This window comes from Pedobacter sp. SL55 (assembly GCF_026625705.1).
Lineage (GTDB): Bacteria > Bacteroidota > Bacteroidia > Sphingobacteriales > Sphingobacteriaceae > Pedobacter.
The window spans coordinates 2,074,064-2,131,734 of sequence record NZ_CP113059.1 but is presented as its reverse complement, the minus strand read 5'-3'; the positions used below and the strand labels follow the sequence as shown (position 1 = coordinate 2,131,734).

The window sequence follows — 57,671 nt, the reverse complement described above, 5'->3', positions numbered from 1 at the left end:
ATGCCAAATTCATCAGCCAAAGTGATACCAGCATAACCATCAAATATTTTTTCGAAAAAGATACGCTGCAAACCGAACACGTGCTAAAGGAAAAAACATCATTTAATTATTGATTTATTTGAACCACAAAGACACAAAGAACGCAAAGAAAATTTAATTCAAAAAATAAAAGATTTTATGGAAAACCGCTATCAATCCTATCATTAAACAAAAACCTAGCTATGAAAAAAATTTATCTTACCCTAACCCTAATTTTAAGCATTTTTACTACACACGCCCAAAATTTTGATGTGCGTAAACTTACCCTCAAAAGTGATGTAATTTTGCTGTACGACCAAGACAGCATTGCTTACATAGATGAAGTAATTAACGATCATACAACTAATCATTTCTACCAACTTAAAGCGGTTACTCAAACAATAAAAAACTCAGCTAGTTTCAAATTTACCAATGCCAAATTACCATATCTCTTAGAAAACGAAGACTACTTCAAAATCTACCAAAAAGAGGATTGTATGGGTGTAGGAAAAGTTTTCGATGGCGTTAAACGTAAATTCTACGGCATGTTATTCCTTCAAAAAAAAGGTAAAAACTACGAGGCAATTGGCACGGTACAAAATGACGATCCGCTATCGGTTTGGCAAGAATTAATCAAACAGATACAAAGTGTTTCAACGCTCGAAAAAATTAAAGACCCAAAAGAGCGCTACACCAAATCTATCGATTGGTTTTTAGACAATAATACTTTGCCCGATGAAAATTTCATCAAATATTACAAACAAAAAGGCATCCTTAAAACCGATACTGCACAACTTACCGAGCAGCAATTAGCAAGAGCAAAAGGCTTATTTTTTAACGGCAACGAAACCTTTTTAGATTTAATTGCCAGCACCAACCAAACCGAAATAAGAGATTATTACCTGCAAAAACTAAAAGATATTGTCTTTCAATCAGAATATGAATTTGGCGATTGCGTACGTTTTAGGCGAATTGTCTGCATGCTTACCAAAGATTTTAACGAAAATTACGACGACCTAAACCGCGTACTTTCCGATCTGTTAACCAAAGACGAACTCGAAAGCTACGAAAAGCGCCCCATCATGAACCACCTCATCGATTTGATAGAGAAAAAAACTTACCAAATTGGCACATTTTCTGCCAGTAAATTATAACCTAAAAACCCTGATAATGTATAAAAAACTTTACCAGTATTTATTGCCATTAACCAGCGTAGTGGCTTTTGCAGCTTGCCAAAATGGGCAAAAACAAACTACAGCAATAGCAGATACAGTTGTAGTGCAACAGCCAGAAAAACCAAATATGGATCAGCTAGAAACACCTTTGCCTGCATTTCCCAATATGGTCTATAAAGTTGCGCAACTTATTCCGCAGTATTATGATATTGATTTAGAGGCCGAAGGCGATTTAAACAATGATGGCCTTGCCGATAAAGCCTTAGTATTGATAAACACCCGAGATACAACCGCACAACGGCCAACTTTGGTTTTGCTAAAACAAGGCAATGCGTACAGCGTAAACACCATTTCCTATACTGCTTTCGATCCAAAATTTAGAGAAGATGGCTTTAAAAATTACGATTACGAAGAGGTAAGTATCGATAGTGGAAAATTAGTAATTAAAAAACAGGCAATGGGTCCCGCAGGCAGTATAGAAAGCACCTACAAATATATGGGCGATGATTTGGTTTTAACCTACATTACTACTTTTAATATGGGCGCCGGTATGGCCAAACCGAGCAAAAATTAGATTTGTTAAAAGGAATTTACGAACAAACAAACATTAACACCATGCTAGAGGATATGCCCAGCGAAACTACCACTAAAAAATATAAAGTGCCATTTGCGCTGTTTAAGAACGCTGATCCAAACCAAATCATGATTGAAGCTTTTGGAAAAGTAGGTAACTAAACCATGAAAAACTATTTACTTTTCGCTACCATTTTACTTTGCCTTGCTTGCAAAAATCCGAAGCAGCCAGGTACGCCTATTAAAATTAAAACCGAAGTAATTACATATTACACTTATGGCGAAATACCACCGGCAGGCTATGTGTATTACGATACCACGTTTACCATGCCGCTGTACGCTTTAACCATAAAAAACATGGGCGGTTGCGAACCTGTTGATATAAATTACGATTCACTAGAGCTACACAACAGAAAAACAGCGGCCTTAATGAGCAAAAAATTCGGAAAAAATTGGGCGCTAGATTTTGAAAAACAAACCAAATTAAAAATTATAGTGCCAAATCTGTAAGCTGCTAAAATTGCTAGAAAAGCAAATTTGTCACCATGGGTTAACGGTAGTCCCGCTATTGCCTATAGCCTTTGCTCGTACCTCGCTGCGGGCTATTTGGCGCTATCGGGTTTATAATTTAAAGCTTATGCAGTCAAAACCCACCCAAATGCATTAAAATTAAGTTAATAGCCCCGACATACGCGGAAATACCCCGATTTTTCTTCTGGGATTGTAGCATTGGCGGGACCAAACACAAATAGCAGCACAAGTTTTGCGCTTCAAAAAAATAAATCAATTGGTTTTATTGCCCTAAATTTTGGTATCAACTAATGGGAAAATAACAGCATTTATTGCCACATTAATTGTTTAAATAATCCTTCAAAAATTTACGCTCTTTATTATTTAAGTGTTTCTAACAACTTCTGTTTGTATTGGTACTTGGTTTGTAGTTAATAAGCTGCCTAAAAAACAATTTAAAACCAAAGTTGGCTTAATTGCTGATGATTTAATGCTAAAATAATGTCTAATCCGTTTAAAAAAATAGTGCAAAACGTTAAAGTTACAAAAAGCACCATGTTTGATGATGGTATTAAACAGCAAGCCGAAGTGGCCACCAAAACCTGCAGAAGTTGTGGAGCGCCACGACCTATTAACACCAATTTGGTGTATTGCAACTATTGCCAAACACCGTTTATGAACATCGACGCCAACATAAAAGCCGAAAAATGAGCCACGAATTACAGGAAACCATCAACCGTTGGAAAACCTATCTGCAAAAGATAGAACAGCGTTTTGACCAATCGTTGCAACAAGCCGAAGAAACTTGCAAAGATTTGCTTGTTGAAAGTAATTATGACTATTACGAAGTGATGAAAACCTGGATGGCCATTAAATCGCAGATTTATGACATCTCTAAAAGTGTAACCCAAACTTGGGAACAAAAAGTATTTCCGCAACTGCGTTTGCATACCAATTTCGATTTGCCAAGTGGCTTACACGAAAGCGATTTTACCCTCTATCTTATCAATAAACTCGAACAATTTGAGCGAAAGCTCGAAGCCGATTTGTCGCAAACTTTCTATAACCACGCTATTCAATCGGCAAATCAGCAGTTTTTTTGCACCCAATGTCATTCGCCTTTGGTCATTAAAAGCAATATTTTTAGGGCACATTATGTTACTTGCAACTATTGTCAGGCAACCAATACTTTCACGCCCGATACAAAATACGCACAGATTGGAGGCAACATCATTGATAATATCGTGGCAAAAAAATGTGAGCATTTGTATCAGCAAATGCAAAACTCTTTAAATGTGATCCAGAACCAACGTCCGCCGGTTGCAGAACAGCTGTGGGACAAATACAAAGCCGATTATTTTTATTACTACGAAGCCTATTTTACCGAACGGATGAAGCTGAACGAGGACGTAAAAGACCGTTTTGATGCAGATATGCAACGTAAAAAAACAGAATACCAACAGTACGAAAATCTACATAAAAAATCATACTAAACCTTTAAAAAACAAAACCTATGGAAACTATTAATGGAATTACTTTTGAAGATTGGGCTTGTGCCTGTGCCAATTTAGCTGGCGGAATGCCCGAAAACGAAGTGCTAAATGTATTGGGAATTGAATTGCCGGTTTGGCAAAAAACCAGTGACGAATGGAGTGCAAAATTGGGCGATATGATGGCTGAAGATATGAGCATTGCCACTAAATATGCCGAATATTTTACCAACCCTAAACAAGGAAAATTTGCCGATGCCGGTTCCACTACAATGTCATTGGCTGATGCTTTGGCGATCGTTCCTGATTTTGATGCTTATCAAAAGATTTTCTGGCAAATGAGCAAAGGTGCAGAAGTTGGCGTAGATGGCATTCAGGTGTTGCAAACTTACGGGCTTACCCTGCAAAGTTGGGCTTCGGTTGGGCAACATTACAGCCAAATGCAACACCAAATGATGGACGAAAACCTGTCGCCAGAAGAACTGAAACGCAATTATGATTTCCTTACCCAAACCAGCGAAAAATGGCAAAACCATTGGGACAATCATTATAAAGATAGTAAGGCAGATTTAGCTGGAGATATTGATTTTTTAATTTCACGCGAAATGGGAATTACAGAAACCATCAAAGAGCAGTTACGGTCGGTTATCCAATGGGAAAAACCGCAAGAATACCAGCTTTTCTACAAATTTACCGACAAAGGCGACGAGATTAAAAATGCGTCAAAGCTTATTCTGCAACCCGGACAAGGCTGTATTTTTACCCACGAAGGAAAAATTGAAGGTGTTTTTGAAGCTGAAGGTTTGTATGACCTGAAAACTGAAAACACGCCATTTTTTACCACGATGAAGAAAATGCTAAACGCCTTTGAAAGTGAACACAAAGTGGGCATTTGGTTTTACCGCAAAGCGGATATCAATAACATCCGTTGGGGAACTAGACTTCCGATTAAATACAACGACCCGGTATATGCTTTTCTGGTGCATTTGCGTGGTTATGGCAATTATACAATCCGTATTTCTGATGTGAAATCATTTTTTGTGAACATTTTGGCTGGGCAGGAAGATTATTTTAGCTACGAATTGCAGGAGTTGTTCTTATCTCGAATTACGCAACCTATTTCCAATTATCTCGCCAATGCCAAATTTTCTTATGCCGAAATTGACAGCCATATCGAGGAAATTGCAAAAGAAGCACAGCAAAAATCGCTTTCTGTTTTTGAAGATTTAGGATTTTGTTTAATTGATTTTCGTATCGAAGGCACTTCATTTGACGAAGAAACCAATCAGCGGATCAACGAAATTTCAAATGTTCAGGCAGATGTTCACGCCTCAAAAATTGCCGGGGTTGATTATGCCCAAATGCAACAGCTCAAAGCAATGCGAGATTTGGCAAAAAACGAAGGCACTGCCGGAGCATCAATTGGAATGTTTGCCGGAATGAATATGGCACAAAACATCAACCCAAATCCTCCAAGTCCAGATTTAAAAACCAAACTCAAAGAACTGAAAGAATTGTTTGATGAAGGCTTGATTGACGAACAGGAATTTAAAGAGGCTAAGGCAAAATTGCTGGCTTAAATTCCGAATATGATCAATAGAAAAGTAATAAAAAGCATTTTTAACGATACAAAAGCAACTGGTTAAAGCCGTTGTAAACCCATAGAATTAATTCATTAAATCCCGAAGGGATGAAATGATTATAAAATAAAAAGCAATGTCAAACCTAACCCTAAGAGAAGCCTTTACCAACCATAAATTTATTTTGGTTGATGAAATGCTGAAAGAAAACCCTTCTTCGTACAAAGAACTTAACAATTGGGACCAAAATTATCTGGTTACCGAAGCCTTAAAACAAAAATCATTCAGCACCATTTTTACACTGATAGGCGAAAAATTGGTAGAAACGGATGTGTTTGAGCTAGATAGTTTTTCGGGCAGTTTTATCGAAACCGTTTTGGCAAATATTTCGTTTTATTCGCAACCTATTTCGGCTTTTAACTACGAAACAATTGCTAAAGAAGAACCGAATGAAGAAGCTTTAAATTTCTTGGAGAAATTTGCTTCAGCGATCGAAAATATTGATGAAACAATTTCGAACACCACCATTTTAAAATGGGCGTTAATCAAAAAATTGCCTGCAAAAGCCATCGAAATTTTAATCAATAAAGGCTGTAAAGTAAATGAAATTGATGCTTCCGAAAACTCGATGTTGCATCTGGATTTACCTGAAGAATATTTCGGAATGCTCATTAATTATGGACTAAATGTCAACCACAAAAACAGGGGAAACGTTACCCCATTGCAAAAAGCCATTGATGCAGGCAACAAAAATGCGGTACGAATTTTACTCGAAAACGGAGCCGATGCACAGCACAAAGACAACCGTGGTAATTCGATGTTTTATATGGCTTTGGTAGATAAAATCAACTATGAAATTTACGATTTGCTGTGTGAATTTGACAATCCGAATTTTGACGAAACCAATACCGATGGCGCTTCGATGCTATTTGAATACATTAGAAGAATAGACGGTTATTTTAGCGAAAATTCCTTGAAATATTTAGCCAAACTGCTAGAACAAGGTGCCGATTTAACACATAAATGTTTGTACTACGGAAGTCCCACAACACCTTTGGATATGGCAATTACCAAACCTTTTGCCCTTTTTGAAGTTGTGCTCAATTATTTGCATGCTGATGTTAACGAACAAGATGATAACGGAAATACCTTACTGCACAAAGTATGTAATGTGAACCTAAATTTTGAAGCCGAAAAAGCCAAAGACATTTACAGAAAAGCAAAGTTATTATTAGAAAAAGGTGCAGATGTTTCTATCAGAAATGCTCAAGACAAATTACCTCTGGATTTGGCAAGTAATGATAATTTAAAAGAAAAAACCGTGAAACTATTGATGAGTTAGGATTTGTGAATGATGATTAATTCAGAAATCCCCAATCCTAAATCCGCAATCCTAAATCAATAAAAATGTCGATGTCATTTATATTAGCCTGCGAACAAGGCAACCGAAAAATAGCAGAATTAATACTGCAACAAGAAGTAACCGATGTTAACTATACCGATGAAAAAGGCAGAACCGCCTTGCATTATGCATCACACCGTGGCTACATCGAAATTTGCGAAGCTTTGCTTGCCAAAGGTGCAGACATTAATTACGAAGACCGAAATGGAGAAACGCCACTGTTTTTTGCCACTTTGCAAAATCAAACCGAGGTAGTAAAATTGCTTTTGGCTAAAAATGCCAAAGGTGATATCAAAGATTATCAAGGTAACAATTTGCTACACATTGCCACCCGAAACGGACAAAAAGTGCTCTGCGAATTGTTTTTAGCCAATGGTTTCGATTTGGAAAGCGTAAACAACAACGGCGAAACGCCTTTGATGGTTGCTGTGATGCATGCTAAAAAACCGTTGATTGATCTATTCATGCAAAAAGAAGCCAATGTTTTTGTGACTACTAAAGACAGAAACAACTTATTGCATTTGGCTCTGCAGAGCGGAAATTTACCCATCATTAAACTTTTGCTCGAAAAAGGAATTCCAGTAGATGAACCTAATTCTGGTGGAACAACACCTTTACTTTTTGCGTGTTCCAACAACAATATTATGCTTACCAAATTGTTTTTAGAGTTTGGAGCCGATGTTTTTCAGACCAATAAAAACGGCATTTCGCCCATTTATTATGCCTGTGCTTACAACCAAAAGCAAATGGTGCAGTTGTTTTTAACGCAAGGTCTGGATGTCAATTTTCAAACCCCAACACAAGGAGCCGTTACCTTGGGCAGTTACCTCGATTTTGTGGAAAGTGCTCAAGATTTATCGTCAGATAGTTTGTATCATTTGAGCAGTAGCTACACTTCCGGAGGCGAAAGTTTATTGCATTTGGCGGTAAAAAACAGTCATCTGTATATGGTAGAATTGCTATTGAAAAACGGTGCAGATGTAAACATTCAGGACGAGTCGGAAAATACAGCCTTGCATTATGCCTCTTCCAACGGCAAAAAAGATATTGTTGCCCTTTTAATCAAAAACGGAGCCGATGTAAACCTGACCAACGTACGCGAACAAAAGCCCTTAGATTATGCCAACCAAAGAGGTTTCAACGAAATTGCCGCAATGATTTTGCAACAAAACCCAAGCGATACTGCCTTGCCAAAACAAAATCCATTAGCCAATAATCCAATAGATTTAACGCCAAAGGCATCTGTTTCAAAAGAAGATATCAAAGCGAAATTAAAAGAACTGAAAGAATTGTATGAAGAGGATTTAATCTCCGAAGATGAGTTTAACGAAAAGAAAAAGGAGCTGCTAAGTAGAATGTAACGGCGTGCAAAAAACTAACCTATGAAAATTTACCTAATTTTTGCAGCCATGGTATGTTGTTTGTCGTGCCAATCGCCTAGCCGGCCAAAACTGCCAAAACAAATAGAAAAGGAAATGCTCACGTACTATACCTATGGCGAAATTCCGCCGGCTCCTTATATTTATTACGATACCACTTTTAACCTACCACAGTACAGCCTAAAGATAAAAAACATGGGTGGCTGCGAGCCTATAGGCGTAGATTACGATAAACTAGAATTGCACAACAGCAAAACTGCGGCCTACTTGAGCAAAAAATTTGGGAAAAATTGGGACAAAGATTTTGAAACACAAACCAAACAGAAAATTATGGTCCCAATACCACTAGCAAACTAAAATTAAAAAACTAACATATTAATTAGAAAAGCAAGGTTCAGCAACATTTGGGCAACAGCAGCCCCGCTATTGCCTATAGCCTTGCTCGTTCCTCGCTTCGGGCTATTTGGCGCTATCGGGTTTAAAAAACAAAAGCCTATACAATTATTTAAGGTTGCATTAAGGCCAAGCAAAAAGTCAGAATATGTAGGGGTAACCCTCGCAATTACCCTAAACTGATTGTAGTCTAAAATTTATTATTGGGTAGTTGCAAGGGCTACATCCTATATAATTAACGCGATTTTGATATTTTATATTTGATGATCAAATAGTTATACAAACAGTAGTTAAGCGGCTTATCATTACGAGGCACGACTGCGAAGCAAACAATTTTAAAGCGGCTTTTTTTGCCTGCAATAGTTGTAGGATTGCTTCGTACCTCGCAATGACGGATCAAGACCCATAATTTACGTTAATTACTATCAGTTTTGTGAATAAAATTTGTGCAAGTAGTGCCCAGCCAAACGCTTCAAAAGAAGTTAAATAGCCCCGACATACGCGAATTCCGATTTTATCGGAAGTAGCATTGGCGGGAACAAATATAAATAGTAGCACGACTTTTGCGCTTCAAAAAATAACGAATGGAAAAATTTTGGACCAAAGCCTTACTCTTTAGCCTAGGCTTGTTTGTTTTGTACTGCGTTTCGCTGGTGTTTTTGTTTAATTCGCCGCGAAGCATTCCGTATTTAACAGACTTGGCCAACCACTATATGTTTTGGGCGTACTACATCAACATGTTCTTACTTTTTATTGGCATAATGGTATTTATTGTTAGGCTTTTAAAAAAACTGGAGCATAAAAATTTCTTAGCTTGGCTAAGCTTTAACCTTATCGTTATCATTATACAATGGTTGTTCCTTGCGCTACTTGGTGGTTCTATGGGCTAAATAAATAAATACTATATAATGAAAAATAAACTCCTTAAACACATCCTAATTAGGCTAAGCATTAGCGCTATTTTATTGCTTTTGTTGCATTTGGCACAAGTTGATTACACCATTAACGCTAATTTACAAGCCATGGGCTGGAATGGCAATCCCACTTTATTTATCGGCTCAATTGTTCTTCTGATATGGGTAGTTTACCTCATTGTAGAAATGGTTAAACTCTTCAGCAACAGGTTAAAGTGGCTGGCCATTTCAAATATTGTATTAATCATTTTAATCTTTTTAGGTTATGGTTTGATCAATATTTTAATTGCAGTAACGCGGTGTTAATCGACAATGTGTTAATCAAATAATAAGTCAAATGATGCTGATATGAGTTGAGTTGCCACGAATAATAAAGCAATGATTTTGATTGTTAAATATCAGCTACCTTGATGTAAGATGTTAAAAGATGGTGATGTAAACTGGCAATGAAAAGCACTTTTTTTACACGTTGTGCTATTCCCTTCAATCATCTTAGTAAGATTATTATGGGGCCGTTTCTATTTTCCCAGGCAGCAAATGCTCAAAATATTAAAATTTATACTGTTAAAGATACAATGGCGTTGTGGGACAAAAAATATAAGAGCAAAATTAATTGGGGTTTTTACAAAGTAGATATGGACAGTAAAACTATACAAAAAAAAGGTTTTGCATTTGGAAATGGCGATAAAGCGCCAGATTTAACCAAACTAACAAATTTGTTTAAAGATGTACCAAAAGATTGGTTTCCAAATGGCAGTTTGAAGTTTGTTTTCGATAAAGATTTGACTGATAAATACAAATCAGGAAACTAATAGCTAATTTATAATCGAACCATGAAAAAAACTGCTAAACTCATACTATCGCTCGTACTGCCATTATCAATTATTCTATTTGGTACAGTTACCTATTGGCGTTATGTAGCTGTTGAAGATGGCCCCGATGAATTTCTGTATGGTTTTCCTTTACCAGCGATCTGTAGCGGATGGCATACTTCGCTCTCGTTACAAATATTTGTTTCGGAATTAGTGTTTAATTATCTGTTTTACTTCACGTTTTTGATGTTGGTAATAGGCTTAATTGACAGGTATTTGAAACCAATAACGGTAAAAAAGTATATAAAAATTGGGCTGTATGCTTTAGCTATGGTGATATTGCTTGGCTATGGATTTGTATTCGCTAACCCAGATCATATTTTTAAAACTGAGCGAGATTTTAACTACCAACAAACACGAAGTGGATTTAAGTTTTTATGGCAGCCAGATGAGAAAATGCAATAAATTGTCTAAATACGTTTTAATAGATACCTATATTAATGAAAACCTACGCTAAACTAACTACAAAATATATTCTTTTTAGGCATGTTACTGCTTTACTGAAACTAAATGGGCTATGTCTCTTACTATTTCTTAGCGCACCTGTTTTTGCCAGCGAATGCTACTCCTACCACACTTATAAGGCACATGCCATTATCAAAAATCAGCATGGCCTATGCTATCAATTTACCGAAAAAGACCCTAACGGATTTAGCTACGTTAAGCAAATTAATAAACAGATCAAAGGAATAGATCTGGATACTTATAAATATGCTGGAGAGGATGAAGCAACTTTTATGTTTAGCGATAAAAATGGCTTTTATCAATTACCAAAAGATGGGCAATATGATGAAAAGACAGCTATTTATTCTAAAATTTTACCTGCCAATGCAAGTCAAAAACACATTAACGGACGCTTATTCTTAATTAACAATAAATGGGTTTATTTTTCCGGCTGGAAAGAAAATATTACCAAAGTGGTGCTAAACGAATTGCCTTCCAACATCAGCAACGTTAAGTGTTTTAGTTTCGGGATATTTGTAAAAAGCGATAAACAGGTTTTTGCTATCCGCATTGATTTAAGTGAAGATAAGAAATATACCATAGAGACTATTCCAAATTTAAATCCTTCGCAACTAGTTTATTACGCCTGTAATCCTGCCCAAAATGAAGATTTTATTGCCGATGAAACACATATTTTTTCTGTTAGAAATGAAGGAAGCTTTGAGGATATTACACCACAATTTTTAGCCTTAGGTGTAAAACGAAAATTTAACCAATTAAAACTTGTAGATAATCCAACTGCAATGTGGTGGAGCGATTGGGTAATTAAGAAACGTGAAGGTCATTCGGTGTCGGGTAAAAACCCATTAACTGGCGAAGAGCTAGACATCAACTTTAGCTATTCGGCATCTACACCTTTAAGGCCACGCTATGGAAATATCGCTTACGTACGTTTTCAAAACAAAATTTATCCCATTTGGGATGATGATTTTAGCCAGCCTTACGACGTAAAAACCGATGCTTCTAAACTGGAAGCTATAGAAGGCAAGCTGTTTAAAGGAGATGATTTCTATTATTTCGAGGCAGATAATGATATGAAAATCATCAGTACTAAGATTACTGCCGATGCTCAGTTTTTTCCAGGAGTTTACAGCTATGGTGCTTACTTACCTAAGGCATTGACAGATGAAAAATACATCTATTTTATTGGCGACCGCTTTAATATCCACTTAGAAAATAAAAAAGAACTGACTAGCAAGATTGTTAAACAGTTAGGCATGTTTTACCTTTTTAACAATGCTTTTTACGATGGCGAAAAAAGTTACCCCATAAAGGCGGATTACGAGACCTTATATTTTTTAGGCTCTTTTGTAGAAGTAATAAATGGTTGCGCTGGTAATATGCCAAATACGCCACAGGTCCAAGTAAAATATCATCAGTTTTTTAAGGATAAAAACTCCGTTTATTATTTCGATGATAAAACCAAAAAATTGCAAACGATACCAACTGCAGATCCGGCAGATTATAAAGCCCATGATTATGACGACCTCCAACACTTATATAAAATAAAAGATGTAAAAGGAGCGCTAAAAAAAAGACTAAATCGGGCTTTAATTATTATTTAGTTGGTGGTATTGTATTGGCCATTTTAGGATTTGCTTTTATTCAATTAGAAGAAAATCATGAAACCCAAAATCAACATAAAAAAACCAGTTTTAATGGCTGGAGTAACGATACTGGCGATTAGCCTGTGCATCATTTTGCCATTAGAATATAGCAAAGCAAATTTTATTTCCGACCTCAGCTATACCTTTTTGGGCTTAACCTTAGCTATACTTACCATAATGTACGGCTTAATGGGCAAGCATTTTTTTAAAGGATTGCTTTTCCTTTTTTTAGCATCATTTGTGGTATGGTGTGTTGGCAATTGTTATTTCCACATCCAGATGTAGATAAGCCAACTTTTAAGTCATTAGAAATCTTACTCATCATTTTATTGGCCTTTGCAAACATTGCCAACATTTTTATGGGAATTGTAACAGGTGTGGTTTCGGGTTTAATATTTTTAGCGGTAAATTTTTGCTTTTTGAGAGATGAAAACCGTTATAAATTGTTCTTTAAAAGGTTAGTTTCTTACCTGTTAATCCTGCTCATATCTTCTATTTTATTTGCCAAGGGTGGCGATTGGATTTTTGAATTAACGGAATATTTTAAAAATAAGGGCTAACCTGTGAAAAAAAGAAAATTACTTAGTCAACGGCACCCATATTTATACTTTTTGGCAGTTAACGCAAGGCGGATAAAAAGACGATTGGAATGGATTTTAGATGGTAAAAAATATACCAAAACCAGAACCGAAGATAAGCTCGATTTCAGGATTAAAAAACATCAATCGGTTTTACTTAAAAAACTGGGCGATAATAACGAGCAACTACAAATCAATAAAGTAACCAACTTAAAAATTGCCGCGGCAAACATCAACGGCATCATCATTAAACCTGGCGAAACCTTTTCATTTTGCAAATTAGTAGGCTTGCCCACCAAAAAGAAAGGCTATTTATTAGGTATGGAACTTTCGTTTGGCGAAGCAAAAGCAGGCATTGGTGGTGGCATTTGTCAAATTTCTAACCTCATACACTGGTTGGCTATCCACAGCCCTTTAACGGTTACAGAACGTTATCATCATTCCTTTGATCCTTTTCCAGATGATGGTAGAGTATTACCTTTTGGCAGTGGTGCAACCGTTTTTTACAATTATCTCGATTACCAGTTTACCAACCATACACCACATACTTTTCAAATTAACCTTTGGTTTACCGATAAATGTTTGGAGGGCGAGTTACGTATCGATAAAGAACTAGATTATGCCTATCACGTGGTAGAAAAAGAACATCAATTTTTAAAAATAGATGGCCAGTTTTACCGCAAAAACGAGATTTGGAGAGACAAAATATTAAAATTTGAAGGTGGTAAAGTGGTAGCCACAGAATTGGTAATGAAAAATTTCGCCAGAGTTACCTACACCCCAACTGAATTTTTAGATGAAATAGAATAATAGCAAACAAGGTATTTCTTAACGAATAATAACCCACCCTAAGCGAATAATAACGCATATCACGCAAATAATAATCGGTGCTTTTGCTTTGAAGAATAGCGTTTATTTTTATTGTATAACAAGAACTATGGAAAGCAATAAAACAAACTTTTACGAAAAAGAAATAAGTGAATTAAAGGAAGGATTAACGCCGTTTCCAGAGCATATATTTATTGAAGACCAATATTGGTTAAGCAAATATTTATTGCCTTTAATTTCTATTGATTTAGGAATATTGCGTACCGACTTAAAAGGAACTATTGTGCACATTTTAAATCCTACAGAACCTGCTGAAGGAATTATTGGTGAACAAACTACAGATTTTCATAATGAATTTTGTACAGAAAATTGGATTGCATTTAGGCTTACTCAAGACAATAAATATTCATTTTTAGGTAATGAAAATTATTTTCTTTCTGCTTCAATACACAAAGACCAGGTTGATGATGAGTTTACAGAACATATACAAACCATACAGGAGAATTATCAAAAAGCAAAAGCTAAATTTAAAATGAAAGGGCAGCTATTGCCGTGGCAAGATGAAAATCCGCAAAGCTTTTTAGATACTTTAGGTGGAGAAATGTGGTATGGCAACTGGACAAATACTGCACCTATACCATCGGCTTTTGAAATGGATATTGATGAAACTACTGAAAATTTGCCTAACGAAGGAATTTCGATTTCATATAAAGGTAAAGAATTGATGTATGTTGGAAAAGTAGCTGGATATAGCTATTGCGGAGCTGGAGCTGATGCTATTTTGATGTTTTACGAACCTGAAAATCGTATTGTATTATTTACTTATGATTGGACATAAAAAATGAGTGCAAATAAGGTAGTACAAAACCGAATATTTGTACTTTAATTTATGTCAATTCGCTAAGCTGCAAACCTTTCTTTTTGAGTGGCTTTTGTAGCACCGCCCAAAGTATTATAGCCCCGATTGTAGCGGAAATACCCAGATTTAAGCATCTGTAATTATTGTTTTCGGAATGCTTGCTTTTTGCACAGGTGTTTTAGGGGATGAGAGCGGAAAGCGGGACTAACATTAAAATATAAAACTGCAATTGCGCTTCAAATTATAATAACTTATTGATTATGAATTTTAAAAATATCTTTTTTTCAGTTGCTTTGATTTTACTGATTTGCGCTTGCAACAATGCTACGCCAGAACAAACTGCCGAAGCTAAAAAATACATCGCTAGGTTAAAAGCAATGAATTATGATGACCTTAAAAATCAGCTGAAAAAAGATACAGCGCTACTCAATAAGCTCATCAAAACTTCGACTTTTAACTTGCAGCTAACGTCTCATTTTTCGTCTGGCGAGAAAAGTGCAGTGCATCAGTCGGCACCCGAATTTGCAATTAATTACGACAAAACAAAAGTTACCGAACTTTTTAACGACTACAGCAAAGACTTACTTTTTGAGCAAAATTTTAATGATAGCTATAACGACAGCACTTTTAGTTTATACGGGCAAGAGAGATTCACTTACGAAAGTAGGTTTAGCCTAACGGATGACAACCACATCATCAAAGAAAAAGACAGTTTGTTTAAGCCATTTGTTAATCAAGTAGTAACAGACCAAAAGACTTACTTTTTTAAAGGAAAAAAAATAGCAAAAGCAGCTATTGGCTTAAAACGAATTGATAGCATTGAAACTGAAGTGAGCTTAAAATTTGCCACAGACTTTGAAAAATTTGAAATTGGGAAAAACGATAAAAAAGTGAGTTATAAAAATTTCGATATTGAGGTAGAAAGCATCGACGAAAACATGGCCCAGCTACAAATTCCGATGGGTTTGTATAGCGACATTATAGCTTACCAGGCTTACAATAACAAAAACCTAAGGATGAACAGTAGTGCTTTGAGCACTACGCCCATGTTAACTGTTGATAGTAAAATAACCGAAAGTTTAAAAGAACTGCTCTCCATTTTTGCCGATGTACTGGAGGAGAAAGACGAGAAAAGTGGAAAAGAAAAGCTCAATGAGATAAGCCAAAACCAGCTTAACGCTAAAGATAATATGGCAGAGTTTGATGCCTACATTACCAAGCTAGCCAAGGACAAAGAGAAAGTAAAAGAGCTGGGCGATGTTGGCTTATACAATGAGATTGCCAACGCAGGCAAAAAGGTAATTGGCACCGATAAGCAATTTGTAGTGGTAGAGTTTCCGGATGATATTAAAGCTATTGATGTTTTTGTGGGTAAAAATTGGGTTTCGCTAAAAAATAAGCAAATGGTTAAATATGGCAACCATTACCTTAACCCAAAGTATTTTGATGAAGCTAAACCCAACATTGTTTTTTATAGCCATCAAAATGATAGAAAGTTTGGCATAAGTAACCGTGAAGGCGAAATTATGATTAAGCCAGCATACAATGAGTTAAGCCAACTTGCAAATGAATATTTTATGGGCGATGAAAAGCTGTATTGGCTAAATGTGGCTAATAAAAAGATGGTTGCCTTGCCGCAGTTTGTAAATTTTGAGCAAAGTTTAAAACTTGGATACGATGTTTTTGAAAAGAAAATTGGCGAAGAAAACAAATCTGGCGTAATGCTAAACAGAGAGAAAATCATCATCCCCTTTGAGTATTATGGCTTTGAGAAGCACGAAAATTTTATCATTGCCAAAAAGGATGATACCGATGACATCTACGATTTGAATTTTAAGAAAATTTTAGGCAAAGGTATTGAAGAAATAGACCGGATAGACAGTCATATAGCTTCCGATATTAGCTATCCATCATTATTTGTGGCTAAAGGTGCCAATAAGAAAAACGCCTTGGTAGATAAAAATTTGAATTTGCTAACTGGCTTTAGGTATGAGTTTATCGATCCGTTTTTTGACGTAAACAATTATTTTATAGTAGGCATAAGAACAGCCGATGGCAGTAACTATTGGTACGGAATTATCGATACAAAAGGCAAGGAAGTGGTACCGTTTATTTTTTGCCATATCGCTGAAGAATTTGATAAAAACGGAAAGCTAAGGTTCTGTAAAGATGGCAAATATCAATCGATGGATTTTAAGTCTTTTCTTGAAAAGTATAAAAAATAAGTTGACATGATGAAGGCGAAAAAAACATGGTTGAAATTTATTGTTGTCGTTGCCATCTGCTTTGTGACACACATTTTAGTTGGTCTTTTTTCTAGCTTAATGGTTAATAATTTTGTGTTAAATACCCGATTGGCGAACTTTACGATTTACGATGGCTACGCAGATTTTAGCATTCTCCTGTTTTATATTCCGCTATCAGCTTTGCTCATTTTTAATAAAATTAAAGGTAATGGCTTTTTAATTTCACTAGGTGCTTTTTTCATTTTCTTGATGGGCAAAGTTTTTATAGTTGATGTCATCAGTCATTACCTTAGGCTTTATGTGAAAACCCAACAAAATGGCGCTTACAGTTTCGAAATTTTTAAAGATCAATTAGCGAAGAATTGGGGAGATTTACTTTGGGAGTTTAGCCATTTAGGACAATTTTTGTCTTTCATGGTTTGGGTTTTCATCGCTTTGCTTGGTGTTTGTTATTTATCCCTTTGGATAAAAAATAAGTTAAAGATGAACATTAAAATTCATCCAATTTTTGGCTTGTTTTTACTATTCGGATTTTCATCTTGTGGCGATAACATTCAGCGAGAAAAGGATAAGTACCCAGACATTCCTGAGTTTCCGTTATTTAAGCAAAATGCGCTAGCCTATAAAAAACTTGGTTTAGCTACAGTGTCGTATAAAGATAACCAATCGGCCAAAGTAGACGGCCATGATTTGGTTATTCATACAAATGATTATTTCTTTTATGCGGTAGCGGATAGTTGTTTGCTGTTGATTACAGGCTACCGAGAGGCAATAAAGCCTGGCAATGAGTTTCCGGCTAAACATTTCATCACTTTAACCAGGGTAAAGAACCATAAAATTGATAAATATCAATTGACAGATACAACCAACGTAGCTAATTTGAACTGTGTTATTGTAGCTAAGCAACTTCAAGTTGGCAACAAGGCCATTGATTTGAGTGCCAGCAAGTTCATGCTAGACAGAAAGATTTCGACGGCTAAAAAGTCTACCGATAGCACATTTTTTTCTTCGTGGAATTTTGTTGATAAGCCTACTGATTTCGAAAGTAAGGACATTTTCGACAGCACTTTTGTAAAAGAGTTTGATCGAGTAACCGTTGGCTCAAAAGGGCATTTATCGGGTGGTTTAAATAATGGAATTGATTATACGTATGATCGTGTCCCTTTGGTTTATTATCAATTTAATGTTGGCAGCAAAATAGCGTTAACCAAAATTAACTTCGATGAACAAAAACCACCATTATTATTAAAAATTAAGGATAACATATATTGTATTACTTACAGCAATGAATTAAAGTTGAGACAAGAAATAAAACATTATGAGATTGGAGTGATAGAGTAAAATCCCTTTGGAATGAGATGATTAAAGATTATGGCAAATACATTTTCACAAATTTATATCCAGTATGTTTTTGCGGTAAAATACCGTCAAAATCTATTGCAAAAGGCATGGAGAGATGAAGTTTTTAAGTACATGTCGGGCATTATTAATGAGAAAGGTCAAAAGCCGATTATTGTAAATGGTGTTGAAGATCATGTACATGTTTTTGTTGGTTTAAAGCCAACCATGTGCATTGCAGATTTAATACGAGATGTTAAAAATAATTCGTCGAAGTTTATTAACGAGCAAGGTTTTGTAAAAGACAAATTCTATTGGCAAGAAGGTTATGGCGCTTTTTCTTACTCACATTCGGCAATTGAGAATGTTTACAACTACATATTAAATCAAGAAGAACATCATCGTAAACAAACATTTAGAAAAGAATATTTGGATTTGCTCAACAAATTTGAAATCGACTACGATGAAAGGTATTTGTTTGACTTGCTAGAATAAAATATCATTTTACCCCTAGGGGGTTTAAGATCCATGCTGATATGAAAGTTCAATAATAATATCAGCCCGATGGGCTTGCCGAAAAACCTGTAAGAAGTGAGACAGATAAGTAACCAACACCAAAATCCCGTAGGGATGAAATAACTATAACATAAGCAACGATCAAAAAAAATCCCATAGGGATGACATGATTATACCTAAGACGATAGCGATGAACAACTACCCAAAAGAAATCAACGACTTTCAAAACAAACTAGCTAGCTTACAAGGAATAGAAAATGTATGCAGCGGCATAGATCAACTTGAAGAAATCAAATACAGAGATTTAGGACTTTCCGGTTTTTCGCACCTGCCCATCGCTACGCTTTTGAGAACCGGTGGAGGTTTGCCAGATGAGGTAATGTTACAGTTTGAATTTTCGATTGACAGATCTGCAGAAAGCCTGAGTTCGTTAGAATTTTTATCCTGGTTTATTCGCGACTTGGCAAGAAACGGAACTAAAATTCAGCTTCGCACTTTTGCTTTACCGCCACAAGGGTCATTTGGTAATCAACTTGGCCATACGCTAAAGTTCCATATTGATTATTTCTTGATAGAGCCATCAGGCAACCTTCGAGCTATTTTAGATAAGGTTTCAGCACTTTCACAATCATTAGATTACGCTATTGGTATTTATCAAATCCCCATCAAAAATTATTAAAACATCAGCAAATGGCAACCACCATAAAACTTATTGCACTATTTCTAGTCCTTGTCCAATCTTCGGCCTTTTCCCAAGAAAAACTCATTAAAGACATCGATTTTGATAGTAAAAACGATACTGTTTATATCGACCAAAAAGACTATCGGATCGTTTGTCGGTTATCAACCCAAAACTTTAAGAAGCTAAAAAGTAAACAGATTGAAACTTCTGGCGATAATAGCTACATTAAAGCAACACGAAATGGTTTTGAAATTCGTGTGAATTGGATGAGAAGTGGTTATGCAGATCAGTTTAGGTATGAGAGATTGGAAAAACGCATCAGACTAATAGGTTTTACTGAATATTCGTTAGGCAATGCGGCTGGCGATGGTAGTGGTGAGGCGAGTGCAAACCTTTTAACCGGCGATTACATTGGCAATTGGCATTACTACGACCATTTGGCCAATAACGAAAACGGCGAGCTGGTTAAAATTCCAACCATCAAAACAAAGTTGAATTTTAAGAAAACTTATTTAGAAGATTTTAACGAGGAAAGCTACTTCGGTTATTCTGCCCAACTAGAAAAAATTGTTGAAAGGCATAAGTATTTAGAAAAAGCAAGAAGAGCTAAAAACAACAAGTAATGAAAGCTAAAATCTTAATTCTGGTTGTCTTGTTTATCGCATCGGTAAATTGCTGTATTGCACAAAGTGAGTTTATAAAAATTGATTTAGAGGAAACGGTTTACCTCAATAAAAAAACATGCCTAAAAAAACTGGCGAACCTTTAAACGGAAATTATGCCATCAAGATCAATCGTTACCAGACCAATTACGAGCCTTTCATTAACGGTTTAAAAAATGGCGAAGTCAAGATTTTTAGGCGCCAAAAATTGGCAGAAAGCGGCTATTATCAAAATAATTTAAAAGAAAAAGAATGGTTGTACTATAATGATGATGGCACCATTCGCAATCGAAATACCTACCAAAACGGACTGAAAGAAGGATTAGCGACCGCGTATTATAACGGTCTCGTGGTAGAAACCTCAACCTATAGCAAAAACCATCTTAACGGTTGGCAAATGAGCTACTCTTATTCAGAACCACAAAAACTTCGTGAAAAGTCATTTTACCAAAATGGCAACAAAACCAACAATATCCGATATAGAAACATTGATAGCTTAAATTTCATTATCAGCGATAGCTTATTTTATGATGATAAAAAGCAATTGATATGGAAGAAATCATTCGTAAATGATACGCTTTTATTGCAGTTCAAAATAAATTATGGTGTTATGATTAAAGATGCTTATGAAATTAAAACCACAAAAATCGAAGTTTACCAAGGCGATAAATTAAACATCGCATACTTATTACCAGAGCGATATGAACATGAAACTGAAATGAGAATAAATGAATTGCTAAACTATGAGTTTGCCTATTACACCGATGTTAAAAAACCGCAACTGTTAGTGAGCGATTTAACCCGAAATACATTTTACACCACTGCATTTTACAGGTTATATCCGGGAGATAATCTGCAATCGGTAATTTACGACAAAGGCGGAGACGATATTTTACCAGGTTGGTATTATAGAGATGTGAACAGATAAATTTATTACAAATGCTATTACCCATTCCAATTATCATATTTATTGTTTTGCTTGTGCTTTCTCTTAAAAAAGCGAAGCAAAAAGTAGAAGTAAACAAGCACGTTTTCATTAGGTTGCTTGTGCTACTATTTTCCATTGGGCTAATATTTTTGTTATGTTACCTTGCAGAAGGTAGAAGATCTGTTCTTGGTGCCATGTATTTTAGCGCCTATTTTTTAGCAGTTTGGCTTTTGTATTTACTTGTTGAAGCCATTTCACTATTTGTAATTAAAAATAACCGACTAGCGGCTAGCAATCTTATCATACTAGCTATAACCTTATTTATTGTGGCTTTGGTGGCTATCAAATTCGCATAATTTACCTTACTTATGAAAAACAAATTTAAACTAAGCACTTTACTGCTGCTGCTCATTGCAAATATAGCGGTGGCACAAAAAATCAAATTCCCAGATAGTTTTAAGGCAGATGACTCGCTTTTTAAGGGGATGACAATTGCCGAAATTCCAGAAGACATTCAAACCAAATACGGCATTACTACTAATCCATGTTTAATTACCGATGTTGCAAAAACCAAGGGTGCACTTTTTACAGCAAAAATAACTGGCGTAAAAGCCATCTATTTTGAAATTTGGAAAGACCCGATGATAAAAAAGAGCGATGGCGGTTACGAAGTGGCACAATTTGCAACAGCTTCGGAATTGGAAAATATATTACCACAATTGAACAATGCATCTTTCTATCGTGCAATCTTAACAGTTCAAAATTATCTCATTGTGATTAAATGTGTTCCTTCAGAAAATGCTGAGCAAAACATTGATAAAATGATAGCCTATTTCCAAAATAAACTGGGTGCAAAGCTATTTATGGATAGAAAAAAAGAAGTTGAAGTGGCAGTTACAGAAAACTATGTAACTAACTTACCTCCACCTTTGCCACCAGAGCCAAAAAACGCAACACAAATAGCCATCGAAGATTTAGATAAACGCATTGCCAATGATGATGGCTTGGCTTATATGCGTACCAAAAAAAGAGCGAAACTGGCACCAGGAAATTATATAGCTACCAGCACCTATCCAAATTTCGAAACTTTAAGTTTTACTATTGATAAAGACAGTTTGCTACATGGCTATTACAACTATCACGTTGCAGATGATTACAGCAAATCGCCAAGTAAAGAAAGCAAATTAACTTACGACAATGGCGTTTTGGTTTCAGAAACTGTTTACAAAGATGGTAAGCTCTTGGGTTCTACAAACTATTCGGCCTCGGTAGTTAAAGAAGGTAATGATTATTTGATTACGATAAAAACAACTACAAAAAGTTCAAACAGTAGCGATAAAGAAGTGGTTACCGTTTTTCGCAACCTTAAACCTGTTTCAAAAATTACAGCAACGTTGGGTGTTTCGGTAATTAAAAAAGATTTTGAGAAAAAGGTACTCGAACATTACAACAATAAAGGACAATTAACAAAACTTAAAAAGCCAGGCTTAATTGAAGAATACGATGCAACAGGGAAATTAACTTACAAAGATGAATGGATAGACGATAATCACTTTGTGTATAAAAATGGAAAATTGATTACAAAGGAAATTGGCGTAAAAGGCCAACAACAATATTTGGTAACCGATTATGATGGGAATGGAAAAGTAACAAAAGAGTTTTCCAGAGGTATTGAAGATGGTATAGCAATTGCCAACCCTGATGAATATGAAAAAGATTTAACCGAAGCGCTGTTTGAATATTACAAGAAGAAAGCGAAATGATATCGAGAGTAGAATTAGTTCAAAAAATACAAGCAGCATTCAACAACGTAAAGTTGGAAGATGGCATTGGCTTGTGGGAAGCGCAGGGTTTGGACAATTATGCGAATGAAGAGGAGCTGGCGAAATTAAGAGCCAAAGATGAGCGGCTAAATTGGGAAAATCTCAGTTATCAGGATTTGACGCAATGCGAAAGTTCTTTGTCGTTTTTCGATGCGAAAGGAATGCGCTTTTGCCTGCCTCGGTTTTTAATATTTGATTTGCTAGCAACTGAAATCCAACAATTGCAAAATCTATCGGCACCAGAGGTGGTTTTTACGCTTACGCATGAATTGGATAGCGAATACCAGCTGCGTAGATTTTCGCTTTTTAACAGCAATCAAATAAAATGTATTATAGAATTTTTAAACCATAAATTGAGAAATAGCGCAACAAATGAAAACGATTATTTTGATAAACAGCTTAAAGATGGCCTAACATTTTGGTACACTAAACTTGCTTATTAGTGAAAAACTATTTTTGTTTTTTGCACTAACCTAACCATTTTAAACCCGACAGCAATGAAAATCTTTTGATTTTGAAAAAATCAAAAATTGAAATGTATGGCGGGACTATCGGAACCGATAAAATACTGAACCTCGCTTTTTAAATGAAAAAATAAAACAAAAAAAATGAAAAAAATTTTTCTACTAATTGCAGCTTTAACAAGTATAAACGCTGTTGCGCAAAAAAATCCGCCACCAGTAGCCGTTACCATTGCCGGCACATCAGATATTTTAAAAACCGATCAACGCTTGGCAGATTTAATAATCAACAAGAAAAAGTTTAACGTTTATCTTGGTTACCAAAAGCCCGATGAAATGCGTCAACAGAAAAAGGGCGATACTTTGCAGGTATACAAAATTACAAATGATAAGCTCAAATTTAGTCACCTGGAAATTGTAAAATATGGCACAAAAGATGGAAAAATTATTCTTGAGGGAAAGTACAAACTGGTAAAGGATACGCTTATTGTTACAGCAAATTTTTACGATTATATTGGTGCTCATTGCATCACCACAAAATACGTTACCGATAAATGGGGTTTGAAAAAAGTATGGGACGACATGAAAGGAATTCCATTGAAAAATTTAACCGAAAGACATTTAAAACCAGCAGAAATGAAGGTTCCGCCACCGGCAAAAAATTAATAAAAATGTATTAAACAGGTCTAATTCATCCACTATTAAATAGTTATGAAACAATATTTATTGCTACTGTTTTTGAGTTTTTGCTATACCGCAAATGATTTTGCCCAACAAAAAAAGCCAATTGACAATTGCCCGTGTACCATCCCATCTACTTTTAGCGCATGGACACCTGAACTTAAAAAAGGCTACGATACAAAGGCAGATTTTAACAACTTTGCCTATAGTGTAAATGGCGTTTATGTGGCCGAAGATCGCGACAGCCTTTACCAAATCAAAATCATTGTAGATCCAAAATCTTATGGCACTTTCATACATTTCCAGCACTTAAGTTTTAGTAAAGCAAGGCTGATAAACAAACAGGTAACTCGCTGCGAAGAACTACCCAATGTACACGATGGCGGATGGATTGGAACGTATATTCTTGATCCTTTAAAGCCCATCAACAAACAATTTGTAGCCTCCACTTTTTTTGTTGGCGAAAGTTATTTTAGGGTAGATAAAACCCGCTTTTACAGCTTATACAAGTGCGATAAAAAAACAGAATTTGGCATTTACGATGGCGGTAGACAGCGTTACTACCGCAAAATGCATTGGGAAATAGAAGGTAACTATCCCGAAATTTCTATAATTGGTTTTACCCAAAAAGAAGTAAAAAAATACAACAAACAGCAATTGGCAGAAATGCGGAACGAAGTTTATGCCCGCTACAACTATGCTTTTAAAGAAGGCGGTAAATGGTACAACCACTTCAACAAAAAACCAGCTTACCGTTGGAACCATTTTAAAGATGTAATGCCTTTCATCACCACTTTAGAAAAAGATAACCTGAGCTATATTACCGCATTTGAAAGTGCCGATTATTACGACGACTAGTTTAACAATGATTTCTTGATATTTTGGGAACAGCTTAGAAAGAGTGTGCTGGAGCAAAACCCAGAGCAACTACAGTCGCTGGTGCAATTTCCTTTTGCCATTAACGGCGATTTAGACGATATGCCAGTTTTAAAATTAAATGCACAACAATTTGAGAAAATTTGGCCAATGCTTTTACAGCAAGAAAACTACGACATGAACAACAACGGCAAACTGATCTCATTTTTAGGCAAAAGTGTTTTTAGCAAAGCTGATGCCTTTGCAGAGCAGATGATCCACACCAAGAGCAACAGTGTGGCTAACTTTCATTTCGAAAACATAAACGGCGTTTGGAAACTCAGCACTGCTTATGCTGATAATGAGTTATATCCGAAAATACAAGATATCTTGAAAACGAAATAAATTAAAAACCTACCATGAAAAAACTATTCTACTTTCTGTTCTTTACCACTCAAATTGCCTTTGCTCAAAACAACGGCGATTTGGACTTAAAAAAAATTGAAGTACAAATAACTAAAGCTTCAAAAACAAACAAGCAAGCCAACCTTTTTAAAAGCTTTGTTGCCGACTTTAAAGCCGGCTCAAATGTATCTTCCCGAGATTTAATTTATGATTATGTGGGGGTTGGCATTGTCATCAACCCAAAAAATAACGAGGCGAAATTGTTGCCTGCAAAATATACACTCGATCTTAAAACACGACTCTCGGGCATTGGAGTAGTAGGTTTGGATAAAGCTCAACTAAGCGAAGAGCAGTCCAAATTCCTAGCTATCTACACCAAAAATCCTGCAGAAATTAAGAATGATGATTATTACATGGTCTTCAAATATCATACGTTCGACAATGAAGGAAAGTTGGAATATGCCAACAGCGCATCTTTGAGCGATCAAAAATACACCACCTACTTTACCAAAAAAGATAACTGGCTTTACGCTATCGGCATCAGCAAAACTACCGACGATTTTATCCTTTATAAATTCGATACGCAAGCTATGCCCAAAGACGATTACATGCTCATCCAAATGGAAAAAGACAGAAAGGCGAAATGGGCAAAGGAAACCAAATTACGAGCTGTTTTTCCAATGTATCACGATGTAAGGATAGACGAAATCCGCATTGCGTTGGCTTACTTGTTAAGGGAAGAGCCTTACAAAAGCGATAAAATTTTAATGGAATGTGCCAATAACATGCCCCGAAAATTAGATAGAGAAAACATTAGAAGTTTTACCAAAGAGCTCGATTATTTTTTAGACCTAAAAATTGATGAAAAGTTTTGGAAGTACAGAAGTGATGAGGTTTTAAATTTAAAACATACCTCAGCACACGCCCTTGCCGATATCTATTTTGGTATGGAAAGCTATAAACTGGCGGAGAAGTTCTTTTTAAGATCGCTTTTAGATTTTAGAATTGTATCTGCCGGTGGAACTACCATGCAAAAAGACGCCAACCGCATTACTGTTGATTTGAGTAGAACTTATGACGAATTGGGCAAAACCGATGAAGCGATTGGTTATTTAATTCCATTGTTAAATGGCAATGGTAGCATAGATTTGGCTACAACTTTGTTGAACAACCTAATCAAAAAGAAAAATATCGATAAGAAAAATTTCAAAAAACAACTAGATGCATCCTTCGGTACTTTAGGCGATTTACGTGGCGATGGGATTTATACCTTCATGTTTAACGGTAAAACAGTTTTCCTTTTTAGCGTTTTCAAAAAAACCAAAAGCAGTTTTGCCGAAGAAGTAAAGGAAACAGATTTTTATAAATCATTGTAAATTAATTTAAACATTTGCTTAGCCAAATCGTCATGCTGAATTAATTTCAGCATCTGTAGCAAATTTTTTAATTTCTGGTGTTGGCGTCCTCGCCAACACTTTACACTACTAAAATTATTGAAACCAAATCCTAATGAAGATAATAAAAAAGTAATTCTTACCAGTCATCATTTTATTTTTAATAGCCGTTGCAATTATTTTAATCAGCAATTACACCGTAAATTCAAAAACTAAAAATGCAATTTACACGCAAATAAACAATGTGCCGACGACTAAAGTGGCCATTATTTTTGGTGCTGGCATAAATGGCGATAAACCAAGCAGGTATTTAAAAGACAGGCTAGATGCAGGTATTTCGCTGTATAAAAACCACAAGGTGGATAAGATATTACTATCGGGAGATAACGGCAGAGACGAACATGATGAGCTAACCGTAATGAAATTGTATTGCTACGAAAACGGAGTCGATACCAATAAAATCTATATCGATTATGCCGGGTTTGATAGTTACTCTACCATGTACCGAGCTAAACATATTTTTAAAGTCGATACTGCAATTTTGGTTTCACAAAAATATCATCTCAATAGATGTGTTTACATTGGCGATAAATTGGGTGTAAAATCTTATGGTTATAGTGCCGACAGAGGTGTTTATCAAGGCTACAAATATTATTCGTTTCGAGAGAAACTATCTATTACCAAATCTGTTTTTGATTTGATAAGAGGTAGAAAACCGAAATATCTGGGAGAACCAGTTGATGTGAAGGGCATATCAAATTATACCAAAGACCAAACAAAATGATCAAAAAATGCTTGCTTATTTTACTATTCAACAGCTTGTTTTCGATGTCTTTTGCGCAAAGCGATAAGCCAACTATCAAAAAAAGCGTTTCAAAAATTAGTGATTTTGTACCTGCCAAATGGAAGTTAATAGCGCAAGCCAATGGCGATTTAAACAAAGATGGCTTGCCAGATGTGGCCTTAGTAATTGAGCATACCAATCCAAAAAACTTCATCAGTAATGCTAATAAACTAGGCGGAGATACCTTAAACACTAACCCAAGATACTTGCTTGTTGCATTTAAAAAGGCAAATGGCACTTACGAGTTAGCAGCCAAAAACACTGCTTTTATTCCGCCTCCAAACAGTGAAGAAAGCCCCTGTTTAGAAGATCCATTTGGCGAAAACGGAAGTATAGAAATAGCTAAAGGCTTATTATCCGTACATTTTCAAAATTTCTACAGTTGTGGCGCTTGGGAAATCTATAATTTCGACTATATCTTTCGTTACCAAAACCAAAAGTTTGAACTCATTGGTTATAACAAATCGAGTATGCACCGTTCTACGGGAGAAGAAGCCTCCTCCACTATGAACTTTTCTACCATGAAGGCAAATTATTCTACTGGCACCAATGCATTTAAAGATGGCGGTAAACCAAAAACCATTTGGAAGAAGATTAAATCCAGAAAGTTGTTAGAGCTAAATACCATTACCGAAGATGCTGTTGATGCATTTACAACTTACTAAAAAACTAGCAAAGCATTATTTCTTTACTTTGATTACCCTTCCCGTAACCAAAGTAAATTCATACACCCTGTAAAGGCCATCGTCTATCATCGCTACGCTTTCTACCAAACCAGTTTTGCTAAAAGTATCGGTTACCAAATCTCCTTGCTTAATTTCGTTAAGCACATCTAAGGGTGTTTCTTCGTTTAATCTGATCATCGTTATTTGGTAAGCATTAAGCCAAAGCCAACATAATCAGCTTCGGTTTGGTGGATATATATTTTAGATTGTAAAGCCAGCCAGTTATTCAGTTTATATTTAGCACCAGCTGTCCAATAGGTTTTTATTGGCAACAAGCTATTGTAATGAATGTAATAGCCGTATTTGGCCATAAAGGCTAAATTGCCCATCCACAAATCTGGCCCAATGGCCGCCCCTACCCGCCATCTATCAAAAGATGAAGCCTTAGATTGATAGGTTTCTAAATTTCGGTTCGCATCGTAGATGGTGTGGTAATACACCGCATCTACACCAGCACCAAATGCAAGATAAGAGGTAAAGCGATAGTTATATCCGCCATATAAACCTGTTCTCCACAAACCATCGCGGCTTTGGTATACTCCTCTTCTACCCGTGTTTATTCCCAAATCGAAGGTGTGTTTTTGGTAAACTTCTTTCTCAAAATTAGGTTTTGAAGCAGTTATATTTTCATTTAATGCTCTAGCCACACTAAGCCCAACACTTACCACATTTAAGCCGTTATTGGGCACACGGGTACCTCCATTAGAATAATGAAGCACATCTAAGTTAGCCGCCACGGCAGTTTTTTCATTGAGAGGTACATTTAATTTCAATCCGGCTTTAAGCCCAAAATTAAGCTTGCTGCCCACCACAGGGTTTTGGTTGCTAAACCAAGATTCGCCAGCATATAAAATACCAAAAGCAGGGGTAAATTCTAGTTCGGCTTTGCTAATGTTGGCTAAAGGAAAGGTAAGCCCACCGAGCAATCCATAGCTGTCGCCAAATTCGCCTTTCATAGGCGCCGCTACACGGGTAATATTGTGCATTCGTTTGTAATTAAAAACTACATCAATGCTTTTAATTCCCAAATCGCTCGACCATCTTTTTGCTTCCCTATTTACGTTATAATGGAAAATCAATTCTCCGCCATAGGCATTGCCTTGGAGCTTGTTCTGGTTGGCACTAAAACTATTGATTGCCTTTTGAAGGTTAAACTCTAAGGTATGGGCATTTTGCTGGGCATTAGCTGCAAACGCACCAATTATTAAGGCTAAAAATAAGTTAAGTTTTATGGTAGCTGTGTTAAGGTTAAACATTTTTAAAAGAATTAACTCGCCAAAAATATGAATTATTTACGCATCGTCCATTTAAGGCCAGCCAGCAGTTGTTTAAGAAAAAGTGGATCTGAATAGGCTGCCTCGGTATGGCCCAAGCCCGTATAAAATACCCTACCACCTTCAAATTTGTGGTACCATACTATGGGATGCTCGTTATCCATTTTACCACCTTCGTAAGAGGTTTCATCTACCTTTACCAAAACCGTTACGTCTTTATTAAACGACTTAAAATTATACCATTCATCAGTATGCAACCAACTTTGGGGCATTCCTTTCATCAGCTTATCTTTTGGCTTTACCGAGATCAGCTTTGCTTGCTGCACTTTAGGATGGTTAGTAAAAAAAGCCCCAATCAATTTGCCGTACCACTCCCACTCAAAGCAAAAATCTGTTGCCGCATGTATGCCCAATAAGCCTCCTCCATTATTGATATAAGTTTTTAAGGCTTGCTTTTGTTCATCACTAAAAACATTAGAACCAGTAGGATTTAAGAAAACCAAGGTTTGATATTGTTTCAAATTCTCTTTGGTAAAAGCGGCCACATTTTCTGACGTGTCTACGTCGAAATTATTTGCCAGAGCTAGCTTTTTAATGGCCAAAATGCCATCTGCTATGGATTTATGCCTATAGCTTTTGGTTAAAGAAAATATCAAGATTTTGCCTCTTTTGCTGGCTATGGCCGATGCATCAATGTTTAAAAAAAGCATCAATGCCGTAAAAGTAGTGAGTAAAAATTTCATACCTGCTATGCTGAGAAAGTATCTACATACAATTGTTCAACTTGTTTTCGGGCCCATTCGTTTTTACGCAAAAATTTTAAGCTAGAGTTTACACTCGGATCTTTGATAAAACAATTGAACCGCAAAAGGTATCCTAATTCGGCCCAGCCATAATGCTCGCTTAGCTGGGTAACCACGTAGGCTAATGTTTTACCATGTAATGGATTATTCTTTTGCGCTGTAATAGACATACACAAAGGTAATAGGATTAGTAGAAAAAAATACCAACTTCGTTTAATGCGATTGCTGGTATTACCTGTAGATGACAACAGAAGTGTTAGTAAAAACACTATTGTAATTGCAGCTGCATTGCTGTTGGCATGTTTCGCTAGCCTTTATGACCAAAAAGAGCACTCACATTTTTAATTACTAAAATTTTTATCTAATTTTACTAAAATAATTAGTAATTAAAATGAGACAACAACCACTCCAAAATACCGTAGAACGTCTTCGCAAGCAACTTTTGGAGATGGAGGGACGAACCAAACCCCTCCATGATACAAGCACCAAACTAGGGCTTCCTTTTTTAGAGCGGCACTTCCCCAACCATAGCTTTCCTACGGGTACCATTCACGAGTTTGTAAGCACAAAACCAGAACATACCGCCTGCACCAGCGCTTTTATACTGGCCTTGCTGGCTAAACTAGAGGGCAGTACAGGCATGTATGTTTGGATTGGCAAACAGCGCCAAATATTTGCCCCCAGCCTACCAGTTTTCGGCATCCTGCCCCAACAGTTAATTTTTATCAACCTCAGCAAACCGAGAGATATTCTTTGGGCTACCGAAGAAGCGCTAAAATGCAAAAGCCTAAATGGCGTAATTAGCGAGGTAGAAGGCATTACCTTTGCGCAATCGCAACGCTTACAGCTTACCGTAGAAAAAAGCGGAGTTACAGGCTTTATGTTACGCACCAATGCCGAGCATATTACCGCTACGGCCTGTGCGGCGAGGTGGCTAATTACCCCTATAATGAGCGAAAACGAAGATGAACTGCCCGGCATAGGTTTTGCCCGCTGGCAGATAGCCCTCTTAAAAGTACGCAATGGCAATACGGCAAGTTTTAACATGGGCTGGCGCAATGGCCAGTTCTATACTGCTAAAAAAAGGGCAATGCCCCTATCTTTATCACAAGCGGGGGGCTCATGAACAAGCGTTATGTAGCAATATGGTTTCCGCATTTGGGCTGCGATGCGCTGGCAATTCATCAGCAAGTGCTAAAAGGGCAACCCTATGCCCTAGTTAGCCAAGAACGCAATAAACAATGGATTATAAATGTGAGCTACGAAGCCCAACAATTGGGTTTGCGCCCAAACATGCCATTGGCCGATGCACGCATTAGCTTGCCATCGCTACAGGCTTTTAGCTACCAGACGCAGGCAGTAGAAGAGTGTTTAATGGCACTGGCACACTGGTGCATCCGTTTTACGCCCTATGTGGCCTTGGTACCACCAGATGGCTTATTACTAGAGGTAGCTGGCTGTACCCACCTTTGGAAAAACGAAGCTACCTACCTACAGGCCATTAGCAAAAGACTGGCCGAGCACTATCAACTTAAAATAGCCATAGCAGATACCATAGGTGCTGCCTGGGCCATGGTACATTATGGCAATCAACAAATAATAGCACCCAAGCAACAGCTAGCAGCACTTTTACCACTGCCGCCACAAGCTTTACGCTTAGACGTAGCTATTGTAGAGCGCTTGGCCAAATTGGGCTTTCATCATATCGAAAGTTTTATCCGTATTGCACCCAACACTTTAAGGAGGCGTTTTGGAGACGAAATTAACTTACGCATTGGCCAAGCCCTAGGCTACCAGCACGAAACTTTTGTAGCCATTGAAGAACCTCATCCTTACCAAGAAAGACTACCATGCCTAGAACCCATACAAACGGCAAATGGAATTGCCATTGCCGTAGAAAAATTATTGGAAAAACTTTGTACTCAACTGCAAAAAAAAGACTTGGGACTAAGGAGTGCGGTGTTAAAAACCTATCGCCTAGATGGCAAATTACAGCAAATTAGCATAGGTACCAACCAGCCTTCTATTCATATCAAACATCTTTTTAAGTTATTTGAACTTAAAATTAACCAGCTCGAACCCGATTTGGGCATAGAACTTTTTGTAATGGAAGCTTCAAAAGTAGAGCGCCTGCCACAACAGCAGGAAGCCCTATGGCAGGTAGCGCAACAAACCAAGCTTACCGAAATTTCGGAATTGCTAGACCGCATTAGCATTAAGGCGGGCAAAAATGCGGTAAGAAGATACCTGCCACAGGCAAACCATTGGCCAGAGCATAGCATAAAAGCCGTGAGCGATGTTACACAACAGGCAGAAATTGCTTGGCCTTTACATAAGCCACGGCCTACGGTACTGCTTAACCAGCCCGAGCCTATACAGGTAAGTGCGCCCATTCCCGATTACCCGCCCATGAACTTTAGCTACAAAGGCGAAGTGCACCGAATTGTTAAAGCGGATGGCCCAGAGCGCATTGAACGCGAATGGTGGCTAACAGAAGGCCTACATCGCGATTATTATGGCGTAGAAGATGAAAAAGGCCAGCGTTATTGGATATTTAGATTAGGACATTACCACAGCAACAAGGCTGCACAATGGTTTATTCACGGTTATTTTGCTTAACACATGGAGTATTCTGCATTAGAAGTAACCAGCAATTTCAGCTTCCTACGTGGAGCTTCGCATCCCGAAGAACTGGTAGAAAAAGCGGCAGCATTAGGCTATACCAAAATAGCCATTACCGATAAAAATACTTTGGCAGGTATTGTACGGGCCCATGTAGCCACCAGAAAACATCCTATTAAACTTATTCCGGCAGCTAAACTGGCTTTATTAGATGGGCCAGACTTGTTGGCCTACCCTATCAATAAAAATGGATATGGTAACCTAGCGGCATTACTAAGCTTGGGCAATAGCAGGGCCGAAAAAGGGCAATGCCATTTATACCAAGCAGATGTGTGGGCGCATTGCAACAATCTTCTTTTTATAGCCGTTGCCCCCATTGCCCTTAACCAAGATTTCGATTTTGATAGCGATTTTAAAAACCATTTGAGTGACTATAAAGAGGCTTTAGGCAACCAGCTATACCTGTCCATAAATAGCAGCTATAGCGGGCTAGACCAAAAACGGATGTTTAGGATAGCCCAACTGAGTGAGCAGTTAGCCATTCCTTTAGTGGCCACCAATGATGTGCATTATCATGATGCACAGCGCAGGCAATTGCAAGATATCCTTACCTGTGTGAGAGAAAAATGCACCATTTACAATGCGGGCTATAGGCTGCATGAAAATGCCGAGCGCTACTTAAAGCCCATTGAAGAAATGCAGCGCCTTTTTAGAAAGTATCCAGAAGCCATAACCAATGCCAACCTCATTGCCCAAAAGTGCCAATTCTCGTTAGATGAGCTCAAATACATTTATCCCGAAGAGCTGACCAGCGAAGGCAGGACCCCACAGGAAGAGTTAATACACCTTACCTGGAAAGGAGCCAAAGAAAAATTTGGCGAGCAAATTCCCGACAAAATAGTGAACACCATTAACTACGAACTTTCGTTTGTGGCCCGTAAGAATTATGCTGCTTATTTTCTTACCGTACATGATTTTGTTCGTTTTGCCCGCAGTCGCGATATTCTTTGCCAAGGCAGAGGCTCTGCGGCCAATTCGGTAATTTGTTTTTGCTTGGGCATTACTTCTGTAAACCCTACAGAGATTAACTTGCTTTTTGCCCGTTTCATGTCTGATGCCCGTAACGAACCGCCCGATATTGATGTAGATTTTGAACATGAAAGGCGAGAAGAGGTAATGCAGTACATCTACGAAAAATATGGCAGGGACCGGGCGGCCATTGTTGCTACCGTAACGCAGCTACACAGTAAAGGAGCCGTGAGAGATGTAGGCAAGGCAATGGGGCTATCTACCGACACGCTCAACATTCTTTCGGCAACGGTAAGCAGCCACTACGATGAGGGTTTTGATCGGGAGCGCTTAGTAGCTTATGGCCTAAACCCAGAAGATCCTTTGTTAAAAAAAACACTAGAACTTACGGTGCAAATGGTAGGCTTCCCGAGGCAATTAGGCCAACATACAGGCGGTTTTATCATCACCCAAGGTAAACTTACCGAGCTATGCCCTACCCTTAACGCCCGCATGGAAAACCGCACTTGCATAGAATGGAATAAAGATGACATTGAGGCTTTGGGTTTTTTAAAGGTAGATGTGCTGGCACTCGGCATGCTCACTTGTATCCGCAAAGCTTTTACTTTGGCCAAGCAGCATTATCATAAAGACTATAACTTGCACAATATCCCCCATAAAGAGGGTAACGAGGTATACCAAATGATTAGCAAAGCAGACACGCTGGGCGTGTTCCAGATCGAAAGCCGTGCACAAATGTCTATGCTGCCAAGACTTAAACCACAAAAATTTTATGATTTGGTCATAGAAGTAGCCATTGTACGCCCAGGACCAATACAGGGCGATATGGTGCATCCTTACCTAAGACGAAGAAACGGGGAAGAAGCGGTAGAATATCCAAAAAAAGAACTGGAAGAAATACTGGGCAAAACCTACGGTGTACCCCTATTTCAGGAGCAGGCTATGGAGGTGGCCATTGTGGCCGCCGGTTTTAGCCCCACAGAGGCCGACGAACTGAGAAGAAGCATGGCCACTTTTAAAGCCGTAGGCAAGGTAACCGATTTTAAACAAAAGCTGCTTAATGGGATGGCTAAAAAAGGCTACCAACCTGACTTTGCCGAACGCCTATTTAAACAGATTGAAGGCTTTGGTGGCTATGGCTTCCCCGAAAGCCATGCGGCCAGCTTTGCACTGTTGGTTTACGTTTCTAGCTACCTCAAATGTTTTTACCCAGATGTATTTGCTACTGCCCTGCTCAACAGTATGCCCATGGGATTTTATCAACCCGCACAAATTGTAATAGATGCCAAAAAACATGGCGTAACCGTACTGCCCATAGATATAAATCATTCTACCTGGGACAACACTTTAGAAACCAAAGTTAATAAGTTTTACGCCATTAGGCTAGGCTTTAGGCAGGCCAAAGGCTTAGCAAAAGAAGAGATAGAGCGATTGGTTGTGCACCGCAAAAACGGCTACCAAAGTTTGGCCAGTTTACGCGATATAGGCCTTAGCCAAAACACCCTAGAAAAATTAGCTGATGCCGATGCCTTTAACAGCATGGGCATGGATAGGCGAACAGCTCTTTGGCAAATTAGCGCCTTGCACGACAGGCCTATTGCCTTATTTGAGGGCAAAGCAGATAACAGCCAGCACGAAACGCAAATTACCCTCCCATTGATGCCACCTGCCCAACACGTACTGCATGATTACGCCCATGTTGGACTTTCGCTAAAGGCGCATCCCATTAGCTTTATACGTAGAGAACTTGATCTGCTTAGGGTATTAAGCACCAACAAAGCAAACCTTGCTAAAGATGGAGAGCGCATTAAAGTAGCGGGACTTATTTTGGTGCGCCAACGCCCCGAAGCACAGCAAGCGGCATTTGTTTTATTACTATTGAAGACGAAACAGGCATTTCTAATTTGGTAATCTACCAAAACCTTTTTAACCGCTATCGTAAAGAAATTTTAGGTGCTAAATTGCTAATGGTAGAAGGAAAAATACAACGCCAAGGAGAAGTGGTGCATGTTGTAGCCGAGCGTTGCTACAATTACAATAAGCTATTGCAATTATTGCACCACAATAAAACCAAGAATATTCCTACAACCATGGGTGAGCAGGTTTTTCATGAGGGCAGAAATTTTAAGTAAACCCAAAAAACACTTTTAACTTGTAACTAGACCCCAATTACATATTGACGATTAAAGTATTGCGACAATAAATAGGCGTGGCCGCAAACTACTCAAAAAAAGATTGCTCTTGAAAAACCAACATAACCACCAATTTCCTGCTAGTGCACCATACGGTTACCAAAAACAAAAAGCACACTACAAAAACCCACTATTTTCTAAAACTATTGCTTAAAAGTACATCATGATGCTAAGGCTCGTATCTCCCTAGCGCCTAAAGCTCTTCTTTCTGTTTCCGTAATGAGGGCCCTAATCATAGCTAGACCTACCTCCGCTGACGTGTTAATTCTATTTGGCACCAAAAACTTTAACAAAGGATAGCCAAATGCCAATAAGCGCTGCCAAAAGCTTAAATTTCTCTGACGGGCCAGCGGAGCAACCAAGTTGGTTCTAAAAAAGAATAATTTCCTAAAAATAAGTTTACTCAATGCCGCCTCTACCATACAAGCGGTTTTGGCATCGGCAGTTAATTTCCCATCTGTAGCCTTGCTTCTAGATAAGAAACAGAATACGATGTTAGGATTAAGCACTAATATTTGGGAGGCAAAACCCAATGCAGTATGCGTTGTAAATTTCGAGTAACTCTCTTCATCTGCCTCTACAGGCACAATTCTAGAACAGTAAAAACAAGCATGATAGCCCACCAACAAATGCTCGTAGCAATCTAAGTCTAACAGATCTGGTATAATCAACTCTGTTAATTTAGGGTGCGTAATATCGCTAGACCAACGCCCCACTAATAACACTTCGCTTATTTCATCACTTTCGAGACACTTGAGCAGCACGCCTTGGCCCACTAGGCCGTTCCCTCCGGTAATTATAACTTTTAATTTCATAGGTAGTGTAAATAAAAGTTTAATAGGTAATTTAATTTTCTGTCTACTGCTTCACAATTTTAAACTCTGTTCTTCGGTTAAGTTGATGATCCGCTTCGCTACATTTTACACCGTTGGTACATTTATTAACTGGCACACTCTCGCCGTAACCTTTGGCCGTAATTCTGCTTTTATCAATTCCTCTATCTATGATGTATTGTACGGCAGAATTTGCTCTACTTTGCGATAGCCATTGGTTGTATTGATCGTTACCTCTGCTATCGGTGTGTGAGCCAAGCTCTATCCAAATGGTTGGATTTTCTTTCATAATGGCCACCAACTTATCTAACTCTACAGCTGCATCTTTCCTGATGTTTGATTTATCAAAATCATAAAAAATATTTTCTATTCGGATAGGTTTGTTTCTTACAATGGCGGTTAAGTAAAGATTTTGCTCAATAGGCTTTGAGCTTGTTAATCCCTTTGTTGTGATGTTTGCTTTATCGCTTCTGAAATTCGTTTTATCGGCCAGCAAATCATAATCTGTATTTTCGTCGAGATTAAATTTAAAACCTCCATCATCATCCGTTTGTACCATTACCGGTGTACCGTTTGTTTTCTTTAGCGTAACCACTGCGTTTGATAAAGGCACATTTGTTTCTTTGTTAAATACTCTTCCCTGAACAAGGAATTTCAACTTCTCTTGCTCAATAAAACTGTAAATATCATCCTGCCCCATTCCGCCATCTCTGTTAGATGCAAAATAACCTTTAAGTTTTCCTGTTGGGCGAAAGGTAAAATCATCTTGCGGAGAGTTAATAGGATAACCCATATTCTCCATACTTACCAAGCCACCATTCACTATTTTTGCTCTATGGATATCTAAACCGCCCATGCCAATACCGTTATCGGTAGAAAAATATAAATAGCCGTCGTGCATTACTGGCGAACGCTCGTTCCCTACAGAGTTTACCGCCATCAAGTTTTCGGCAGCTCCCCATTTTCCATCGCTGGTACGCTCACAAAAATAAATATCGGTTCCTCCCTTGCCGCCTGGTTTGTTTGATACAAAAAATAGCAACTTCCCATCTTGGCTTAAAAATGGATCGCCAACAGACCATTCTTGTATATTATTGTACCTAAAAGCTTCTGGTTCCGACCAAGTATCGCCATTTTTGCGGCTACTGTAAATTTCTATATTGATGGTACTTGGCATCCCCTTAACTCTTTCTATATCTTTCGGAATACGGGTAAGCGTAAAATAAACTTCATTTTCATCGGCACTAAACGAAGTTGAAGCTACGTGATAATCAGAACTGGTTTTTAAAGGGAAAAGTGAAAAGGCATCACTTCCAGATGCTTGCTGATACACCCTTAAATAATCGTTTCCAGTCCAACCGTAGGTGTTTCTATCAGGTTTTTTCCCGGTATCAAACTTTAAAAATGGCCTAGCTGTATTTACTTTTTGTGCTTGCGCATCTGTCCTATCAGAAGTAAACACCAAGCCATTATTATAAACTACTGGTGCCCAATCAGACTGTGCACTATTTAGTGTTTTTTCATTATTAATGGTAATTTGTTTAGGGTTGCGCATCCATTTTACAGCAGAGTCACAAGATTTTTTCCAATTTGAAACCTGTAATAGTTCTTCTTGTGTTGGGTTTTTTAGCAATTGACCATATTTGGTGTATTGCTCTTTGGCTTCGCTGTACTTCCCGTTATTCCTTAACATTTCGGCATACCATTTAAAGGCATCAATTTTTGCACCCTCAGTTTCTACCAAAATGGCATACCAACTTGCCGCCTGTTTAAAATCTCTCATTAGGCGATAGCTTTCTGCCAAGCCTTGTGTGGCCTTTAATGTTTTCTTCTTTTGGTAAGCCTCTGTATAAAGCTGGGCCGCTTTTTCGAAGTTAAATAATTCGAATTGGGCATCAGCTTCTTTAAGCACATATTGGGCACTTACTTTTAAGTTGGTTAGTAACAACGTACTCAATAAGCTTATGGCAATGATGATATTTCTTTTCATCTGTTTATAATTTTGTTTTTAGTGGGTCAGATGTTCCTTTTTATGTTTAAAAAATTTTATCCTATGATGTTAATGGCTACTTAAACATTAACGGTTCATCCAAATACAAGTGGGATACGTCTATAAATTTGGGGCTATCTTAAAAATACCTTTGAGATAGCATTCTTATGCTTTTTGGTTTAATATAAAAACCTATTGAAATTTCATGTGTACCTCCGGTGTTGCCCCTTAGGCTACTAGTGGCATAATCAAAGGCATAGCCTATACGTAATTGTTGGGTAGCAAAAAATTCGGTCATTGCCACAATAGAGTTAGACTGTGCCAAATCTCTTTGCAAATAAGATTTATCGTACAGTTTTACAGCAGTACGGTAACTACCACCTAACCAAATTCTATCAGCCAACAACACAAAAGCATTGATATCTAAGCTGGTTGGCCCGCCTCTATCATCTTTCAATAGAAACGATGGTTTTAACTGAACTGTTTCATTGATAGGAACCATCATACCCGCTGTTAGGTAATAGTGTGGCTTTTGTACCGGAAACAAACTTAAAGAACCATTGTTTTTTGCCAGATATTGAGCAATTAAATTATCAACCGAAGCACCAGCGTACCACCTGTCATTTGAATAGAAAACGCCTGTTCTGGCGTCTGGCAATATGGTACGTTCTACCCCCATTAATAGCCTAGGATCATCTGGATCTATGGATTGATGCAAATTACCATCTATGCTGTTTTGCAAAACACCTACGCCCAAGCCCAGTGCTAATCTAGAGTTTTCGCCATTACCCACCCTTAATAGGTAGGCGTAACTTGCGTAACCCGCTATGGTGCTTTGCGCACCTAACTTGTCTGAGGCCAATTGGAAAGCTAAGCCAACGTTTCCATCATTTGCAATTGCATCTACAGCTAACGATGCACTTTTGGGAGCGCCCTTAATGCCCGTCCATTGGTTGCGGTAAAAACTGTGCAAGTTTAGCTGCTCTTTATAACCTGCATAAGCTGGGTTAATGTAGATGCCATTAAACATGTACTGACTATATTGCGCATCTTGTTGCGCATTTGAAACTTGCGCAAAAACAACTAGTAGAAATAAGATTATTCCTTTTTTCATATTCTTCATATATTAAATCCTGCAAGCAGGTTTTTTTATCATATTTTGTATTCTAAATTCAAACAGAATGCCATTTACAAAAAATTAGGCCTATTGTGCTTAATTCAATTATTTAAGAGATATTCTTTGCAAAAATGTAGTAAAGCTTATCCCAGATTGAGGAAAAAATTCCCGTTTTCAACAATCCCATCAATTTCTCAACAGGGTTATCCAGCCTTTAAACACTTGCCAGTTGCCTGTATTATCTTTTAGTTTTAAGATATAGAAATAAGTACCATCATTTAGTCCATTTGCAGCCCAATCCTGCTTATAAGATGCACCTGTACTATGCCATACCTCGTTACCCCAGCGGTTGTATATGATTAAACTGTTGTCTGGATAAGCGTTTAAACCGATTATTTTAAACGTATCGTTTCTTCCATCACCATCTGGCGTAATTACGTTTGGTATCTTCAAATCCATAATCTCTAAGGTGTGAGTAGAAGTATTGTTAGCTTGATTAGGATCTATTTCTTTACCCACTACCGTTGCGGTGTTAACTAATACACCTGGATTTGTAGCCTTGACCTTTATTACCAACCTAACGGTTGCTCCGGGCACCAAGTTTCCAATATCCCAAGTAACTGTTCTATTGCCAAAACCGTAATTAACAGTACCGTTTGCACTTGTGGCCGATAGATAAGTTAAACCATTAGGTAGCACATCAGAAGCAATTACCTGAGTAGCAGCTTGTGGACCATTATTTTTCACTTCTAAGTAATATTCAAATTCATCGCCTATGGCTTTTGTACCCAAAGAAGCTGTTTTTACGATACTCAAATCTGCACTGGGCGCAATTGGAATTGGCGTAACTGTTGAGGTGTTGTTTAGCTGGTTAGGATCAGGTTCATATCCAGAAATTGTAGCTGTATTGGCGTAAGACCCAGTTGTATTTACTATTGCGGTAACGGTTAAAGTAGCTGTTGCACCATTACTTAAATTACCTACGGTCCAACTGCCTGTTAAAGGGTTGTATGCCCCAGTAGTAGTGGTAGAGCTCACAAAAGTATAACCAGCAGGAAGAAGATCTGTTACTACAGTCTGCGTTGCTTCGTCTACTCCATTATTTTTAGCCACGATGGTAAAAACAATAGGTTCTCCGATAATTGGTGTAAGAGTGCTGGCCGTTTTAACGATGGATAAGTCTGTTACCAAATCTATAATCACTACAGTTGTGTTTGTACTAGATGTACAAGAACCGTTGGTAAAATTGTAAGTTACCACATAAGTACCCGCTGTACTTGTAGCCAAGTTGATAGTTCCAGTACCTGGATCTATACTTAAACCAGTGGTAGAACTAAATGTACCACCCAATTGACCCGTTACGACAACATTTGCCGTACCTATTTTCTTATAAGGACCAGCGTAACTGATGGTAGCAGTAGGTATAATTAGTGCTGGTGTAATTGTTATGATAGTAGCTGCAGAAATACAACCATCTGCACTTCTAGCAACAACGTTATGTGTACCTGGGGTTAAGCCGGTATAGGTTAAGGTTGCTGTGAAAGCGCCACCGTCTACGCTGTAGGTATGGCCCGCTGTTGCGGTAATCTCGATAGCGCCTGTTGGTGTACCGCAAACTGGTTGTGCTGTAACAGTCACAACTGGTGCAGTAGCTTCGGTTTTTGAAGGGTCAATGGTAAAAGTTGTTGCTGTAGAGGTACAGCCGTTTGCACTTTGTGCAACAACGCTATGTGTACCTGGGGTTAAGCCTGTATAGGTTAAGGTAGTGGTAAACGCTCCACCATCTAGGCTGTAGGTATGGCCCGCCGTTGCGGTAATTTCAATAGCCCCAGTAGGCGTACCGCAAACTGGTTGTGCTGTAACAGTCACAACTGGCGCAGTAGCTTCGGTTTTTGCAGGGTCTATCGTAATAGTAGTTGCTGTAGAAGTACAACCATCTGCACTTCTAGCGACTACGTTATGGGCGCCTGGCGTTAAACCGGTGTAGGTTAAGGTTGCTGTGAAAGCGCCACCGTCTACGCTGTAGGTATGTCCCGCTGTTGCAGTAATTTCAATAGCACCTGTTGGCGTACCGCAGACTGGTTGTGCTGTAATGGTCACAACTGGCGCAGTAGCTTCGGTTTTTGCAGGGTCAATGGTAAAAGTTGTTGCTGTAGAGGTACAGCCATCGGCACTTTGGGCAACAACGTTATGGGCGCCTGGCGTTAAACCGGTGTAGGTTAAGGTTGCTGTGAAAGCGCCACCGTCTACGCTGTAGGTATGGCCCGCTGTAGCGGTAATGGCGATACTGCCCGTTGGCGTACCGCAAACTGGTTGTGCCGTAATGGTCACAACTGGCGCAGTAGCTTCGGTTTTTGCAGGGTCAATGGTAAAAGTTGTTGCTGCAGAAATACAGCCATCGGCACTTCTAGCGACAACGTTATGTGTACCTGGGGTTAAACCTGCATAGGTTAAGGTAGTGGTAAACGCTCCGCCATCTAGGCTGTAGGTATGTCCCGCTGTTGCGGTAATCTCGATAGCGCCTGTTGGTGTACCGCAGACTGGTTGTGCCGTAACAGTCACAACTGGCGCAGTAGCTTCGGTTTTTGCAGGGTCAATGGTAAAAGTTGTTGCTGTAGAGGTACAGCCATCGGCACTTTGGGCAACAACGTTATGGGCGCCTGGCGTTAAACCGGTGTAGGTTAAGGTTGCTGTGAAAGCGCCACCGTCTAGGCTGTAGGTATGGCCCGCTGTAGCGGTAATGGCGATACTGCCCGTTGGCGTACCGCAAACTGGTTGTGCCGTAATGGTCACAACTGGCGCAGTAGCTTCGGTTTTTGCAGGGTCAATGGTAAAAGTTGTTGCTGCAGAAATACAGCCATCGGCACTTCTAGCGACAACGTTATGTGTACCTGGGGTTAAACCTGCATAGGTTAAGGTAGTGGTAAACGCTCCGCCATCTAGGCTGTAGGTATGTCCTGCTGTGGCGGTAATTGCGATAGCGCCTGTTGGCGTACCGCAAACTGGTTGTGCCGTAATGGTCACAACTGGTGCAGTAGCTTCGGTTTTTGCAGGGTCAATGGTAAAAGTTGTTGCTGCAGAAATACAACCATCGGCACTTTGGGCAACAACGTTATGGGTACCCGGGGTTAAGCCGGTATAGGTTAAGGTAGTGGTAAACGCTCCGCCATCTAGGCTGTAGGTATGGCCTGCTGTGGCGGTAATTGCGATAGCGCCTGTTGGTGTACCGCAAACTGGTTGTGCCGTAATGGTCACAACTGGTGCAGTAGCTTCGGTTTTTGCAGGGTCAATGGTAAAACTTGTTGCTGCAGAAATACAGCCATCTGCACTTCTAGCAACAACGTTATGGGTACCTGGGGTTAAACCTGCATAGGTTAAGGTTGCTGTGAAAGCGCCACCATCTAGGCTGTAGGTATGGCCCGCTGTAGCGGTAATCTCGATAGCGCCCGTTGGCGTACCGCAAACTGGTTGTGCTGTAATGGTCACAACTGGTGCAGTCGCTTCGGTTTTTGCAGGGTCAATAGTAATAGTAGTTGCTGTAGAAGTACAGCCATCGGCACTTCTGGCCACTACGTTATGTGTACCTGGGGTTAAGCCTGTATAGGTTAAGGTAGTGGTAAACGCTCCGCCATCTAGGCTGTAGGTATGGCCCGCTGTGGCAGTAATTTCAATAGCGCCTGTTGGCGTACCGCAAACCGGTTGTGCTGTAATGGTCACAACTGGTGCAGTAGCTTCGGTTTTTGCAGGGTCAATAGTAATGGTAGTAGCTGTAGAAGTACAGCCATCGGCACTTCTGGCCACTACGTTATGTGTACCTGGGGTTAAGCCTGTATAGGTTAAGGTAGTGGTAAACGCTCCGCCATCTAGGCTGTAGGTATGGCCCGCTGTGGCAGTAATTTCAATAGCGCCTGTTGGCGTACCGCAAACCGGTTGTGCCGTAATGGTCACAACTGGCGCAGTAGCTTCGGTTTTTGCAGGGTCAATGGTAAAACTTGTTGCTGTAGAAGTACAGCCATCGGCACTTCTGGCCACTACGTTATGTGCACCTGGGGTTAAGCCTGTATAGGTTAAGGTAGTGGTAAACGCTCCGCCATCTAGGCTGTAGGTATGGCCCGCTGTAGCGGTAATAGTGATACTGCCTGTTGGCGTACCGCAAACCGGTTGTGCCGTAATGGTCACAACTGGCGCAGTAGCTTCGGTTTTTGCAGGGTCAATGGTAAAAGTTGTTGCTGTAGAAGTACAGCCATCGGCACTTCTGGCCACTACGTTATGTGTGCCTGGGGCTAAACCTGCATAAGTTAAGGTTGCCGTAAATGCACCGCCATCTACGCTGTAGGTGTGGCCGGCAGTTGCGGTAATTGCAATAGCGCCTGTTGGCGTACCGCAAACCGGTTGTGCCGTAATGGTCACAACTGGCGCAGTAGCTTCGGTTTTTGCAGGGTCAATTGTTCCTGTTACTGCTGTTGAGATACAGCCATCGGCATTTTTTGCTGTGATGCTGTAATTTGCCCCCGCGGCGATACCAGTAAATACACCAGTAGTATTACTATAATCTACTCCATCAACACTAAAAGTTAAACCTGTAGTTGCGCTAGTTACTGTAATTGTTGCCGTAGTAGTTGCACAGCTTGGTTGCGTAACTACTACGGTTGGGGTAGCTATTACAGAAAGTTTAGCCGTTAAAGGCAAACGTTCTACACTTTCGCAACCATCAATTGTTTGAGATGCGTAATAAACTTTATCGTGTACAAGTAAAGTATTTACGTCTAAAGCTGTACCTCCAGTTGAGTTTTCGTACCATAAAATAGCTGTTCCGGCAGCAAGTAAATCTGCAACCTTAGGGGCATTATTAGCACAAAAAGTTTGAAAGGTTTGGCCAACAACTTGATAAGTAGGTGCCGCAATTGGTCTAAATATAGTGATTTCATCTACTGCTGCACAAGCAGGATCAGCACCATAATCTACACTTACCCTGTAAGTACCATAGCCTAATGTAGAAATATCAAGTGTGGGATTTGTACCTAGAACTCCTGTATGAGCAGGGTCACCAACTTTTGTCCAACTATAAGTACTTAAAGGCCCACCATAAAAACCAGCTGCACTTAAGGTATAACTGCTTGGCACTGCCGGGTCGATATAATGACACTCCCAATCTGGTCCCAAACCTACCAAGCCACCAGTACCCGTAATAAAAGTGATATTGGTGTTATTGCCATTGTTGCTCGAATTACGGTTAAAAACCAAAGGCATACCTGTGGCATTAATACCCTGTACGTTTACATAATCAAAATCGGTAGTACCTGCCAATACATTCATATTAGCAGTACCGGTAGTGGATCTAAACGTAGTATTGAAACAAGGTGTGCCGTTAATAGATAAATTTTCTTGCACCGTTTGCGTGGTACCATTATTTAAACTTAAAGTAAGCTGTCTAGTGGCCAATGTAAGTTTTTTAAAGGTATTGCTACCTTGCATTGTGGTACTACCATTAAGCACCACCTCATTAAAAGTGCTAGAACTATTAAAAATTTGTGTATTAGTACCTGTAGTTACATTGTGGTAAGCTACCCCATTGGTGGCATAAAAGCTACCATTGATGTTGATTTGGCTATTGGTAGTGTTAATATTAGTGTTTCTAAAACTCCAACCCACTACGTTAATTGTGGCATTACTAATGTCTAAAGTAGCGGTGGTAGTAATCGGTATTCCGTTTTGAGGATAGTTAAAGGTGTGAGCCTGAATGTTTTTTTCGTTGACATCTAAATTACCTGAATACAATAAAATTCGAGAATTGGTGCTGATATCATCTTGCAAAGTCCAGCCGCCGTTGCCTACAAACTGGATTAAACCGTTCGTTCCGCTGCTAGAGTTTATCGCTACACCATTAGTCTCGATGGTTTCGCCCATATCGTTAGACCTAAAATATAAGTTTACTGCATTCCAAATCATTCCCGGTGCCAAACGTAATGAGCCTCCTACTTCAACCGTATTGCCCTGCATTCTGCTACCAGCAGTTACACCGTTAGTCCAGGTCATATCGTGGCACTCAGAGTTAACGGCACTGGTATTATTTACCGTAAACACTCCCGGACCAGAAAACTCGTTAAAAATCACATTGTCAAAACGAGTAGGTACACAGCCTGTTGCAGATGGTGTGCCATTTGCATTGGTGGTCCAATGGCTTGCATCGGTCCACTCGCCAGAACCACCTATCCAATATAAAGTTTTAGGGGTGGCATCTTCGGTAATGGCTGTCCATCCTAAATTGTTGCCCAAATCTACACCTGTGGCTGTAAAAGTGGCACCATAAGTTACCGCCATATCACGTATCCTTACATTAGGAATATGCACTGCTCCAGCCGATGCTGGCATACTAATAGTTGCCCTGCTTCCAGGCGTAGCGGAAGTAAAAAATGGAATACCCGAACAATCTGGCGTATTATAATTTAACTGCTCGTTGATGGTAGTAGTGGTAACACTTTGAAAATAATAATTTTTACCTCCTGTTAAGTTTAACACCCGATATACCGAGCCTGTGCTATAAAAAGTATGACTACCTAAAATCGTAACCGTATCAAAAGTAGTATTAAATCTATTGGACGACGAAGTTGATGTGGCACTAAAGGTTACCTGATGGTAATGGTGCCCTGGGTAACTCATAAAACTTGCATAGGTTGAGTTTCCAGCAGCCATCGAAACAGTAATGTGGCTGGTTCCTGCATCTAAACTTCCGCCAGCGTTGTGTTGCCATCTTTCTAAATTAATTTGCGAACTACCCAAAATAAGCGCACGAGCCATCAAATCTGCAGCCGGGGTACCTGAAAGCTGTGTAAATTGTCTGGCAGTTACGTTTTGGCTATTGGTATTAATTGTTCCTCTTGCAAACAACAAATCCCTGTTATTTGACAAAGTCAAGGCGTCTTGTAAAGTCCAGCCACCGCTTAGGTTATCAAAATAAACATCTTGTAAAAACGTAACGCCGTTGCTGGTAATGGTATTTGTTGGCAAGCTACCGCGATACCAAGTAGTAAAATTATAGGTCATACCAGCTTGCCATATACTAGAACCATAAATATTTAATGTACCAGCACTAAAATTTGGTGTGCCTGTTACCCCATTTACTGTTATCGATCTGCAATAACCTTGTACGCCAGTAATTGTAATTGCTGTAGCCACATTAGAACCCCCATCAAATAGTACATTATCAAATTGGGTAGGGATACAATAACCACCTGCACCGCCCGAAGTAGCCGACCAGTTGGCTTGGTTGTTCCAATTGCCATCGGCACCACCTACCCAATAAATGGTTTTGGGAGCTGGCTCGGTAAAAGTCCAACCGGTGTTATTGCCATTATCTACCCCTGTTGCGGTAAAAGTTGCGCCACCAGTAGCGTTGATACCTGTAATACGTACATTAGGTACATTTACCGTACCTGATGCTATACTTAGGGTAGCTTGGGTTGTAGTGCTGCTACTTAATTCCATCAAACCTGTACAATCTGGTGTGCTAGCTTCTAAAGTACCCACAGTAGTGGTTTGCCCACCAACAAAAGTAAATTGCCTAGCAGATCCCAATTTTAAGTTATTGATGGTATTTGAACCTTCAATCAACGTATGGTTATCTAAAGTTAATTCGTTGAAAGCATGCCTGTAGTGCGAACATTACCACCAGCCATCAGTCTCACTTTATTAAAGCTGCTGTTGTTTCTTACGTTAAATGCTAATGGACCGCTTGTTAGATTAGACCCTCGAACAATAATGATGTTTGAAGAATTAATGACTGCATTTGAAGCTACAAACTGACCTACGTTGATTTCTGAATTACCAAAATTTAAGGTAACCGCAGTGGTAACATTAAAATAACTTTCTATATAAAGTGTATGGTTATTGGTATTAACAGTACCCGTTGCCGACCATACTACACCAGTTGCTGTTAATGCGCCAGCTAAACTTTTAATACCCGCATCGGCAAAATAAATGCTTCCGTTTAAAGTTACGCCATTTGTCTGTATGCTTACGGTTTCTGCTGCATCTGTGGTACCAAAAGAGATATGCCTTACATTCCAAACCGTATTTGGGGAAAGTAAAAAATCTCCTTTTAAATACGGAAAATTTGAATTATGACCATTGTTGGTGAAAACTGGTGCATTACCGCTTGCCGTGGTTAACACACTAAAATCGTTGGCATAAGACACCGCCGTAAAAGTTACCGTACGAGATGCCGTGGTAGTACCAAAGCCTGAATTGTCGTCAAAAACCACATTATCTAATGCAGTAGGCACCTGTGGAGCCAATACCGCACCGCTGTTACCAGAAGTTAACGACCAATGGTTAATATCAGACCAATTGCCTGTACCACCAAACCAATAGTAGGTATTTTGGGCTTTTGTATTAAAAGCCAATATCCCCAACAATAATGTAAATAGTAGCGTAAACTTTCTTTTCATATCTTGATTTTTATTATCCTCGAATTAGTACGTCATGCTCATCGTTTGTTATTTCTTCTGATGAGCATATACTATTCGTTAATGGCAAAAATTGCTCTAGGCTTTTGCGAGATAACCAAACCGATCACTTCAGTTTACGAAACCCTATTTTGACTTTGTGAAATCTTAATTTTTAAAACTTATAGGAGTGTGATCCATAAAGCAGTAGGGCACTTTACTGGTATTTTTTACCCCCAATGGGCAACAAACTGCTCAAAGAAATAGGTTAAATGTTAACAACAAGCAGGTAAATTATTCGCCTTTAGTATCTTAATTGCTTTGCATACATTTGTTTTACTTGCTTTGAATTAGCAATTGGATGACCAACTAGTGCTAAAGAAAACTTTGGTAAGCTTATTGATAAAAAGACAATAGGGAGTGAAACCAATAGCCGCTACCAAAAAAATACAATAGGCCAGATTTAAACTGATGAAAAGGATTTACATTTTTGTACTGTTGAACCTGATTTTAATTAGGGGTTTTGCTTATGGACAAACACAGCGGCTATCGTATCGTTTCAATACCACAAACACTAATCTGCCCAGTAACAACATTTACAAAATACATTGCGATAAAAACGGCAATGTTTGGTTAGGTACCGATAAAGGATTGGTAAAATACAATGGTACAAACTTTAAAACCTTTAACACACAAAACGGACTGGCAGATGAAGATGTAGTTAACCTATTTTATCAGCCCAAAGAAAACAACATCTGGGCTTTAGCTTTTAACTCTAAAATTACCAAAATAAATACGCTAACCAATAAAACCACCAACATCAATCCAAGCAACACTAAACAAAAAGTAATTGGGGCCTTTATGTATGCTTACCAAAAAGCAGATACGCTTAATTTTTTAAACACTTTGCAGATTGTGTCTTTACATAAAGAACAAACAACGGTTAAATCATTAAAAAACATCGATTATAAAACCTATTTATTTGCAAACAACCAAGATTATCATTTCAACAAGAGTTTATATGAAGAGGTTAACTGGGATTTGATACAACAAAAATACTTTCCTACAAAAAAATGGTGGTTAAAAAACACTACCCGAATTAGTAAGTACGGCACGGTTATTCTTGATAGCGAAATTTTGTTTAAAAGCAAAGATCGTGTGTATCGCCTGTTAAGTATAGATCAGTTCATACCCGGAGCAGACAAGTTTATTGTTGATTTAGAGATTAGCGGCACAGATTTATACCTTGCTGTATTTGGTAGAGAAGGAGGCATTTATCTGGCCAAAAACTATTTAAACAACCCAAAGACAGCCAAACTAGAACTGATCAGCGAAAAAGGTTATGGCATATCGGTAGCGAAAGATAAAATTGGCAATATTTGGTACACATTACAAGGCAAAGGGTTAAACGTAATTGGGCAATCTTACCTGGATGTGAACCTTAGCCCCTTGACAGCGCTCACTACTGGCCCCTACTTTATTAAGGCACCTACCGATGATGTAGTGGTTATCAATAACCCTAGCGAAGACCGTTTTTTCTTACTTAATGTGGCCAAAAACACCACTAATAGCTATCATAAAACTGATGTTCCGTTTACGCTAAATTCTATCAAATCACTTTCTGCATTTATTAACCCACCTCACAAGGCCTTAACAAAAGATATTTCTAACGATGGCCGTTTGTATTTCTCTAACTCCGTTGCCTTTTACAGCGCTGACTTTAAAACAAAAACTGAGCATCTTAAAAGTGAAAAATATAACAATATTAGAGGTATCCGTAAAGGCGATTATTACCAAGACAAGGTATTGTTTAGCACCTCTGATGATAGCTTATATGTTTACGACAAGCGGTTGCAAACTATAACTGAGCGAATAATGCTTCCTCAAATTGGAACTATTAAAGACATTTACGTACAAAACAACCAGCTCATATTATTTTGCACTTCTAAAGGTGTTTTTGCTACCGATTTTTCTTTTGGCAAGACAAAGCAAATCAGTAAAGGAATATTTAAAAAAGTTGTCATGTCTGGCCAGTCAGCCTATTTTATCAATGATAGCGAGTTGGCCTATTTGGATACTAAAAAGGGTACAGACATTGCAACCGTTTTTAGCACTAAATCATTTTTATTACGTCTTAACCTCCTCGATTTTGATGTTAGCCGTAGCAAAGTGCATTTACTTACCGATGTGGGATACATCCAATTTCCAAAGGCAAAGTTAGCCCCACTTAAAAACAACGCAGATTTTAACTTAGCCGCCATCACGTTAAAAGATACTACCTTATTTTATCCTACAGAAAAAACCATATTGCCAGACAATAAAACCAAAGAACTACTTTTTACTGTTCAATTCCTTAACCCGCAGCATAACAATTACCAAAAGAGCTACTCTTTCGAAAAGCAGAATGATCCCGATGGCTGGATTAGCTTTACAGGAAATAATTTTGTACTAACTCACCTCTCTCCTGGTAGTTATTTATTAAAGATCAACGTAAGGTTAGCCAATGTAAACTTAAACCAAACCATGGTTTATCAAATTATTATTAAGCCTAAATTTTGGCAAACCACTTGGTTCTTTATGCTGGTACTGCTTATATTTATTGCTGCAATAGCTTATACTACTTGGCTGGTTGTCAATCATTTTCAAAAAAATACCTTACAAAAAATAAAGCTCGAAAATAGAATAGCGGATATAGAAAACAAGGCATTTTTAAACCAGCTTAACCCTCATTTTTTATACAATGCCTTAAATGCGCTGCAAGATTATATCATACAAAAAGATACACACAACGGCATAATTTACCTCCAACGTATTGCTTCATTACACAGAAATATTTTAGAATTTAACCAAAAAGCACATATCACAGTTAATGATGAAAAATTATTTCTGGAGAAATATTTATTTATACAACAGAAGAGGTATAGCGATAAATTTACATTTGAAATTATTGCCGATGAAGACACAAAAGTAATGAAGTTGCCGCCAATGCTATTGCAGCCCATTGTAGAAAATGCTATAGAACACGGCTTTAAAGGCAAAACTGTTGATAAACATATTTCAATTTTATTTAAAAAGGAAAACGTATTAAAAATAACAATTTCTGATAATGGAAATGGAAAATTGGCTGATTTAGCTGAACTAAAAGAAGGTCACGCACTTTACATGATCAAAGAGCGTTTAAATTTTATAAACCAAAAGAATAACCACCACAACAACACCATTGCATTTTATGCCAATAAACCCAAAGGCATTATAACCCTACTAACTATACACCTACCTATATGAAAAAATTAACTTGTTACCTTATCGATGACGAAGAAAGAGCCATTAACTCTCTAGAATTTTTACTTGATTATTACTGCAACGAAACTGCGGAAGTAGTTGGAGCAGCTAACAGTTACGAAGATGCTGTGAATTATTTAACCAAAAATACGCCAGATCTTATTTTTTTAGATATTAATTTGGGCGAAAAAACAGGCTTTGATGTATTGGAAAAACTTGACGATATGCCCAATACCCAAATTGTAATGGTTACTGCTTATGATGAGTATGCGCTACAAGCTTTTAAATACAATGCTATCAATTACTTATTAAAGCCTGTTGATCCCGATGAGTTAACTAAAACATTGAGTAGGGTAAGCGAACGCAGTGGAAAAGCAGCTGAAAACTCCATTGCAGATTTTTTAAAAACACAGCAAGAACGAATGTTTTTCCCTAATAGAAATGGATATGGCAGTATACTTTTTAAAGAAATCAGCTTTATTAAGGGAGATGGCAGCTATGTTGCCATTGTAAATACGCAGCAAGAAGAAATTACGGTAAGTAAAAACCTTTCGCACTTTGAAAAAATACTTGAAAAACATCCTCAATTTATTAGGGTTCATAAGTCTTATATTATTAACACAAACCATATTACCAAAATAGATAAACACGGTGGCCTTAAAGTGGTGCTTGTTAACAACCAAGAAATACCAGTGTCTCCAACGATGAGAGATATAGTGATGAGCCTAATTGTGGTTTAACTGACGGATGCTAAACTAACGCAATTTTAGGAGCTCTATATTGATTACTTAGCCGGTAGGGATTTGCAAACTCCAACTGGCGGACAACCATATTTTCATTCCCGTTTGGCCTTAGCCAACGGATTAGAAACAATCTATTAAAGGAGGCTGTCTCAAAAGTAAAAAAATGCCGTCATTTCGACGATCAAAGGAGGAGAAATCTCTTTCAGAATCACTTCTGAGGCAGATCTCTCTCTAGCGTTCGAGATGACGAGTGACTTTTGAGACAGCCTCCTCTCTTTTAAACTTCTATCAGAGGCTGTCTCAAAAGTAAAATAATTCCGTCATTTCGACGATCAAAGGAGGAGAACCAAAGGTCTACGAAGTAAATTGAAAATCAACGAAGTTAAATCTCTTTCAGAAGCATTTCTGAAGCAGATCTCTCTCTAACGTTCGAGATGACGAGCGAATTTTGAGACAGCCTCAATAAAACCACTCGCACACCAGGCTTCGAATACCCTCAATTACAAACTCCAACTGGCGGAACACATAAAAAAGGCTACCCAAAAAATGGATAGCCTTTCTCTTCTAGTTAAAAAAAACACTAATCTTTTAGCAAAGTAACCCAGCCTTTAAATACTTGCCAATTACCTGTTTCGTCTTTCAATTTTAGCACATAGTAATAGGTACCGCCGTTTAATCCATTACCAGTCCATTCGTTTTGATAAGACCTGCCATTGCTCTTCCAAACTTCGTTACCCCATCTATTATAGATAATTAGGTTATTATCTGGATAAGCGGCCAAACCTGGAATTTTGAAGGTATCATTTTTACCATCACCATCTGGTGTAATTACGTTTGGTATCTGTAGCCCCAAAATCTGTTTCGAATGTGTTGAGGTGTTGTTGGTTAAATTTACATCAGTTTCTGTACTGCTCACCGTAGCGGTGTTCCTTATTATTCCTGCTACATTGGTATTTACCCTTAAAGTAAGCTCAATGGTTGCGCCAACAGCTAAGCTACCAATATTCCATGATACTGTTTTTGAAGCAGCGCTGTACGAAGCAGTACCATAACTGGTGCTAGCAGAAATATAGTTAAGGTTAGCTGGCAAAATGTCTGTCATTACCACTCCAGTAGCCAAGTAGGCACCTATGTTTTTCACTTGAATAGTGTATTCAAAAGCTTCGCCAATGGCCGTAGCCACAAAAGCTGACGTTTTTAGGACACTTAAATCAACCATGGCTGCATTTGGCACAGGTGTAACTGTAGAACTGTTATTGCCCGGTACTGGATCTAGTTCTGCACCAGATACCGTTGCCGTATTGCCATAAGGCCCGGTGGCATTTACCCTTCCGGTAATGGTTAGTGTTGCACTTGCACCGTTGTTTAAGGCTCCTATGGTCCAAACACCTGTGGTACTGTTGTATGCTCCTACAGTAGTAGTGGCATTTACAAAGGTGTAGCCAGCTAAAAGCTGATCATTTACTGTTACACCAGTTGCATTGTTTGGCCCAGCATTATTTACCACAACGGTAAAAGTAACATTATCGCCAATGGTTGGGCTGGCATTACTAACTGTTTTTAACACCCCTAAATTGGCTTGTAACACCCCTGGTATAGGTGTTACCGTGGCCGTATTATTGGTTAAGTTAGGGTCTGTTTCATTACCACTAACTACAGCTGTATTGGCATAATTACCCGAAGCATTAATTGTAGCCGTAACTGTTAAGGTTGCTGTAGCATTACGGGCTAAGTTACCGATAGTCCATACACCTGTAGCCGCGTTATAGCTACCAGTTGTTACTGTAGAACTTGCAAAGGTATAGCCACTAGGCAACAGGTCGTCTACTTTAACTCCGGTGGCATCAGCTACGCCTAAATTGGTAGCGGTAATGGTAAACACTACATTTGAACCCACTATTGGCGCTGCATTATTTACGGTTTTAGCAACCATTAAATCTGTGCAGCTAACGGTTTGTTTAGTAAAAAAAGCAGTGGCATCTACAGTGCTTGGCAGTACCATATTAGCGCCCACGTTTATACTAATTGGCGAACCACCATCTGTACCATTGCAATTGCTGCTCCACACCCCAGGCGAAAGCTGCTGACTAACAAAAGCCAAAGTATTGTTAAAGGCACTTTGGTTGGTGCCAGCACCATTAGTATTTGTAGCAGCGTTGTGCTGCAAGGTAACATTGGCCGCTCCAGCAATATTACTGCTAATTTGCCAAGTTCTGTCCATACCTTTGGTGGCAAAGGTGGTCTCAGTGGCTGCGCTTGTGGTATAGTCTTTAACCTGTACATTAATGTTTCTAGCTACCGCTTGGTTACTTACGGTAACAGGTGTATAGTCTAAGCCAGCAATACTTACCGGAAACAAAAACGAAGCACTATTGGCAAGGTTTTCTTTTACCACCACACCAGTACCATTGGTTACCACATGCTTGGTTACATCATAACCATTAAATAGGGCATCATTATCTAAAACTAAATTAAAGTTATTTAAGAATAAATGTCCAGCGGTAAACTTAACTGTATTGGTAACACGGGTATTGCCCAAAAGAGATACACCATCGCTATTATCAATTTCGATATTAGGCAAAGAAGGATCGATACCTGAAGTATAGCCCCCGTTTAGATTTTGCTGTAAAGGATAACCTGCATATAGCGGATTATTTGCTCTAAAGATAAATACACCTGTACCCGTTTGACCGTTACTAGGCAGCGAGATAAAACGGGCTGAAGGGTCTATGGTCATGTTTTTCCCGTAGAAAATTGCCATTGCGCCATCCTCAATGTAAACAACGGCATCTGGACCAAAGGTTACATCGCCGTACCAAGTTACCGGAACACCAGCATTAATGTTAAATGTGGTATTAATATAGGTTGGCGATTGTGCCTTAACCATCAGTTGGAAACAGGTTAAAAATAAAGCCAGTACAAGTATTTTTTTCATCATATTCTTAATCAGTTCATTCTTATTTATTGCATACTACCTGGTGCATCAATCATCAAGCAAAGTATTCGTGGTGGTGCAAAAATTGTGGTCAAAACAAAAATGGCATCATCAAAATTTACACCTACACCCATGCAAGCCTAATCCAAAATTTGTGCCTACAATTAAAAACCGTGCTAAACCTATTGATAGAGAGCACTTTTAACTGAGCTTTGGCCAGCAGCGGTTAATTGTTGTTGTTGAATTTTCCCAGTTAGAGCAATACAATCCTCATATCATCAATTCCCCATTCAAAAATCAATTGCTAAATTTGGTGCCTCCAAAAACAGCTGTAATTCACATTACTTTACTACAAACACAATGTTCATAAATGTTTTTGACGTAGGTGTTGCACCGCTAATTACCTGATAGGTAAGTACGCCTGCAGCACTGATAGCCACATTGGTAAATACCGTATTGTCATACCAAGTTACGTAGTACTCTAACTCGCTATTGCTATACGTTGGAATGCTTCCGGTAGCACCCGAACTACTTACCATTGGACTGGCAAATTGCGACTGATAGATGGTGTACAAATCCAAAGTTCCAAAAGCTGGGTCTGTATCATCAGTAATGATGTTTACAGAAGGCGACCAGAATACTTTAGGTGCCGCAGCAGATACCGTTTTTAATTTATTATTTTGATCTAATACTACTACTTTATCCTTAAAAGCCCCATTTTGTAAACCGGTAATGGCTAAGGTGTGTGCAGCTGTGGTATTAATTTCTGTAGCTCTATTTAAGGCACCACCTAATTCTATCTCTGAGGTTGTGGTGTTTTTGGTTACACCGTTATTGGTAGTAATGCTAGCCGGCGCCGTTCCTATCATCAACTGGCCATCGGCACCTGCCACCACTGGCCTATTGCCTGTAGTTGCTGCTGCACCTGTAGCTAAGTCTGCTACTTTTAAAGTATTGTTAATGGTTAAAACTCTCGTAGCAAAATTACCATCAAGCAAGGGAGTATTTGTACCACTAACATCTATCATTAACCTATTATCTCCAGTATGGGACGAACCTGTTTGATAACCGATTAAAATATTTCCACTACCTGTAGCATTAAAACCCGAATTAGAACCTAGAAAAGTATTGTAATTTCCTAAAGTAGCTGGATTAGCGGCCACATTCTTACCAAGAAACACATTATCTCTACCTCCTTGGCTTGCCGTAAATGCAGCTGATTGACCAACAATAACGTTATTAACTGAGTTGGTCATACTTGTTGCTGTTGCTCCACCTATAAAAACATTGCGGTTACTACCATTACCTAAAGGAGCGGCTGCTCTAAAACCTAAAGCCACATTTTCTACAGCAATGCCCGTACCATCTCCCATTGCATTATGACCAATAGCGGTGTTTTTTCTATAACTACCCGTAGATGTTATTTTTTGAAGTACATCACCTGCAGCTCTATAGCCTAGGGCAACGTTTGCATCCTCTGCACCTGAATAATTATCTAGGCCAATGTGACCAGCTGGAAGATTGTTTACTCTAAACCTTAAGGAATTAACATCTGTTGTACCTAAAAAATGGTTAGATGGATTTGTACCAGTGTTGCCTGTGATGTGCCAATCGTTATCATTAAGTGACGAAGAATTTTTTGTTTTTAATACGCCATCGGCATCCGCTACTACAATTTTATCTGTAGCATCGGTACTTGAATAACCGTTGATATCTCTAATTCTTACACCTCCTGAACCCACGTCAAAGCTTTCGGTAGGTGCAATTGCAGGCCCAGTTCCAATTTTTCCATCTTTTAAGATAGTCAATGCGTTTGACCTGCTACCATTACTACCGTTACCCACTTGCAATAAGGGATCAGAACCTATCCAATTTAAAATATTTCCGCCTGTAATGGCATTATATCGTCCAAAAACCAATTGGTGTCCTGAAGATCCCGTATTGTTTTCTCCAAAAATTGTTGCCCTGTATCCAGAGTTAGTATTATATTGACCGAAAGTAGTAGAATGTGGTGCTGAAGATGTATTGTACTGACCCCATGTCATTGCAAAACCTTCAGTTGAAAAATTGTTCTCTCCAAAAGCCGAAGAGGCAAAGCCCGAAGCTTCGTTCTTCCATCCCAATGATGTTGCATAGTCTCCAGAAGCCACGTGTTCACCACCTAA

At 38.5% G+C, this 57,671-nt stretch carries 51 protein-coding genes (2 of these 51 running past the window's edge); 40 read left to right on the top strand and 11 right to left on the bottom strand.

Going from position 1 to position 57,671, the window contains the following annotated elements; all coding sequences use genetic code 11:
* The 34 genes from OVA16_RS09510 to OVA16_RS09345 form a co-directional block, all read left to right on the top strand.
* A protein-coding gene (locus OVA16_RS09510) for a hypothetical protein (protein ID WP_267765162.1) crosses the window boundary here: on the top strand, nt 1–113 show its 3' portion. Its footprint begins 466 nt before the window's first position; the window shows 113 of its 579 coding nt (coding positions 467–579); its start codon lies beyond the left edge, outside the window; the stop codon is at nt 111–113.
* 108 nt (nt 114–221) lie between these two features.
* Entirely contained in the window at nt 222–1,172 is a 951-nt protein-coding gene (locus tag OVA16_RS09505) for a hypothetical protein (protein WP_267765160.1), read from the top strand.
* Between the two features lie 16 nt (nt 1,173–1,188).
* Nucleotides 1,189–1,767 (top strand): hypothetical protein, encoded by a 579-nt coding sequence (locus OVA16_RS09500; RefSeq protein WP_267765158.1) that lies wholly within the window; start codon nt 1,189–1,191, stop codon nt 1,765–1,767.
* A 2-nt stretch (nt 1,768–1,769) separates the two neighbouring features.
* Nucleotides 1,770–1,928, top strand: a complete 159-nt coding sequence (locus OVA16_RS09495) for a hypothetical protein (protein WP_267765156.1) — start codon at nt 1,770–1,772, stop codon at nt 1,926–1,928.
* Nucleotides 1,929–1,931: 3 nt separating this feature from the next.
* Nucleotides 1,932–2,276: a hypothetical protein gene (locus tag OVA16_RS09490; RefSeq protein ID WP_267765154.1), complete on the top strand. Its 345-nt coding sequence runs from the start codon at nt 1,932–1,934 to the stop codon at nt 2,274–2,276.
* A gap of 501 nt (nt 2,277–2,777) precedes the next feature.
* Nucleotides 2,778–2,987: a hypothetical protein gene (locus OVA16_RS09485; protein ID WP_267765153.1), complete on the top strand. Its 210-nt coding sequence runs from the start codon at nt 2,778–2,780 to the stop codon at nt 2,985–2,987.
* On the top strand, nt 2,984–3,769 hold the full coding sequence (locus OVA16_RS09480; RefSeq protein ID WP_267765152.1) for a hypothetical protein: 786 nt from the start codon (nt 2,984–2,986) through the stop codon (nt 3,767–3,769). The genes OVA16_RS09485 and OVA16_RS09480 overlap by 4 nt, the downstream gene beginning before the upstream one ends.
* A gap of 20 nt (nt 3,770–3,789) precedes the next feature.
* Entirely contained in the window at nt 3,790–5,346 is a 1,557-nt protein-coding gene (locus OVA16_RS09475) for an SPFH domain-containing protein (protein ID WP_267765151.1), read from the top strand.
* Between the two features lie 136 nt (nt 5,347–5,482).
* Nucleotides 5,483–6,688 carry an ankyrin repeat domain-containing protein gene (locus tag OVA16_RS09470; protein WP_267765150.1) on the top strand — a complete coding sequence of 402 codons (1,206 nt, stop codon included), beginning with the start codon at nt 5,483–5,485 and terminating at the stop codon, nt 6,686–6,688.
* A 71-nt stretch (nt 6,689–6,759) separates the two neighbouring features.
* A complete protein-coding gene (locus tag OVA16_RS09465; protein ID WP_267765149.1) occupies nt 6,760–8,109 on the top strand; it encodes an ankyrin repeat domain-containing protein in 1,350 nt (449 codons plus the stop codon).
* A gap of 21 nt (nt 8,110–8,130) precedes the next feature.
* On the top strand, nt 8,131–8,484 hold the full coding sequence (locus OVA16_RS09460) for a hypothetical protein (protein ID WP_267765147.1): 354 nt from the start codon (nt 8,131–8,133) through the stop codon (nt 8,482–8,484).
* Between the two features lie 620 nt (nt 8,485–9,104).
* Nucleotides 9,105–9,410 (top strand): hypothetical protein, encoded by a 306-nt coding sequence (locus OVA16_RS09455; RefSeq protein ID WP_267765145.1) that lies wholly within the window; start codon nt 9,105–9,107, stop codon nt 9,408–9,410.
* Between the two features lie 18 nt (nt 9,411–9,428).
* On the top strand, nt 9,429–9,740 hold the full coding sequence (locus OVA16_RS09450; protein WP_267765143.1) for a hypothetical protein: 312 nt from the start codon (nt 9,429–9,431) through the stop codon (nt 9,738–9,740).
* Between the two features lie 140 nt (nt 9,741–9,880).
* Nucleotides 9,881–10,246 carry a hypothetical protein gene (locus OVA16_RS09445; RefSeq protein ID WP_267765141.1) on the top strand — a complete coding sequence of 122 codons (366 nt, stop codon included), beginning with the start codon at nt 9,881–9,883 and terminating at the stop codon, nt 10,244–10,246.
* A gap of 21 nt (nt 10,247–10,267) precedes the next feature.
* Nucleotides 10,268–10,711, top strand: a complete 444-nt coding sequence (locus OVA16_RS09440; protein WP_267765139.1) for a hypothetical protein — start codon at nt 10,268–10,270, stop codon at nt 10,709–10,711.
* A 35-nt stretch (nt 10,712–10,746) separates the two neighbouring features.
* Nucleotides 10,747–12,375: a hypothetical protein gene (locus OVA16_RS09435; RefSeq protein WP_267765138.1), complete on the top strand. Its 1,629-nt coding sequence runs from the start codon at nt 10,747–10,749 to the stop codon at nt 12,373–12,375.
* A 57-nt stretch (nt 12,376–12,432) separates the two neighbouring features.
* Complete coding sequence (locus tag OVA16_RS09430) at nt 12,433–12,702, top strand: hypothetical protein (RefSeq protein WP_267765137.1); 270 nt, start codon at nt 12,433–12,435, stop codon at nt 12,700–12,702.
* Nucleotides 12,678–12,977, top strand: a complete 300-nt coding sequence (locus tag OVA16_RS09425) for a hypothetical protein (protein ID WP_267765136.1) — start codon at nt 12,678–12,680, stop codon at nt 12,975–12,977. Before OVA16_RS09430 ends, OVA16_RS09425 begins: the two co-directional genes overlap by 25 nt.
* A 3-nt stretch (nt 12,978–12,980) precedes the next feature.
* Entirely contained in the window at nt 12,981–13,805 is an 825-nt protein-coding gene (locus OVA16_RS09420) for a VanW family protein (protein ID WP_267765134.1), read from the top strand.
* Nucleotides 13,806–13,932: 127 nt separating this feature from the next.
* Nucleotides 13,933–14,661 (top strand): hypothetical protein, encoded by a 729-nt coding sequence (locus tag OVA16_RS09415; RefSeq protein ID WP_267765122.1) that lies wholly within the window; start codon nt 13,933–13,935, stop codon nt 14,659–14,661.
* A 281-nt stretch (nt 14,662–14,942) separates the two neighbouring features.
* Nucleotides 14,943–16,907, top strand: a complete 1,965-nt coding sequence (locus OVA16_RS09410) for a WG repeat-containing protein (protein WP_267765121.1) — start codon at nt 14,943–14,945, stop codon at nt 16,905–16,907.
* Between the two features lie 6 nt (nt 16,908–16,913).
* Complete coding sequence (locus OVA16_RS09405; protein ID WP_267765120.1) at nt 16,914–18,269, top strand: hypothetical protein; 1,356 nt, start codon at nt 16,914–16,916, stop codon at nt 18,267–18,269.
* A gap of 30 nt (nt 18,270–18,299) precedes the next feature.
* Nucleotides 18,300–18,761, top strand: a complete 462-nt coding sequence (gene tnpA, locus OVA16_RS09400; RefSeq protein WP_267765118.1) for an IS200/IS605 family transposase — start codon at nt 18,300–18,302, stop codon at nt 18,759–18,761.
* A 211-nt stretch (nt 18,762–18,972) separates the two neighbouring features.
* Entirely contained in the window at nt 18,973–19,461 is a 489-nt protein-coding gene (locus OVA16_RS09395) for a hypothetical protein (protein ID WP_267765116.1), read from the top strand.
* Between the two features lie 11 nt (nt 19,462–19,472).
* Entirely contained in the window at nt 19,473–20,087 is a 615-nt protein-coding gene (locus OVA16_RS09390) for a hypothetical protein (RefSeq protein WP_267765114.1), read from the top strand.
* A gap of 118 nt (nt 20,088–20,205) precedes the next feature.
* On the top strand, nt 20,206–21,054 hold the full coding sequence (locus tag OVA16_RS09385) for a toxin-antitoxin system YwqK family antitoxin (RefSeq protein WP_267765112.1): 849 nt from the start codon (nt 20,206–20,208) through the stop codon (nt 21,052–21,054).
* Between the two features lie 368 nt (nt 21,055–21,422).
* Entirely contained in the window at nt 21,423–22,817 is a 1,395-nt protein-coding gene (locus OVA16_RS09380; RefSeq protein WP_267765110.1) for a hypothetical protein, read from the top strand.
* On the top strand, nt 22,814–23,320 hold the full coding sequence (locus OVA16_RS09375; RefSeq protein WP_267765109.1) for a DUF6714 family protein: 507 nt from the start codon (nt 22,814–22,816) through the stop codon (nt 23,318–23,320). Before OVA16_RS09380 ends, OVA16_RS09375 begins: the two co-directional genes overlap by 4 nt.
* Before the next feature lie 165 nt (nt 23,321–23,485).
* On the top strand, nt 23,486–24,004 hold the full coding sequence (locus tag OVA16_RS09370; protein WP_267765108.1) for a hypothetical protein: 519 nt from the start codon (nt 23,486–23,488) through the stop codon (nt 24,002–24,004).
* Nucleotides 24,005–24,049: 45 nt separating this feature from the next.
* Nucleotides 24,050–24,877 (top strand): YARHG domain-containing protein, encoded by an 828-nt coding sequence (locus OVA16_RS09365; RefSeq protein WP_267765107.1) that lies wholly within the window; start codon nt 24,050–24,052, stop codon nt 24,875–24,877.
* A gap of 15 nt (nt 24,878–24,892) precedes the next feature.
* Nucleotides 24,893–25,279 carry a hypothetical protein gene (locus OVA16_RS09360; RefSeq protein WP_267765105.1) on the top strand — a complete coding sequence of 129 codons (387 nt, stop codon included), beginning with the start codon at nt 24,893–24,895 and terminating at the stop codon, nt 25,277–25,279.
* Between the two features lie 14 nt (nt 25,280–25,293).
* Entirely contained in the window at nt 25,294–26,655 is a 1,362-nt protein-coding gene (locus tag OVA16_RS09355; RefSeq protein ID WP_267765103.1) for a tetratricopeptide repeat protein, read from the top strand.
* A gap of 262 nt (nt 26,656–26,917) precedes the next feature.
* Nucleotides 26,918–27,457 carry a SanA/YdcF family protein gene (locus tag OVA16_RS09350; RefSeq protein WP_267765101.1) on the top strand — a complete coding sequence of 180 codons (540 nt, stop codon included), beginning with the start codon at nt 26,918–26,920 and terminating at the stop codon, nt 27,455–27,457.
* Nucleotides 27,454–28,182 carry a hypothetical protein gene (locus tag OVA16_RS09345; RefSeq protein ID WP_267765099.1) on the top strand — a complete coding sequence of 243 codons (729 nt, stop codon included), beginning with the start codon at nt 27,454–27,456 and terminating at the stop codon, nt 28,180–28,182. The genes OVA16_RS09350 and OVA16_RS09345 overlap by 4 nt, the downstream gene beginning before the upstream one ends.
* A 15-nt stretch (nt 28,183–28,197) precedes the next feature.
* Here the strand turns inward: OVA16_RS09345 and OVA16_RS09340 are convergent, their stop codons facing one another.
* From OVA16_RS09340 to OVA16_RS09325, 4 genes are read right to left on the bottom strand one after another with little or no spacing between them, the layout of a single operon-like run.
* The gene (locus tag OVA16_RS09340; RefSeq protein ID WP_267765097.1) at nt 28,198–28,380 is read right to left on the bottom strand and encodes a hypothetical protein; all 183 of its coding nucleotides are present in this window, start codon (nt 28,378–28,380) and stop codon (nt 28,198–28,200) included.
* Nucleotides 28,381–28,382: 2 nt separating this feature from the next.
* On the bottom strand, nt 28,383–29,498 hold the full coding sequence (locus tag OVA16_RS09335) for an acyloxyacyl hydrolase (protein ID WP_267765095.1): 1,116 nt from the start codon (nt 29,496–29,498) through the stop codon (nt 28,383–28,385).
* A 32-nt stretch (nt 29,499–29,530) separates the two neighbouring features.
* A complete protein-coding gene (locus OVA16_RS09330) occupies nt 29,531–30,259 on the bottom strand; it encodes a ThuA domain-containing protein (protein ID WP_267765094.1) in 729 nt (242 codons plus the stop codon).
* A 5-nt stretch (nt 30,260–30,264) separates the two neighbouring features.
* Nucleotides 30,265–30,489, bottom strand: coding sequence for a VF530 family protein (locus OVA16_RS09325; protein WP_267765093.1), 225 nt, complete (start codon nt 30,487–30,489; stop codon nt 30,265–30,267).
* A 221-nt stretch (nt 30,490–30,710) separates the two neighbouring features.
* Here OVA16_RS09325 and OVA16_RS09320 point away from each other — a divergent pair, with 221 nt between their 5' ends.
* Genes OVA16_RS09320 through OVA16_RS09305 form a run of 4 tightly spaced genes read left to right on the top strand, consistent with a single transcriptional unit; the run spans nt 30,711 to nt 36,102 of the window.
* Nucleotides 30,711–31,445, top strand: a complete 735-nt coding sequence (locus OVA16_RS09320; protein ID WP_267765091.1) for an ImuA family protein — start codon at nt 30,711–30,713, stop codon at nt 31,443–31,445.
* Nucleotides 31,442–32,938, top strand: coding sequence for a Y-family DNA polymerase (locus OVA16_RS09315; protein WP_267765090.1), 1,497 nt, complete (start codon nt 31,442–31,444; stop codon nt 32,936–32,938). The genes OVA16_RS09320 and OVA16_RS09315 overlap by 4 nt, the downstream gene beginning before the upstream one ends.
* Nucleotides 32,939–32,941: 3 nt before the next feature.
* Nucleotides 32,942–35,881: an error-prone DNA polymerase gene (locus OVA16_RS09310; RefSeq protein WP_267765089.1), complete on the top strand. Its 2,940-nt coding sequence runs from the start codon at nt 32,942–32,944 to the stop codon at nt 35,879–35,881.
* Nucleotides 35,875–36,102, top strand: a complete 228-nt coding sequence (locus OVA16_RS09305) for a hypothetical protein (protein ID WP_267765088.1) — start codon at nt 35,875–35,877, stop codon at nt 36,100–36,102. The genes OVA16_RS09310 and OVA16_RS09305 overlap by 7 nt, the downstream gene beginning before the upstream one ends.
* Before the next feature lie 221 nt (nt 36,103–36,323).
* On the opposite strand, the gene OVA16_RS09300 is transcribed toward OVA16_RS09305, so the two are convergent.
* The 5 genes from OVA16_RS09300 to OVA16_RS09280 form a co-directional block, all read right to left on the bottom strand.
* The gene (locus tag OVA16_RS09300) at nt 36,324–36,977 is read right to left on the bottom strand and encodes a hypothetical protein (protein WP_267765087.1); all 654 of its coding nucleotides are present in this window, start codon (nt 36,975–36,977) and stop codon (nt 36,324–36,326) included.
* 43 nt (nt 36,978–37,020) lie between these two features.
* A complete protein-coding gene (locus OVA16_RS09295) occupies nt 37,021–38,985 on the bottom strand; it encodes an OmpA family protein (RefSeq protein WP_267765086.1) in 1,965 nt (654 codons plus the stop codon).
* A 139-nt stretch (nt 38,986–39,124) separates the two neighbouring features.
* Nucleotides 39,125–40,099 (bottom strand): type IX secretion system membrane protein PorP/SprF, encoded by a 975-nt coding sequence (locus OVA16_RS09290; protein WP_267765085.1) that lies wholly within the window; start codon nt 40,097–40,099, stop codon nt 39,125–39,127.
* A gap of 189 nt (nt 40,100–40,288) precedes the next feature.
* Nucleotides 40,289–47,713 carry a gliding motility-associated C-terminal domain-containing protein gene (locus OVA16_RS09285; RefSeq protein WP_267765083.1) on the bottom strand — a complete coding sequence of 2,475 codons (7,425 nt, stop codon included), beginning with the start codon at nt 47,711–47,713 and terminating at the stop codon, nt 40,289–40,291.
* Nucleotides 47,714–47,730: 17 nt separating this feature from the next.
* Nucleotides 47,731–48,549 (bottom strand): hypothetical protein, encoded by an 819-nt coding sequence (locus OVA16_RS09280; protein ID WP_267765082.1) that lies wholly within the window; start codon nt 48,547–48,549, stop codon nt 47,731–47,733.
* A gap of 468 nt (nt 48,550–49,017) precedes the next feature.
* Here OVA16_RS09280 and OVA16_RS09275 point away from each other — a divergent pair, with 468 nt between their 5' ends.
* Nucleotides 49,018–51,831, top strand: a complete 2,814-nt coding sequence (locus OVA16_RS09275) for a sensor histidine kinase (protein WP_267765081.1) — start codon at nt 49,018–49,020, stop codon at nt 51,829–51,831.
* Entirely contained in the window at nt 51,828–52,568 is a 741-nt protein-coding gene (locus OVA16_RS09270) for a LytR/AlgR family response regulator transcription factor (protein ID WP_267765079.1), read from the top strand. The genes OVA16_RS09275 and OVA16_RS09270 overlap by 4 nt, the downstream gene beginning before the upstream one ends.
* Nucleotides 52,569–53,151: 583 nt before the next feature.
* Here the strand turns inward: OVA16_RS09270 and OVA16_RS09265 are convergent.
* Nucleotides 53,152–55,509 carry a gliding motility-associated C-terminal domain-containing protein gene (locus tag OVA16_RS09265; protein ID WP_267765077.1) on the bottom strand — a complete coding sequence of 786 codons (2,358 nt, stop codon included), beginning with the start codon at nt 55,507–55,509 and terminating at the stop codon, nt 53,152–53,154.
* Between the two features lie 338 nt (nt 55,510–55,847).
* On the bottom strand, nt 55,848–57,671 hold the 3' portion of the coding sequence (locus OVA16_RS09260) for a hypothetical protein (protein WP_267765074.1). Its footprint extends 1,290 nt past the window's final position; the window shows 1,824 of its 3,114 coding nt (coding positions 1,291–3,114); the start codon falls outside the window, past its right edge; its stop codon occupies nt 55,848–55,850.

What these genes read in the sequence shown, in the direction of transcription:
- OVA16_RS09385 (WP_267765112.1), top strand. Translation starts at nt 20,206, where the DNA reads ATGCCTAAAAAAACTGGCGAACCTTTAAACGGAAATTATGCCATCAAG.
- OVA16_RS09475 (WP_267765151.1), top strand. Translation starts at nt 3,790, where the DNA reads ATGGAAACTATTAATGGAATTACTTTTGAAGATTGGGCTTGTGCCTGT.
- OVA16_RS09275 (WP_267765081.1), top strand. Translation starts at nt 49,018, where the DNA reads ATGAAAAGGATTTACATTTTTGTACTGTTGAACCTGATTTTAATTAGG.
- OVA16_RS09470 (WP_267765150.1), top strand. Translation starts at nt 5,483, where the DNA reads ATGTCAAACCTAACCCTAAGAGAAGCCTTTACCAACCATAAATTTATT.
- OVA16_RS09370 (WP_267765108.1), top strand. Translation starts at nt 23,486, where the DNA reads ATGAAAAAAATTTTTCTACTAATTGCAGCTTTAACAAGTATAAACGCT.
- OVA16_RS09315 (WP_267765090.1), top strand. Translation starts at nt 31,442, where the DNA reads ATGAACAAGCGTTATGTAGCAATATGGTTTCCGCATTTGGGCTGCGAT.
- OVA16_RS09415 (WP_267765122.1), top strand. Translation starts at nt 13,933, where the DNA reads ATGGAAAGCAATAAAACAAACTTTTACGAAAAAGAAATAAGTGAATTA.
- OVA16_RS09340 (WP_267765097.1), bottom strand. Translation starts at nt 28,380, where the DNA reads ATGATCAGATTAAACGAAGAAACACCCTTAGATGTGCTTAACGAAATT.
- OVA16_RS09440 (WP_267765139.1), top strand. Translation starts at nt 10,268, where the DNA reads ATGAAAAAAACTGCTAAACTCATACTATCGCTCGTACTGCCATTATCA.
- OVA16_RS09325 (WP_267765093.1), bottom strand. Translation starts at nt 30,489, where the DNA reads ATGTCTATTACAGCGCAAAAGAATAATCCATTACATGGTAAAACATTA.
- OVA16_RS09435 (WP_267765138.1), top strand. Translation starts at nt 10,747, where the DNA reads ATGAAAACCTACGCTAAACTAACTACAAAATATATTCTTTTTAGGCAT.
- OVA16_RS09390 (WP_267765114.1), top strand. Translation starts at nt 19,473, where the DNA reads ATGGCAACCACCATAAAACTTATTGCACTATTTCTAGTCCTTGTCCAA.
- OVA16_RS09460 (WP_267765147.1), top strand. Translation starts at nt 8,131, where the DNA reads ATGAAAATTTACCTAATTTTTGCAGCCATGGTATGTTGTTTGTCGTGC.
- OVA16_RS09365 (WP_267765107.1), top strand. Translation starts at nt 24,050, where the DNA reads ATGAAACAATATTTATTGCTACTGTTTTTGAGTTTTTGCTATACCGCA.
- OVA16_RS09445 (WP_267765141.1), top strand. Translation starts at nt 9,881, where the DNA reads ATGAAAAGCACTTTTTTTACACGTTGTGCTATTCCCTTCAATCATCTT.
- OVA16_RS09505 (WP_267765160.1), top strand. Translation starts at nt 222, where the DNA reads ATGAAAAAAATTTATCTTACCCTAACCCTAATTTTAAGCATTTTTACT.
- OVA16_RS09455 (WP_267765145.1), top strand. Translation starts at nt 9,105, where the DNA reads ATGGAAAAATTTTGGACCAAAGCCTTACTCTTTAGCCTAGGCTTGTTT.
- OVA16_RS09480 (WP_267765152.1), top strand. Translation starts at nt 2,984, where the DNA reads ATGAGCCACGAATTACAGGAAACCATCAACCGTTGGAAAACCTATCTG.
- OVA16_RS09405 (WP_267765120.1), top strand. Translation starts at nt 16,914, where the DNA reads ATGATGAAGGCGAAAAAAACATGGTTGAAATTTATTGTTGTCGTTGCC.
- OVA16_RS09500 (WP_267765158.1), top strand. Translation starts at nt 1,189, where the DNA reads ATGTATAAAAAACTTTACCAGTATTTATTGCCATTAACCAGCGTAGTG.
- OVA16_RS09295 (WP_267765086.1), bottom strand. Translation starts at nt 38,985, where the DNA reads ATGAAAAGAAATATCATCATTGCCATAAGCTTATTGAGTACGTTGTTA.
- OVA16_RS09330 (WP_267765094.1), bottom strand. Translation starts at nt 30,259, where the DNA reads ATGAAATTTTTACTCACTACTTTTACGGCATTGATGCTTTTTTTAAAC.
- OVA16_RS09355 (WP_267765103.1), top strand. Translation starts at nt 25,294, where the DNA reads ATGAAAAAACTATTCTACTTTCTGTTCTTTACCACTCAAATTGCCTTT.
- OVA16_RS09310 (WP_267765089.1), top strand. Translation starts at nt 32,942, where the DNA reads ATGGAGTATTCTGCATTAGAAGTAACCAGCAATTTCAGCTTCCTACGT.
- OVA16_RS09320 (WP_267765091.1), top strand. Translation starts at nt 30,711, where the DNA reads ATGAGACAACAACCACTCCAAAATACCGTAGAACGTCTTCGCAAGCAA.
- OVA16_RS09485 (WP_267765153.1), top strand. Translation starts at nt 2,778, where the DNA reads ATGTCTAATCCGTTTAAAAAAATAGTGCAAAACGTTAAAGTTACAAAA.
- OVA16_RS09430 (WP_267765137.1), top strand. Translation starts at nt 12,433, where the DNA reads ATGAAACCCAAAATCAACATAAAAAAACCAGTTTTAATGGCTGGAGTA.
- OVA16_RS09410 (WP_267765121.1), top strand. Translation starts at nt 14,943, where the DNA reads ATGAATTTTAAAAATATCTTTTTTTCAGTTGCTTTGATTTTACTGATT.
- OVA16_RS09335 (WP_267765095.1), bottom strand. Translation starts at nt 29,498, where the DNA reads ATGTTTAACCTTAACACAGCTACCATAAAACTTAACTTATTTTTAGCC.
- OVA16_RS09265 (WP_267765077.1), bottom strand. Translation starts at nt 55,509, where the DNA reads ATGATGAAAAAAATACTTGTACTGGCTTTATTTTTAACCTGTTTCCAA.
- OVA16_RS09380 (WP_267765110.1), top strand. Translation starts at nt 21,423, where the DNA reads ATGAAAAACAAATTTAAACTAAGCACTTTACTGCTGCTGCTCATTGCA.
- OVA16_RS09345 (WP_267765099.1), top strand. Translation starts at nt 27,454, where the DNA reads ATGATCAAAAAATGCTTGCTTATTTTACTATTCAACAGCTTGTTTTCG.
- OVA16_RS09300 (WP_267765087.1), bottom strand. Translation starts at nt 36,977, where the DNA reads ATGAAATTAAAAGTTATAATTACCGGAGGGAACGGCCTAGTGGGCCAA.
- OVA16_RS09465 (WP_267765149.1), top strand. Translation starts at nt 6,760, where the DNA reads ATGTCATTTATATTAGCCTGCGAACAAGGCAACCGAAAAATAGCAGAA.
- OVA16_RS09395 (WP_267765116.1), top strand. Translation starts at nt 18,973, where the DNA reads ATGAACAACTACCCAAAAGAAATCAACGACTTTCAAAACAAACTAGCT.
- OVA16_RS09280 (WP_267765082.1), bottom strand. Translation starts at nt 48,549, where the DNA reads ATGAAAAGAAAGTTTACGCTACTATTTACATTATTGTTGGGGATATTG.
- OVA16_RS09290 (WP_267765085.1), bottom strand. Translation starts at nt 40,099, where the DNA reads ATGAAAAAAGGAATAATCTTATTTCTACTAGTTGTTTTTGCGCAAGTT.
- OVA16_RS09270 (WP_267765079.1), top strand. Translation starts at nt 51,828, where the DNA reads ATGAAAAAATTAACTTGTTACCTTATCGATGACGAAGAAAGAGCCATT.
- OVA16_RS09450 (WP_267765143.1), top strand. Translation starts at nt 9,429, where the DNA reads ATGAAAAATAAACTCCTTAAACACATCCTAATTAGGCTAAGCATTAGC.
- OVA16_RS09490 (WP_267765154.1), top strand. Translation starts at nt 1,932, where the DNA reads ATGAAAAACTATTTACTTTTCGCTACCATTTTACTTTGCCTTGCTTGC.
- tnpA (WP_267765118.1), top strand. Translation starts at nt 18,300, where the DNA reads ATGGCAAATACATTTTCACAAATTTATATCCAGTATGTTTTTGCGGTA.
- OVA16_RS09375 (WP_267765109.1), top strand. Translation starts at nt 22,814, where the DNA reads ATGATATCGAGAGTAGAATTAGTTCAAAAAATACAAGCAGCATTCAAC.